Here is a 57,671-nt window from a genome sequence, read left to right on the forward strand (position 1 = left end):
AGATACCTACGAACTGGTTATTGATTTTACCAAATGCAGCAGGTACTTCACTTGGGTCAATGCCTTGAATTTGTGATACTGCGCCAGGGGCCAAAAGCGTTGTGACAACTAAGAAGCCCACGAAACCCGAAAGTGCAGCGGCGCCATCTTTGTCTTTAGACATTCCATAAGCAACACCAACAGCGAACAATACTGACATGTTGTCAATGATCGCTGCACCAGCTTTAATAAGAAATGCAGCAAGTGCACTGTTTGCGCCCCAGCCATTTGGGTCGATCCAGTAGCCAATACCCATGAGTATTGCTGCTGCAGGAAGTGTGGCAACCGGCACCATAAGCGCCTTACCCACCTTCTGGAAGTATCCGAGAATGTTCACCTTAAGTTCCCCCTATAGGATTAGATGTTATGTTGAATGACTTATTTCAGCCGTCCAATTTAGTCATCCTAAGTTTATGATATTAATTTTGCTCCGCAAATTAAAAGCTCACCGTTTGTGATCATAATCACCACAATTTGCCCTTTCGGAAGGTTTTTGCTAGCGAGATCATAAAACTTATTTTATTATACGAAAAAATGGCGTTTTAAAGATAATATTCTCGCACTTTATGCAAGGCAGAATCAGTGTTATTTTGGTATCTAGGCGGGTAAATCACTGTAACTTTGCTCTGAAAAAGAATCATAAAAAACCATACAATTATTACTTTTCAGTTAGTTACTATGACAATAACATCGATAAAACGCGACTTGCTGTATGTGACTCGTTATCTAATTCAGTGATACAAACTAAGTACCCATATGACTGAAGCAGTCTCTACTTAGATAACGATATAGAAATTGAATTCTCATCTATAAGGACTAGCTGACTATGTACGCGCTAAGTAACTGTAAAATTTATACCGGTAGTGATGTTCTTACCGATCATGCGGTCATCATCGAAAACGATCTTATTCAATCTATTGTGCCGGTTTCTGAGCTACCTCAAAGCATCGAACTAAAAGACCTTGCAGGCGCTAGTCTAAGTCCAGGCTTTATCGATCTGCAGTTGAACGGTTGTGGCGGTGTAATGCTAAACGATGCAATTACCCCTGAAACCATGCAAATCATGCACCAGGCAAACCTCAAATCTGGCTGTACTAGCTTCCTGCCAACACTCATTACGTCATCTGATGAAGATATGCGAACTGCAATTGCCGCAGCTCGTGAGTACCACAACAAGTATCAAAATCAATCGCTTGGTTTACACCTCGAAGGTCCTTACCTTAACGTCGCGAAAAAAGGCATCCATAACGTCGATTTTATTCGCCCATCAGACGAAAGCATGATCGACCTTATCTGCGCAAACGCCGATATCGTAGCGAAAGTAACACTAGCACCTGAGCATAACGACCCAGAGCATATTGCGCGATTAAAGGCTGCTGGCATCGTGGTTTCAATTGGCCACACAAATGCAACCTACACCGAAGCACGTAAAAGCTTTGAAGCAGGCATTACTTTTGCTACACACCTCTTTAATGCAATGACACCAATGGTTGGTCGTGAACCAGGAGTTGTTGGTGCAATTTACGATACTCCTGACGTATACGCTGGCATTATTGCTGATGGTTTTCACGTCGACTACGCAAACATCCGAATTGCTCATAAAATCAAAGGTGAAAAGCTTGTTTTGGTGACGGATGCCACAGCTCCAGCAGGTGCTAACATTGATCACTTTATTTTTGTCGGTAAGAAAGTATATTACCGAGATGGTAAGTGTGTTGATGAAAATGGCACGCTAGGCGGCTCAGCTTTGACAATGATTGAAGCAGTTCAGAATTCAGTTGAGCACGCGGGGATCGCTTTAGACGAAGCTCTACGAATGGCCACGTTATACCCAGCAACAGCAATTGGTGTTGAGGATCGCCTTGGCCGAGTTCGAAAAGGGATGGTTGCAAACCTGACTATTTTCGATCGTGACTTTAAAGTAAAAGCGACGGTTGTTAACGGACAATACGAGCAAAATTAAGCATGAATGGCGGACAGATTGGTAATGTAGATTTAGTAAAACAGCTTAACAGCGCTGCGGTATATAGGCTGATTGATCAGCAAGGTCCTATCTCCCGTATTCAAGTCGCGGACGTGAGTCAGCTCGCGCCTGCTAGTGTTACCAAAATAACCCGCCAACTTTTAGAGCGCGGCCTTATTAAGGAGGTCGCCCAACAAGCTTCAACTGGTGGTCGTCGTGCGATCTCTTTGACTACTGAAGTCAAACCTTTTCATTCGATTGCCGTTCGCTTAGGTCGAGATTACGTACAGTTCAGTTTATACGATTTAGGTGGTACCGCGCTGGCAGAAGATCAGCATGAACTGCACTACACTAACCAAGCAGACTTAATCGCAGGACTTATCGATTTATTAAAAGATTTCGTAAGCCGTTGCGAAGACAAAATTGATCAACTCATCGCTATCGGCATCACTTTACCGGGCCTTGTTAACCCAACAACTGGCGTGGTCGAATACATGCCTAATACCGATATCGATAATCTTGCTCTCGGTGAAATTGTTGGAGAGAAGTTTAATACAGCATGCTTTGTTGGCAACGACGTACGTGGCATGGCGTTGGCTGAGCACTACTTTGGAGCAAGCCAAGACTGCCAGGATTCTATTTTGGTTAGCGTCCATCGCGGTACTGGCGCAGGTATTATCGTTAACGGCCAGGTTTTTCTTGGTTTTAACCGCAACGTCGGTGAAATTGGTCATATCCAAATTGACCCGCTTGGTGAGCAATGCCAATGTGGAAACTTTGGCTGTTTAGAAACCGTAGCTGCAAACCCAGCGATTATTCAACGAGTGAAGCAACTGATTACTCAAGGATACGAATCAAGCTTAACCGACCTTGAAAACATCACAATTGAAGCGGTATGTCAGCACGCAGTGAATGGCGATGAACTTGCGAAACAGAGTTTAGTGCGAGTGGGCAACCAGCTAGGTAAAGCGATTGCGATTACGGTTAACTTATTTAATCCACAGAAAATTGTAATTGCTGGCGATATTACTGCAGCACAAGATATTGTTTTCCCTGCAATTCAACGCAACGTAGAGAATCAATCTCTTAAAACTTTCCATAACGACCTCCCTATCGTGGCTTCTCACATTGATAAGCAGCCAACGATGGGCGCATTTGCGATGATTAAACGCGCTATGCTAAACGGAGTTTTGTTACAAAAGTTACTGGAAGACTAAGTTTATACAACCAATTGAGTTACAATCTCGGGCTGTGTTTTCACAGCCCGTTTTTGTATATCAGGAATACAGCTCAACAGTATGGAAATTATTCTAATTACAGCCGCTTTTTTAGCTGGTTTTATTGCGCTTAAATGCAGCCTCCCTCCCCTCGTTGGTTTTCTACTAGCTGGATTTGGCTTGCATGCATTTGGTTACCAAAGCAATGACGTTATTGTCACTCTCGCAGATCTTGGTGTTACTCTTCTTCTGTTTACTATTGGACTCAAACTCGATGTAAAAACCCTGCTGTCCAAAGAAATATGGGGAGGGGCAACCGCCCACAACATACTCTCTACCGCTTTTTTTGCCCTAGCGTTATCCGGCTTAAAACTACTGGGCTTGACTTCGCTAGCCAGTATGGACGGCAGCCAAATCCTGCTTTTAGCTTTTGCACTATCGTTCTCTAGTACCGTTTTTGCCGTAAAAGCATTGCAAGAAAAAGGCGAAATGAACGCGACCTACGGCACACTCGCGATCGGTATCTTGGTTATGCAAGATATTTTTGCCGTAGTATTCCTGACTGCTTCAACCGGAAAAGTCCCAGAATGGTATGCCATCGGTTTGTTCGCACTGCCTTTCCTTCGTTCCCTATTCTATAAGCTGCTCGATAAAGTTGGCCACGGCGAAATGCTGGTGCTATTCGGTATTTTCTTCGCGCTTGTTGTCGGTGCTGGGCTATTCGAGTTGGTCGGGATGAAACCAGACTTGGGCGCGCTAATTTTAGGCATGCTACTCGCAGGTCACCCAAAAGCCTCAGAACTATCCAAGTCATTATTCAATATGAAGGAGCTCTTTTTAGTCTGCTTCTTTTTGAACATTGGTTTATCCGCCTCATTGAGCGTGAATGGCGTCGTTCTCGCCCTGCTATTTATCTTACTGCTACCAATCAAAGGACTCTTGTACTTCGTCACTATTAATCATTTTAAGTTTCGAGTACGTACCTCTTTGCTCGCCTCTTTATCACTATTTAACTACAGTGAGTTTGGTCTTATTGTTGCTGGGTTGGCCTATAAAATGGGCTGGATGCCAAGTGATATGCTTGCTGCGATTGCGGTTGCGGTGTCGGTATCCTTTGTAATTTCCGCGCCACTTAACCGCCTTAGCCATAAAATTTATCAACATTCAGGTAAGTGGCTGCAAGAGACAGCGGTAGAAAAGCTCAATCAACGCGACCAACTCATCAACCCAGGTCATGCCCAAGTATTGATCTTAGGTATGGGGCGTATTGGAACGGGCGCTTATGATGAGCTACGTTCACGCTATGGCAAAATTTCATTGGGTATAGAAATTCGTGAAGACGCTGCACATCATCATCGTTCAGAAGGAAGAAATGTGATTTCTGGTGATGCCACCGACCCGGATTTCTGGGAGCGAATTTTAGATACAGGTCATGTAAAACTGGTTCTGCTTGCAATGCCACATCATCAAGGTAACCAAACAGCACTTGAGCAGCTTAAACGCAGAAAATATAAGGGGCAAATTGCCGCTATAGCCGAATACCCAGATCAATTGGAAGGCTTACTTGAAAATGGCGTTGACGCAGCATTCAATATTTATAGTGAAGCTGGTAGCGGTTTTGCTCGACACGTCTGTAAACAACTTCAACCTAAATTCACACCAATTAAATAAGCAACAGCACTGATATTTTTCGGAAGGCTTTCTATTGATAGGAAGCCTTTTTTGTATAGTTTTTATACCAAACCTTGATCTCATTCACCAAAACAACGGTTTAGTTAAATATTTTCCATACAACAAGGCCTTTTATCATTTTTTTAATCACAAAACGTTGCTTTTTTTATTAGTAATGGCAAATTTAAACCATACCGATTAGAAATTGTTTAGTTTAGTAAGGATGTAGTATGTGTTCAGTATTTGGCATTTTAGACATTAAAAGCGATGCAGCCGCATTGCGCCCTATCGCATTAGAGATGTCGAAAAAACTTCGTCACCGTGGCCCAGACTGGTCTGGGATTTACTCTTCAGAGCGTGCTATTTTAGCGCACGAGCGCTTGGCGATTGTTGGTCTAAATAGTGGTGCACAGCCGCTATACAGCCCTGATAAGAAGCTCATCCTTGCCGTCAATGGTGAAATCTACAACCATAAAGAAATTCGTGCTCGTTACGAAGGAAAGTACGAATTTCAAACCGATTCAGACTGTGAAGTCATTCTTGCACTTTACCAAGATATGGGTGCAGATCTCCTTGAAGAACTAAACGGTATTTTCGCTTTTGTGCTCTACGACGAAGAAAAAGATGAGTATTTAGTCGGCCGTGACCATATTGGTATTATCCCTCTTTATCAAGGTCACGATGAGCATGGTAACTACTATGTGGCATCAGAGATGAAGGCTCTTGTTCCAGTATGTAAAACAGTAAGTGAATTCCCTCCTGGTAGCTACTACAGCTCTAAAGATACTCAGCCAACACGTTACTATGTTCGTGACTGGAACGAGTACGCAGCAGTACAAGGTAACAGCACTAGCAAAGAAGAATTGACGGAAGCGCTAGAAGCGGCTGTTAAACGCCAACTAATGACTGACGTGCCTTACGGTGTACTTCTTTCAGGCGGTCTAGATTCTTCTATTACATCTGCGGTAGCAAAACGCTTTGCAGCGATGCGTATTGAAGATGATGAAAAGTCTGAAGCTTGGTGGCCTCAACTGCACTCTTTTGCTGTTGGCCTAGAAGGCGCGCCTGACCTGAAAGCAGCTCGCGAAGTTGCCGACCAAATTGGTACCGTTCACCACGAAATGACGTACACGATTCAAGAAGGTTTGGACGCGATTCGTGACGTGATTTACCACATTGAAACGTATGACGTGACGACTATCCGCGCATCAACACCTATGTTCTTAATGGGTCGTAAGATCAAAGCGATGGGTATCAAGATGGTATTGTCTGGTGAGGGCGCTGACGAAATCTTTGGTGGCTACCTTTACTTCCACAAGGCGCCAAACGCGAAAGAGTTCCACGAGGAGACAGTGCGTAAACTGCTTGCTCTGAACATGTTCGACTGTGCTCGTGCTAACAAGTCGCTGGCAGCATGGGGAGTTGAAGGACGCGTACCTTTCCTAGATAAAGAGTTCATAGATGTAGCAATGCGCTTGAACCCAGCAGACAAGATGTGTGGCAACGGTAAAATGGAGAAACACATCCTTCGTGAGTGCTTCGAGCACTACCTGCCAGAATCGATCGCATGGCGTCAAAAAGAGCAATTCTCTGATGGCGTTGGCTACAGCTGGATCGATACGCTGAAAGAAGTAGCGGAACAGAAAGTGACAGACCAGCAGATGGAAACAGCTCAATATCGATTCCCATACAACACGCCAACGACAAAAGAAGGCTACGTGTACCGTGAAATATTTGAAGAGTTATTCCCACTTCCATCAGCAGCAGAGTGTGTACCAGGAGGCCCTTCAGTAGCGTGTTCTTCAGCGAAGGCGATTGAATGGGATGAATCGTTCCAAAACTGTGTTGACCCATCAGGTCGTGCAGTACAGACCGTTCACAACGACTCATACTAATTCTCTACGATAAAGATAAGGGTCGGTTCGTCCAACCCTTTTAAAACAGACAGAAAATTAGATACGATCAAAAAGAGGTGCTTTTGCACCTCTTTTTATGTTTGATGGAATTAGGCTATTTTAAATCTAAATCACTATTGTCTATGCTGACAGGCACACGCTTGGTGATCATCTGAACTAGCATAATTGAGCGTTTCTCACCATCTTGTTCTTGGAAGATGGCATCTATGCCCGCAAATTGACCGCTTTTAACTCTAATTTGATCGCCTGGTTTTGGCATGCATTCAGAAACGGTATTGTCATTACAACACTTTTCTAGCTGCATCAATTCGAAGACCAAGTCACCTTGAACTTCTTTCGGTTGAGCACCAAAACGCACAAAGTCAACAACACCTCGAGTAGAGCGGACTGAGGTGAAGTTTGGCCCTTGCTCATAATCAAAGTAAGCGAATACGTAACAAGGAAACAGCGGTTCCTCGACTTTTTGTCTTTTACCGCGCAAAATCTTCTCAACTTCTACAGTTGGATAAAAGCACTCTACACCTTGGTTTTCAAGGTGTTGTTTCGCCCTAACCTGCTCCCCACGTTTACAATAAAGTAGATACCAACGTTTCATCTTTTTACTAGCCAATTCTATTTTGTTTTTATCCTAGCATTAAGCCAAAGTTGAGTCATTGATATTCAGTTTATCTATAAAAGTATGATTATACATCGCTCGCATTAACGAAATTTTTCAGCAACTTACGATAAAGAAGTCCATAGGCAAAAATGGAAATTAAGTTTGTAACACAACCAATACACCATCATATAATCTGCAAATCCAACCAAAAACAGCCACTTAACAAACAAAAATAGTTGAATGGCAAAATTTTATTATTTGTCACTCGTTGAATTGCATTGTATACGTAGAAGTCGTTAAAAAATGTAATAACTATTATTAGAAGAGCTTATGTCAAACCAACATCAATATTTTGGTCATCCACGTGGCCTGTTCTTATTGTTCGGTACTGAACTGTGGGAACGCTTTTCTTACTACGCAATGCGTGCCATTCTCGTGCTTTACCTTACTGATACAACAATGAATGGCGGCCTTGGCTGGTCAACCAAAGACGCATTAGACCTATACGGCATATACACAGGGCTTGTGTATATCACGCCTCTTATCGGTGGTTACCTAGCAGATAACTATTTAGGTCAACGTCGCTCAATTTTGCTTGGTGGCGCGTTAATGGCCATCGGCCAGTTTACTCTTGCACTTCCTGCTGATGCTTTAGGTATTGGTTCGCTACACAGTTTCTATTTAGGTCTTGGCCTACTTATCACTGGTAACGGTCTCTTTAAGCCAAATATCTCAACCATGGTTGGCGACCTTTATCAAGAAGGTGACAACCGTCGTGACGGCGCATTCACTATCTTTTATATGGGTATCAACTTAGGTGCATTACTTGCCGGCGTCGTTTCTGGCTCTGTGACAACCTCTTACGGTTGGAAAGCAGGCTTTGTTGCCGCTGGTGTGGGTATGCTGGTTAGCCTAGTGATGCAAATGGTACTGGCTCAATCATGGCTTGGTGATATTGGTCGCGAACCAGCGGCGAAACGAGATCTAAATAACAAAAACGCCACCACGAAGCAGCCACTCACCAAAGAAGAAGTGAATCGACTAAAAGTAATTCTGGTCATGAGCTTATTCACTATTGTCTTCTGGGCAGGCTTTGAACAAGCAGGTGGCCTGATGAACATCTACACTCAACAATATACTGATCGCATGATTGGTGGTTTCGAAGTTCCTGCTGCGTGGTTCCAATCACTAAACCCATTTTTCATTATTACTCTAGCGCCAGTTCTGGCTGTCCTTTGGGTAAAATTGGGTAAACGTGAACCTACTTCGCCAGTGAAATTTGCGATGGCACTATTTTTCTTGGCGATTGGTTTCCTTTGTATGGTTGGCGCAGTGCTAGAACAAGGTGGAGATACAACAGTAAAAACATCGATGTTATGGTTGGTCGGCGCTTTCTTCTTCCACACATTAGGCGAGCTGTGTTTATCACCAATTGGTCTTTCATTGGTGACTAAATTAGCACCGCTTCGCTTAGCTTCACTTATGATGGGTGCATGGTTTGGCTGTAATGCGATTGCTAACTATGTTGCGGGCTATGTGGGCTCTCACGTAGGCGAGTTAGGCGCTATGGCTATCTTTAGTGGTATTGCGGTCAGCGCAACCGTAAGTGGCGTAATTTTGCTCCTATTCTCTAATACACTCGTTCGCTGGATGCATGGCGCTGAAAATACGCACAGCACGGCAGAGCAAGTAGAAGAGCAGCAAGTACAAGTTGCTTGATCGCTCAACTAAACGTAGAAAGGGTCGCTATTGCGACCCTTTTTTGTATCTAAAGTTTAGATTGAACTAACTCAACCATCATCTCGATATGAAGTTCACTATCGTTCAAACAAGGGATGTAGGTAAAGTTTTCTCCACCAGCTTCAAGGAAAATCTCTTTACACTCTTCCGAGATCTCTTCCAACGTCTCTAAACAATCTGACGAAAATGCAGGGGTCACAACATTAATATTTTTCACACCCTTTGCAGGAAGTGCCTCTAGGGTCTTATCGGTATAAGGTTGAAGCCACTCTTCTCTCCCAAATCGGGACTGATACGTCATGCCAATTTGTTGTTCGCTTAAACCTAACGCTTCCCCAAGCAAGCGAGTCGTCTCTTCACAATGCTGTGGGTAAACATCACCATTGTCAGCATAGCGTTTTGGAATACCATGATAAGAACACAGCAGGTAATCTCCCTGACCATTCTTTTGCCAATGTTCACGAACTGAATGCGCTAACGCTTCAATATATTTCGGGTGATTGTAATAATCACGAATAAAGCTAAAGCCTGGCATCACCGGCAGGTTTTTAAATGCTTTAGTGATTCCGTCAGAAACCGCTGCCGTTGTTGTGCCCGAGTATTGCGGATACAAAGGTAAAACAATGACTTCATCAACGCCTTGCGCCAATAGGGCTTCAAAGCCTGATTGCAAACTTGGGTTACCATACGTCATACCAAGCTCTACAGGTATATCAAGCTTTTGTGCTAACTTTTCCGTTTGGCGTTGAGAGTACACCATCAACGGCGAGCCCTCTTCCATCCATACTGATTGATAGAGTTTGGCAACTTTAGGAGCTCGGATAGGAAGGATAACGCCGTGCAATAGTGGACACCAAAGCCATCGAGTCATGTCTACCACTCGGTGATCATGAAGAAACTGACTTAAAAAGCGCTTTACGGCAGGAGCGGTTGGTGCGTCAGGAGTTCCCAGGTTAACTAGGAGTACACCCTGTTTATTATTCTCTTTCATAACATCCTATTCATGGTAAACGGCTTGGTTCATATATTTAAGTAACCTCGAAGTAACGAATAGCCGAGCTGAAGTTAATTAGATATATGTTTACGAGTAAACTAAAAAAAGCGACCACTTGGGCCGCTTTCAATATATCAAAATATTAAATTTTTGACTTCAGCAAATTAAGATAGTGCTTTCTCAATATCCGCACTAACTTCAGCTACTTGCTTAGTACCATCAAACTTAAGGTACTTAGTCTTGCCTGCTTCAGCTTCTTTGCCGTAGTAGTTGATTAGCGGTGCAGTTTGCTCGTGGTAAACACCTAGACGAGCACGTACTGTTTCTTCTTTGTCGTCATCACGAACAACAAGATCTTCACCAGTTACATCATCTTTACCTTCCACTTTAGGCGGGTTGTAAACCACGTGGTAAGTACGACCAGAAGGAAGGTGAGCACGACGACCAGCCATACGCTCAACAATCACATCGTCTGCAACGTCAAATTCGATAACGTAGTCTACGTCTACGCCCATTTCTTTTAGGCCGTCAGCTTGAGGGATAGTACGTGGGAAACCATCTAGTAGGAAACCGTTTGCACAGTCTTCTTGAGCGATACGCTCTTTGATAAGACCAAGGATGATTTCATCAGAAACTAGCTGACCAGCGTCAATAACAGCTTTAGCTTGTTTACCAAGCTCTGTACCTGCTTTGATAGCAGCACGAAGCATATCACCAGTAGAGATTTGTGGAATACCGTATTTTTCCATGATGAAGTTTGCTTGTGTGCCTTTACCTGCACCTGGAGCACCTAGAAGAATGATGCGCATGATTTATCCTCTTTAATATTTAAGATTTATACCGAAGCTCACAATAGCTGACCTCTTAGACATCAAACCTGAGAAGCACCTGCAACGATAAGTTTCGGTATAACGTATATAGGCGAGCAAAAATACACGCCTTATTACTCACATTCAAGTCGCAGATTCTATCACAGGTTCTCTGAGCAAAGAGTGTATTAAGACTAAAGAATGTTAACAGTACCCTCTTTCACGCTCTATTGATTATTAACTCAGCACTTGAGATGCAAAATTTTGCGACAACAAACAAAAAGCTCGCGAAATGCGAGCTTTTTGATTTGCAGAGGTTATTACACCTTAGTCAAAAGTTGATTAACGGCTCCTAAGAACTCTGTTGGATCCTCAATAGAGCCTCGCTCCGCTAGCATTGCCTGACCAAGCAGAACTTCAACCCAGCGACCAAACGCTTCTTCATCGGCTTCGTCAGCCATACGCTTAACCAATTCGTGCTCAGGGTTTAGCTCAAAGATGTATTTCACTTCCGGCACAGCTTGACCAGCTGCCACAAGAAGCTTCGCCATTTGAGTGCCCATTTCGTAATCGTCCGTTACCACAACAGCAGGCGTAGATGCGAGTTTGAAGGTCGTACGAACTTCTTTCACACGATCGCCTAGGTAAGACTTCGTGCGCTCTACAACCGACTTGAACTCTTCTTCGGTTTCTTTTTGCTTCTCTTTTTCTGCTTCATCTTCAAACTGACTTAGATCAAGCCCAGCCTTAGTGATTGACTGGAACTGTTTACCATCAAACTCAGTTAAGTAGTTCATCAGCCACTCATCAATGCGGTCGTACATCAAGATAACTTCAATGCCTTTCGCTTTGAACTGTTCTAAGTGAGGGCTGTTTTTCGCAGCTGCATAGCTGTCTGCCGTCAAGTAGTAGATCTTATCTTGACCTTCTTTCATGCGCTCAACGTAAGACGCCAAGCCCACAGTTTGCTCAGAAGAGTCCACTTCAGTTGAAGCAAAGCGCAATAAACCTGCAACTTTCTCTTTGTTTGCAAAGTCCTCCGCAGGGCCCTCTTTCATCACAAGACCAAACTCTTTCCAGAATGATTGGTATTTCTCTTCGTCATTCTTGGCCATACGCTCGAGCATCGTTAGCACGCGCTTAGTACAAGCATTACGTAGAGACTGAGTCACTTTATTGTCTTGTAAGATCTCACGCGATACGTTTAGCGGTAAATCGTTTGAGTCTATTAAACCACGTACGAAGCGTAAGTATGACGGCATAAATTGCTCTGCATCGTCCATAATGAATACGCGCTGTACGTACAGTTTCAAGCCTGATTTGTGGTCGCGGTTCATCATATCCCAAGGTGCTTTCGATGGGATGTATAGTAAGCTCGTGTAGTCGTTTTTACCTTCTACACGGTTATGACTCCAGACCAATGGATCGGCAAAGTCATGTGATACGTGCTTGTAGAACTCTTGATACTCTTCTTCTGAAATATCAGATTTGTTACGCGTCCACAGTGCTTGGGCTTTGTTGATTTGCTCCCACTTTTTCTCATCTGTTTCCTTGCCTTCGTCATCACGAACGACAGTTTGGATTGAAACAGGAATGCCGATGTGATCAGAGTACTTACTGATAACGTCACGTAGACGCCACTCATTCAAAAACTCTTTACCCTCTTCACGCATATGAAGAATGATGTCGGTACCACGTGACTCTTTGGTAATGTTTTCGATGGTGTACTCACCTTCACCCGCTGAGTGCCATTGTACCGCTTCATCAGCGGCTAGACCCGCAGCGCGAGTGCGCACGGTAACGGCGTCAGCAACGATAAATGCCGAGTAGAAACCAACACCAAACTGACCAATAAGCTGAGAGTCTTTGCTCTGCTCTTCAGATAGCTTTGAGAAAAACTCAGCTGTACCAGATTTTGCGATTGTTCCTAAGTGCTCAATCACATCACCACGGCTCATACCGATACCGTTATCAGAAATGGTTAAGGTATTTGCGCTTTCATCAAACGACAGTTTCACGCAAAGGTCTGCATTACCTTCGTATAGATCTGGGTTAGATAACGCCTGAAAGCGCAGTTTGTCTGATGCATCTGATGCGTTAGAGATCAGCTCGCGCAAAAAGATCTCTTTATTTGAATAAAGAGAATGGATCATTAAATGCAGTAGTTGTTTTACTTCTGATTGAAAACCACGAGTTTCTTTATTTTGAGATACGGTTTCGCTCATGTGTGCTCCATAACATCTAAACTAATTGGCTTTTTCATAGGGACAAGTTTGTGACTTTCCCCTTGAAATCACCTTACCGAGATGTCATTTAACATGTGGCTGACAAATGTAAATTCAAGGTCAATATTGCTAAAAACGGTGTTTTTTTAGAAAATTTTAATTATCCTACCCGTCTAAAAGCATCTAAAATGTCGTGCGCACTCCAAGCGCCCCGGTAATTTTGTGACATAAATCACCATAATTACAACATCATCCATCTAAGAAGAACTAAATGACTAACATTGGCACCAAATTTCTACTTGCTCAAAGGTTCACCTTTGATCCAAATAGTAATTCGCTCGCTGACCAACAAAACGGCAACGACGTTGTACGATTAGGAAGCAACGAAAGCCGTATACTTCTGATGTTGGCAGAGAGACCAAACGAAGTTTTAACCCGTAACGAGCTTCACGAGTTTGTTTGGCGTGAGCAAGGTTTTGAGGTGGATGACTCAAGCCTGACTCAAGCGATTTCTACTCTGCGTAAGATGTTGAAGGATTCAACAAAATCTCCAGAGTTTGTTAAAACGGTACCTAAACGTGGCTACCAACTCATTTGTTCAGTGGAACGCTTGAGCCCATTTTCTACTGACTCTAACACTGACGTTGAAGAAAGCGCTTCTGAACACGAAGCGCCAGCAGTGGAGTTAGAAGCGAGCGATACACCACCAACAGAGATAGTGACCGATACTACTGCTGATCTTGAGCCTCAAGTAGAGCCGACTAAAACTCAGCCGAAGCCAGCATCTAACACGATTAACTGGCTACCGCGTGTCATTATCTTTTTATCTCTGCTGCTTCCTGTTTGCGTATTGTTATTCACGAACCCAGCGGAATCCCAATTCCGTCAGATTGGTGAGTATCAAAATGTACCGGTGATGACACCTGTAAATCACCCTCAAATCAACAACTGGTTGCCCTCAATAGAGCAATGCATTGAGCGCTACGTGCAGCACCATGCAGAAGACTCGTTGCCAGTTGAAGTGATTGCCACTGGTGGACAAAATAACCAGCTGATTCTGAACTACATTCATGACAGTAACCACTCTTACGAGAACGTAACACTGCGTATTTTCGCAGGTCAAAACGATCCAACAGACATCTGCAAATAAAGGAGGCCAATATGAAGATTAAATTAGCATCTGCGGTTTTGGCCGTATCCGTTCTTTTCAGTAGTTGGTTGTATTGGGGAAGTGACCTAAAAGTGGAGCAGCTCCTCACAGCAAACGAATGGCAGTCGACCATGGTGACAGTCATTACAGACAGCTTGCCTGACGATACTGTCGGCCCACTACGCCGAGTTAATGTTGAATCAAACGTGAAATATCTCCCTAATGGTGACTATATTCGCGTAGCAAATATAAAACTATTCGCTCAAGGTTCAACCGCAGAATCAACGATAAATATCTCGGAAAAAGGCCGCTGGGAAGTAAGTGACAACTATTTGTTGGTCTCGCCTTCGGAGTTTAAAGATATTTCATCTTCTCAATCAAAAGACTTTTCCGAAGCACAGCTACGTTTAATTACTCAAATTTTTAAGCTAGATGCGGAGCAAAGTCGTCGTATTGACGTCGTGAACGAAAAAACACTATTGCTCACTAGCTTGAACCACGGTTCTTCGGTACTGTTTAAAAACTAATTTTGATTGGATGATAAGGGGGCAAGACGCCCCCTTTGTTTTGCTTATGGATTGGCTAGATACCACTACTCTCTTTTTCGGTTCACTAATCGCCAACACGCTGGCTTCACTTTCCGGTGGCGGAGCAGGCTTGCTTCAATTCCCTTTACTCATCTTTCTCGGCTTACCGTTCTCCGTTGCGCTAGGCACACATAAGGTGGCTTCGGTCGCTTTAGGCTTAGGCGCAGCAAGCACGCATTTAAGATCAGGCACTATTAAATGGAAAGTCGCGCTCTACCTTATCTTGTCCGGCAGTATTGGCGTGATTTTAGGGGCTAACTTAATTGTACAGATCCCTGATGGTATCGCGGAAAAGATGCTCGGCACGATGATCCTAGCGCTGGGTATCTACTCGCGACTTAAGACATCGCTAGGCCAAGCTGAAGTAATACGCAACCGTCATCCTATTGGTTGGGTTATTGGTGGAATTGGCTTACTGTTTATCGGCATCATTAACGGATCTCTTACCGCAGGTTCTGGTTTGCTCGTGACACTATTTTTGGTGCGCTGGTTTGGTTACGACTACAAACAAGCCGTTGCTTACACCATGATTTGTGTCGGCCTGTTTTGGAATTGCATTGGAGGCATTGCCGTCGTACAGGCAGGGGCGCCTATTCACTGGGCTTGGTTACCTGTTTTATTGTTAAGCTCTTTTCTAGGCGGCAGTTTAGGCGCATGGGCCGCGACTCGATACAGTAACAGAGTGATTAAAGTTGCATTCGAAATTCTCACGTTTGCGGTGGGCATCAAGTTGCTGGTTTAAAAAGATTAAAAGGAAAGTTTCATGGATAAAGCAATCATTGATATTTATTACTGCCGCCAGTGCAACTGGATGTTGCGTTCAACTTGGCTATCGCAAGAATTACTGCATACTTTTAGTGAAGAAATAGAAACAATCAGCTTACACCCAGACACAGGTGGTCGCTTCGAAATTTTCTGTAATGGCCAGCAAATTTGGGAACGGAAAAAAGACAGCGGCTTTCCTGAAGCCAAGGTGCTAAAACAGCGCGTTAGAGACATTATCGACCCAGAACGCGATTTAGGACATTCAGACACAAAATAGGGAGCAATTCGCTCCCTATTTTTTTACTTAGTAAAACCGTTAAATCATGGTTTGTGCTAATACTTCGCCTTCTGGCGTTTTTACCGTTAGCTTATTGTCTTCTAGAGTACCAAAGCTTCTCGGTAAGCCATTACGTGGGAATGTCATCGAGCCTGGGTTGAATATAATGGCTCCATCTTGCATCTCTGCGACGGGAACATGTGTATGCCCGTGGGCGATGATATCACCTTCGCGCAGTGGCGGCCGTTTTTCAGAGTTGTACAAGTGACCATGAGTCAAAAAGATTCTCTTGCCAGATTCAAGTAGCACCCATGAGTAATCCATCATCATTGGAAACTTCAATAGCATTTGGTCCACTTCACTATCACAGTTGCCACGTACAGAAATAATTTGATCACTGTATTGGTTCAATAAGTCTGCTACCTGTGGAGGGTTGTAGCCTTCCGGAATAGGGTTTCGCGGCCCATGGTTTAGCGTATCTCCTAGCAAAATCAGGTGGTGCGCACCAGAGGCCAGAAATAGCTCAATGGTTTCTTTAGTTGCTGGCAAAGAGCCATGCAGGTCTGAGGCAAAAAATAGTTTCACGACATTGTCTCCTCAAAAAGTATGAGGTCATTCTACGGCATTTTTTTAGCAGCTCAACCTACGACGGTTTGAATACTACTGATAGCGCAATGATTCAATGACCATAGGCAAAACATAGAACCATGCTGCATACGCTGTTCCAACCAACACCAGTATCCAAAACACCATCGACATAAATTTTGATTTGGCTAGATGGTGCAGCGGATCGGGCTCTCCGCATCCTGGACATGCATGAGCGCGTTTTGAGATTTGTTTCTCACACACGGGGCAAGAGACTAAAGGCATGATACAGATTCCTCGACATTAGGCTTAGGGCGCAAAGAATAATGGTGAATCAACACATATGCAACCTAACATATATTAAATATTTTAGTTCTTTGTAACAGTCGCTGACTTGAGAAAAAATCGTTGATTTTTCATTTATATCAACCTATTACACTTCTTCTCGCACCATACCATTGATGACAATATTGTTATAACTCACCATCCCAATGACCTCGCCACTTTCAATGACCGGCGCTCTGCTTATGCCAAATCGCTCAAACAAACGGGCACAATATTTTACGTTCATATCTGGTTCGACACACAAAGCGGGCTTGGTCATGATTTCATAAATATTTGTGCGCTGAGGAGAACGATTATTCGCCAGCACCTTTTTGGCGATATCATTCATCAACACGATGCCATATTCATCATTATCATCTCGCTTTTTCACCACCAGCGCTTTGACTTGGTATTTTTTCGCTAGCGTTATGCCTTCGTATACGGTCATCAGTCCATCAACCATCACATACGTTGCCGCCATAACATCTCGAACTCTAATTATCGTTTGACTGCTCATAACTCATCCTCAACCACTTTGGTCAACGTTTCTACTTGATGCGCGACACCGACTGCATCTTCAATATCGATCTGAATAGCAATGCCCTGTCCCGACTCTCTGTCAAATTCACCAACCTCATTAATGGTTTCTAATATGTGTCGAGAGAGATGTTCCTCGACCACAAACAGCAGCACATCTTTTTGCACTTCTAGCGTTAAACCAAAAAACGTTCGCTTTTGATTTAAACCTTGCCCGCGAGCATTGTTAATCACTGTTGCACCGGTCGCACCAGCATCGCGTGCAGCGTCCAGCACCTTGTCTGTTTTGCTGTCTTCAACAAACGCAAGTATCAATTTAAAGCGCATTTTCTTCTTCCTCCGAGACGTTTTTATTCAGCCACTGGGTTATTTGCGCATAGCCCATCACAGAGATCATAGGAAATAGACTGGCAAACGCGATCAAGCCAAAGCCATCAATCATTGGGTTTCTTCCAGGGACGGTCGAAGCAAGCCCTAACCCTAATGCAGTTACAAGTGGGACAGTGACGGTAGAAGTTGTTACGCCTCCAGAATCGTAGGCGAGTGGAACAATAAGCTTAGGAGCGTAAAACGTTTGAATCACAACGACGATGTAACCCGCGATGATGTAATAATGAATGGGATCGCCCACGACAATCCGGTAACTCCCTAATGCAATACCAATTGCCACCCCAAACGCAACGGCTACGCGCAAGCCGTTAATACTGATACTGCCTCCAGAGACTTGGTTTGCTTTTATCGCTACAGCGATTAAAGAAGGCTCTGCAATCGTGGTACTAAAGCCTATAAAAAAGGCGAAGGTGTAAACCCAATAATAGTCGACCCACATTAAGGCTTTCCCTACCGATACTTTGAACTCTTGTAAAAACTCCGGCGCCGTTAATTGCACAGCCATCGTCTCCCCAAGTGGAAACAACGCCATTTCTAATCCAAGTAAAAAAAGAGCTAACCCGAAAATCACATAAACGAACCCAAGCAAAACTTTCTTAAGGTTGCTAACAGGACGCCTTAACACGGCTAACTGAAAACCAAAAATAATGCTGGCGATGGGAACGACGTCTCTAACGGTCGATAATAAAGTGTCTAGGAAATGATCAATTGAAATCATGTTACGACCATTCCGTAAACCATCACAAACATCATCGGTAACAGCGAGGCAAAAGCAATTAAACCAAAGCCATCCACCATAGGGTTGCGCCCTTTAATAGAAGACGCTAAACCGACGCCCAGAGCAGTGACCAAAGGTACTGTTATGGTGGACGTGGTTACACCTCCGGAATCGTAAGCGACGCCAATAATGGCTTCAGGTGCAAACCACGTCAGTATTACAACGCCTACATAGCCACCAATGATCATGTAATGAATTGGCCACCCTTTTAAGATGCGCAGAACGCCAATAACGATAGCGATCCCCACAGAAAGTGCCACCGTTACTCGTAGCCCTTGTCCATAATCCTGCATGGATTGCTCTGAGTTTGTGATCATCCCTCCTTCTGCCGCAACTTCTGATGCTTCTTCTGCTACCGCGGTTAATGCAGGTTCAGCTATCGTGGTGCCAAACCCCAAACAAAACGCAAAGACTAATAACCAAAACACGCTGCCTTTTTTTGCAAAGGCTTGAGCCATACTCTCTCCGATAGGAAAAAGACCAAGTTCTAGGCCAAAGATAAAAAAGGTTAATCCTAAAACGACAAGCAACAAGCCAAAAAGAATGGAGACCAGGTTGGGCAGCGGCTCTTGCAAAACGACTAATTGGAAAAAAGTGATAACAATGATGATGGGTAATAAGTCACGAGCACTATTGAGGAGCGCTCGAAAAAGCGCAACAAATGCTTCCATGCCTATCCTCCTTGATTGTGCAAACTGATTACGCTCGTTCCAATGAGCGATAACTTCTAGTCTGGCATAGATTTCACTCTTCTACCGTGAATACACTAGCGCCATCTATAACATTTAGTTACATATTTACTAATATGTGAAGTTAATAGCCTCTCTGTCAGCTTGTCACTATCCTAGAAATAATGGTGTTGAGATGATCAAGCTAAGCACAAAACGACTATAATGTTCTAATACGTGTACATTCAAAGAGATAACATGAAGATATTACTCACAGGTGGCACTGGGTTTATTGGCTCGGAGTTGCTCAAGCTGCTATCAACTCACCAAGTTATGCTACTTACACGCTCTCCAGAGCGAGCAAAACAACGCCTACAGCATGCTGATCTGGGTAATATCGAATACCTTGACTCGCTCGAATCGTTCGCCGATCTCAATCACGTTGATGCCGTCATTAATCTTGCAGGTGAGCCTATTGCGGATAAAAGGTGGACCAGCGAGCAAAAAGAAAAAATCTGCAAAAGTCGTTGGAAAATTACCGAGCAAATTGTTGAGCTGATCCACGCAAGTACCGAACCTCCCTCTGTTTTTATTAGTGGCTCGGCAGTTGGCTACTATGGTGATCAACAAGATCATCCGTTTGATGAGTGCTTACATGTTAATAGCGACGACTTTCCTCACGAGGTTTGTGCAAAGTGGGAGCAAATAGCTAAGCGCGCAGAGTCGGAACAAACACGGGTTTGTCTAATGAGAACTGGCGTGGTACTCGGCCTTAATGGTGGTGCGTTGGCAAAGATGCTATTACCTTACAAGCTTGGCGTAGGCGGCCCACTTGGGAACGGTAATCAGTACATGCCTTGGATTCACATCCTAGATATGGTCCGCGCCATCATGTACTTGCTTGAAACACCACATGCTCACGGTGCATTCAATATGTGCGCCCCCCATCCTGTGACTAATCGTATATTCAGCGGCACACTAGCTAAAACGCTAAAACGTCCGCATATCTTGTTCACGCCTAAATGGGCGATGGAACTCCTAATGGGAGAATCTTCCTGCTTATTGTTTGATAGCATGAGAGCCAAACCCAAAAAACTCACCGAACTGGGCTTTAAATTTAGCTACTCCAGAATAGAGCCAGCACTCAAGCACTTGCTTCATGACCGGAGCTGATGAATGATGGCTCCAATCAATGTTTCTGAGTCTTAAATTAAATTATGAAAAAGTCGATTCTTATTACGGGTTGTTCAACCGGCATCGGTTACGTGTGCGCTCACGCCCTACAAAACAAGGGATTTAATGTCATTGCATCTTGTAGGAAAGAACAAGATGTCCAGCGCCTAATTAATGAAGGGCTAACCTGCATCAATCTAGACCTAAATAGCCCAGAAAGCATTTCTTCGGGCGTGAAGCAAGCGCTAGAGTTAGCAGAAGGTAAGCTTTACGCAGTGTTCAATAATGGTGCCTATGGTCAGCCCGGAGCACTGGAAGACTTACCCACCGAGGCTCTTCAAGATCAATTTCAGACCAACTTTTTTGGTTGGCACCAGTTGGTCAGAGAGGTGCTTCCTCATATGCGCCAGCAAGGCGAAGGACGCATCATACAAAACAGCTCTGTTCTTGGTTTTGCCGCAATGAAATACCGTGGCGCCTATAATTCATCAAAATTTGCCTTAGAAGGCTGGACAGATACGCTCAGGCTAGAGCTTGCGGATACGAATATCAAAGTGGCATTGATAGAACCAGGACCGATCGAAACTCAATTTAGAAACAATGCATTACGAGCCTTTGAGAAGTGGGTTGATATTGAATCTAGCCCCCATCGTCATGCTTATGAAGGACAAAGAGAGCGACTCAACAACGACAAGTCTAATAATCGATTTGTTTTGCCTGCAGAGTCTTGCATCGCACCAGTTCTTCATGCATTAACTAGCGTTTCACCGAAAATTCGTTATCGAATTACTACACCGACTAAATTATTCGCAGTCTTGAAAAGACTATTACCAACCCGTGTACTTGATAAAATTTTGCGACAGGCTGCATAAAAAAGTTTTGTCGAAATGTAATTTCACCGTAACAATGTGATGTCATTATGAACATGTAGGTTAAAAAAACCTCAACTAAACGAATCAATTTCTACGCAATTCAGCGGGGATTCTTTCGCCCAAAGTGATTGAGTTGCTTAGATTTGGTATCGCCACCCATTACGTTTTGTAGCAATGTTTATACTACTGCGAGGCAACAATGACATTAAATCAGCTTAACTGGCTTAGTGTGGGTGTAGTGTTGACCATGTTCATCCTATTTTGATACCGCACTAACAAATAGCATTAGAATTGCGCTGCTTCGGCAGCGTTTTCTTTTTATCTAACACCTGAGCAGCAATAACCTCACTCTATTACCTCACGTTTTCTCAAAATAGAATGATTCATTATTGATGGTGAATGTCGCTTGAATTTCACCTAAATCAACTCCATATCTAATATCAACGACAAGACACAAGGCAAGGATACTCTGATGCAATCCCCATTTATCGTTGAGATAACAGAACAGAACTTTCGCGAAACGCTTGAAGGATCAATGAACACGCCCGTTTTGATCCACTTTTGGGCCAACGCTCAACCAGAAAGCGCACAGATACTCCCTGAGTTGCAATCTCTTGCTCAACAGTACAACGGTGCATTTACGCTTGCTCTACTAAATTGTGAAGATCAGCCCGCTTTAGCGTCTCAATTTGGCGTGCAAGTATTGCCAACTATCGCGCTGTTTATAAATGGTCAAGCCGTCGATGGTCTAGGAGGCCCCCAGCCAATTGATGCCATTGCTACCATGCTACAAAAGCATTTGCCAAGCCCAGATGAACAACTATTAAAACAAGTCAGTGAACTTCTTCAGCAAGGTGAGCATGCTCAGGCTTTGAGCATCATCCACACTTTGCCGCCAGAGCTGCAAGAGCGTGGTGATGTGAAACTCGCGATGGCTGATTGTTTGCTAGAAACCAAACAATTTGATATTGCCCAAGAACTACTGAACGCTATCCCTCTCGAGTATCAAGATAACTACTACAAGAGCCTAATAGCCAAGCTCGAGCTGCATTTGCAGGCTGCAGATAGCCCTGAGTTACAGCGACTAGAACAAGCATACGCAGCAGACATGGCAAACTTCGAACTCGCTTGTGAATTGGCGGTACAATACAACCAAGTTGGTCGGGATGAAGAAGCGTTGGAACTGCTGTGGAATATTCTTAAAAAAGACTTGGGCGCCCAAGACGGTGACGTGAAGAAGACTTTTATGGATATTCTCAGTGCACTAGGTCAAGGTAACGCATTAGCAAGCAAATATCGTCGCCAGCTTTACTCAATTTTGTACTAAGCGCCGCATTCTTCTAAGAATAAGACAACAAAGGCCGGGATTTCCGGCCTTTGTTTTTTGTTAGAAGTCGCTATACAACGTTGGTGCTGCTGGCGGATACTCTATTGGTTGCCAACGATCATTAAAGGTGTACTTGGCATAAAGCATGAAATGGTTTGGTGTATAAAACTCAGAACGTTGTACATCGACTAACGCACCAAGATACCAACGTTTGCTGACTCGCTTTTCCACCGCCGCTTGCAACGACGTACCAAAACCACCACCCTTGTCTGACTCCGCTACTGTCGATAAGTATGGCGCGTCTTCCTTAGTCCAAGAGTTAGAGACGGATGCACTCAATTGATATGACCAAGAACTGTTGTATCGGCCATAAAAGTTGATAGGTAAAGACACCGAGAAGTAACTTTGCGGGCTGTAGTAGCCACCGTGACCTAGCGTGTACTCACCCAGATTTTTGTCGTAATCAAGGTACATTAAGTTCGTACCTATACTTAAACGCTGGTCATCCGTTGCAATTAACTTGTAGTACGCTCCACCTAGCACGCCTAAACGAGTGTTGTCCTCAACCTTTTCACCAGTCAAAACATGATACTGCAAGCTACTCCAAAAACCGTAAGGGCCACCAATGTCCCAACTTGAGCTCAACTTCACACCAGTACGAGCAACTCCGCCCCATTTAGTCCCTTGAGGGTCAGTCGTGCCGCTAGGGACAGACATTCCAGCATAAGAAAGCGCGCTACTGGTCTCAGGGCGACGCGAAGCTTCTGCCGTCCAACCGAACTCACCCAGGTCCCCATTGATGCGCACACCACCAACCCATGTGGTATGGTCGAAACCAATTGGTGTCGTGCCGATATCGACCAACCAATCTTCAGCCTGCCAGCCCACTCCAAATGCCATACCTGATGCGTCATTTTGGAACGAAGTGCTGTCAGAATCGGTGGTTTTTTCATAATAGTCCAACTGACCTGAATCGATAGAAACATAATCGGCTTTTAGCAACAGGTGCCCATCCCAGCTCTCTATCGGGATTCGGGCTTCTATGGGCACTTGATTCGAAGTATTACGGCCATCTCGTGCACTGTAATCCCAGCCAATCATGACATGCCCATCACTCCGATCATGCAGTTTATCGATGTCCGATTTGACGTTACGAGTCAACCAGTAGTCGTCAGCAGTATCATATAGCTCGCGTAAGCTTAGGGGTTCTTTTTTCGCCTCTTCAGGTTCACGATTTTTATCCATTCGGTCACGATTTAAGGCTTGATAGGCGCGTGTTTCAGCTAACGCCCACTGTTGATTTTCCATTGCTATAGACATGCTATTGCGAAATGCTAATGCGTCAGCATCAGGCATCGCATCCAACAACTGATTTAGCGCATTAGCGTCATTTCGATAGCCTTGTTGATTAAACACCGCGGCCACTGTCATCAACTGTGCCGCAGTTAAGCTATCGCGCTTTTTATTCAAAATGAGGTGCATGTCGTGATACGTCGCTTCATACCCAGTCAAAGCACTAGCTTGCAACATGCCAATTTCTGCTTGAGTTTTAAATGGCTCAGGCTTTAAAGAAACTTGTTCATACAAATCCAACGCAAGCTTAGGCTGTTGATTAACCAGCATCAGATCCGCTTGACTCAACAGTCGACGGGTTTTGAGTTCATCAAGCTGTAATGCTTCCGAAGCACTTAAATCTTGTGTTGCGGAATTTAATGCTAAGTCCGCGTACCAACGATCAAAATCTTCAAAGTGATTCAAGCTTACCATCATGCTGCCGTAAGCCAGTTTGTCATCGGTTGACCAATCTTCTGAAAGCGAAATGTTTTGGAAAATCCTCTCAGCTTCCTTAACTTCATCAATGTCTAACCACGCACTCACTAGACGAGCGAGCGGTTGAATTTGACCTTGATAATCCGACTCTAGCGCACGTAATATCGCCATTACTGATTCGGGAGAAGCTAAGTAACGCGTTTGAATGTCTCTCAACTGAGCATCAAGCTTCAAGCGGGTTAAATTGCGCTGCATTGCGTCTGTCATGTCATGTTGTGCGATACTCTCTAGCTCAGCGATGGCCTCATTCACGTTGAAGTCCTGCGCGAGATAAAGCGCGTAAGCAAATTTCATTTCAGGGTCATTACTAGATGTAGCCCAATCGGACATCAGCGTATCCGCGCGTACTTTGTCGCCCATTGAATGAACCACGTCAGCAATATCAAGCCTTAACCATGGGGAGGTTGGCTGTAGCGCAATCAATTCCTCTACGGACGCTTTCATCGTTGCCTGATCATTTTGAGCGATTGCGATCCGCAGACGAGTCAAAATAACTTCCGACTTGATGCTCGCTATTTTTTCAGCGACCACTTTCTGCTGTGGGGCTGAGTAACTGCGCGCGAGTGCTTCCGCGCCAGACCAATCTTGCTGCTGAATACGAACATCTAAGCGACCACGCAATGCAGAGCTATTGCTGCTATCCAGTTGCAAAGCTTGTTTGAAAACCTTCTCTGCCGCGGCATAATTTTCTTGTACCAGATACAAAGAGCCTAATGATGAATAAGCATAAGGTTGGGATTTATCTACTTGAATCGCTTTTTGATAAGCGCTTTCTGCTTGCTTAAACTGGCCTTTTTCGACCAAGGCATCACCTTGATCAAGATACGCCCAATATTGAGAAGTCTCGATTAGCGCTGCCCATTTTGAGGCCGAGTCAGGATTATGATCTAAGTGCTGAGCCTGTTTAAAGTATCCGAGCGCTTTTTGTTGCTGCCCTCTACGTAGATAAACCTTACCCATAGCACCAAGCAATTCAGGATCTTGCGGACGAGTCGTCAACGCATAACGCAGCTGAGCTTCTGCTTGGCCGGTTTTATCTTCCTCGAGCAACGCTAACCCTTTGAGCTTGGCGAGATAAGTGGGGTCTTTGCGTAGTTCCTTTTCCTTTTTCCAGCGATCTTTCGCGCTTTGATTCGCTCTTTGTATCTCCATGTCAGACGGGTAGTAGCTAGCTAAGATGGCATATTGCTGAACAACTTGATCTGAAATAGGCAATTGATCCAATGCACGCAACCACGACGTTGCCGCATTTGTTCCAACCGAAGGAGCAAGCGCTAACTTTTTATAGGTATCGAGAATCCATGGATCAGCAGGATTCTCTTTGCGAATGTGGTTGGCTAACGCGAGTTGAAAAGACGGAACACTAGGATAATTTGCATTTAAACGTTCCAGTCCCTGTTTTACCGAGCTCCAACTGCCTGGCAAATTACTTTGCAACTGTAGGAATTCCAGTTGTAACGCTGGTGATGGCATTCCATTTGGGAAAAGGGCTTTGTAAGCTTGAATCGCTTCATCGTAACGACCAGATTTTGCAAGCAACTGAGCGCGCTGATAATCCGCTCTTTTCTCTCCCTGAATAGCCATAATCGATGACAAGTTTTTCGCTTGAGTCGAATGAGGCGCCTGTCTGATTAAGCGCTCAAATACCGGTTTTGCTAATTCTGGCTGCTTACGTTTCAGATACATATTCGCTTGATAGAAAAGCCCCGTTGGATTGCTTTCTTCAATCGCGAACAGCCTCTCCAGAGTACTCTCGACAATATCATCTCGGCCAATCGCATCCGCCAGTTTTAGCTGCTCAACCAACCACTCAACCGAGTCAACTCGTGCTAATGATGTGGAAAATTGAACCAGCTCGATAGGCTTGTAGACCTGTGCGAGCTGCGACTTTGTCAGAGGTTTTGAGCTAAAGCTTTCTGCATGCACAGTGCCGACGCCACCAGCCGCCAAAGCAACCAGTGGAATCCACCATAACACGCGTCCTGTTACTGACATCTCTCGCTCCATACAGGAAGCAATTCACCTTGCACACCAAAACGGTAACGTTCTTCATGCCAACCAAGCCCAAATAGACTTAATACGTTGTCGTAATAATGATCGTTTTTGTCCACCACAAGTTCATTTTGAGCACGACGAAACTGCGTCTCCAACAGCGTAGATTCACCAGAAGCCGCGAGTAACGGAAGAGCCGCAGCAGAAAAACCTGCGCTTCCTGCTTGGGTATATTTACCCGTTTCAGTATTTACTTCTCTCGCTGGCGCACCAAGGGCTTTGGTTGCCGCGACAAACGGCTGCATTTTTTGTACTAATACTGCTTTTTCTGAAACTTGGTCATTTAGCATACCCGCCCAAAGATAAGTGCGGATCGCGTTGTAACTGCCCATCGGCCCTGTAACCACATCTGAGCTATAACGACCATTTCTCAATGCTGCCCAGTCTGGGCTAAAGCCAGCTGGCATCGTTTTCTCTAGCATGTGAACACTTGCCTTGTACATTGAATCCCAGTTGTATTGCGGGTACAGCGACTGCATACGAGCAATCAGTTGTAACGGAACATAACTCGGATTCACACGGTACTGGCCGTCGGCATCAAAGCCCGTTGGAGCTGGCAACAATACCGTTCCAACTCCCGCTATGTTGACGCTTTCTTCACGTAAAATACGACTCGCGATCAGATGTCCAAGGGTCTGATAGTAGTAGTTATTCCATAATCTCCCCGCCTCAACAAGGGAGTAAGCTATCCACAAATCTGAATCTGACGCTGGGTTAGAATCCAAGACTCCGAACTGACCATTTTCTTTTCTTCCCCACAACCAAGCAGGAAGCCTTGCCGTCAAATCCCCACCAGCCAAATGTGATTGAGTCCATTTTAAAACCTGATCGAAGGTTTTAGGGTCATTGGCAACCAAGGCAAAGAACAATGCGTAAGATTGGCCTTCCGAGGTTGTAATCATACGCTCGTCACTGCCATCAACGACTCGGCCTTGCTCCATGTATACCGACTTAAATGTTTCCCATTGTGGCCACTCGCAGGTGTTAGCCCACAAGTAAGGAGACACGAACAACATAAGGAACGAGATGAGTTTTTTCATTATTCCTCTTCCTCAGTTTTTTCTAAACGTCTAGACGCGACTTGACGTAATACGCGCCAAAGCACAATGGTTACGATCACCACTAGCAAGGCGGCAAAGCACGCAACGATGACTGGGTGATTAGAGAAGTGATACCAAACGAGCTGCCACACAGGAAGCTTACCGACATAGTAGTGCGAACCCACGTTGTAGCTTGCTACTTCGTTATTTCTCAACGTCACCACCGAGCCAAACATGTGCTCCACTTTACCGGAGTCAGCCAACGCGCGATCAACCGACGAAAAATCTGACGGGTGAGCCGCCATAATAGAAATGACGCTGCGTTTTTTCGTAAATGGCGATTCTGCACCATAAATAGCAGCAAAAGAGCCTTCTGCCTCGACAGAAACATAATCTGCGGCGGCTTGACGAGCATCACTTGGACTCATCCAGTTCATTCCGAGCTGCTTTTCATTTTTGCTTGGTAGGCGAATTTGTCTCTGACCCTCTTTAACCACTAAGTTAACTTGGTCAGGATTATTAGCGGCTTCTTCTAATGCATCCACAACACCAATCGTCAGGATATCTTTATTTTTTAGTTGCTCAGCATTCCATTTATCTGTCAAAAGCACCTGAATACCTGGGTACCCAGAGTCACGTCCCAATGACCCCATGACGTTTAAGAAGGTTTGCAACACTTCTTTTGGAGCACTCTCTGGAACAACAATAGCAGTTTCTGACAAATCAGCCATGCGAGTGTAAGGAAAACCGGATGTAGCAAAAGCGCGCATATTTGGCATTTCGATGTAGTGGGGGAAACCACTAAAATCAACCGTAGAGTCACCATCAATAACCGCGTATTGCTTACTTGGCTGCGTTACCTGGCACTGCCCATCGGTCACCGAAGCAAAGCCAAATTCGAACTCGATTCGGTTTTGACTACCCACCTTAAAAGCCGGAATGCGAACAAACGTATCACCACTTAGAATGCCATCATCTAACAAAGGAACACGTATACGGTTAGATTCTCCACCTTGACCTTTTGTGGTTAGGTTGAACGCCTCAATGAATTGGTCATTAATACTCAAAGTCAGACGAGAGCCGGAATGATCCGCAGCAGGCGGTGAATAACGATAGTTAAGATCCATCGGTATACCACGGCTTTGCCAAGTAAAGAGATCGGGTGGTAAACGCAAACTTACGTTGATTGGTGGAGGCGTTCGGCCTTCCACTTGCAGCATGCTTTTTTGTTCGACTAACTCAGACAATGCAACAGGACGAGCCGTACTCACCCAGTTTGGCGCATCGTACGGGACTCGTGGTTTGATTTGTTTGACTTCATTAATCTTCGCGATTGGTCCAGTAAGAAGTTGGTTTCCCAACGCCAAACCTTGCACCGCAATGTTAAGATCCTTACTGTCACGGCCTGTCACCAGAAGAAACTTCACGTACGGGTCTGTTGGATGAGTGATGACTTGAAGACGAGGGCCATCCGTGTCTGGAAAATCTCTCAGAAACTCAGGTTTGTTGTCATTGGTAACAAAGACAATGGCGTTGCGCTTAGGTAACGTGTCGACACTAAAAGGGAATTGAGCACCACGCCAACCCGCAAGAGCACCAAAGTAAGAGCTCAAGACACCGGCAGCCTTGACATCATCTAAATCGTATTTGCTACCCATCACGACAGGCAGATTTAACTGGCTGAAATCACGGACATCAAAAAAAGGAGCCGGTAACAAACTCAAGTCACTTTCCAGCACTGTCTTTTGAGCAAGCATCTCAATTCGACTACTTTGGCTAATCTCAGCCCAAATGCTCGAGTCATTGGGATTAGCACAGTGTTTCTGAGTATTCCCTATTAACTCAAAGCGAATTTGGTTGTAATTACTAAAGTAACGAGTGTCCAGCGGCATAGATAAGCTCAACTTTTTGCCTTGCTGGCCATCGACGATTGACGCTACTCCCATAAGTTCGTTGTTCAAATACACTTTGACGTGAGAAACCAAAGAGAGCAACGCTGGCGAAGGTGTGATATCAAAGTGCAACGTTGCTTTAGATACCACCTCATCGAGTCGCGAACCGAAACCAATATAAGCACTGGCCTCACTACCTTGGATAGCAATTGAACCACTGTAACCTAATTGACTAAATGGGATGACGCGCTTAAACACGGTCGAATCTTCAGCATCTTGCTGTGCCAAAGGCGTTGCTTGTTGCTGACTTACTTCTTGTGCCGCGAGACTGCACGACATACACATGAGAGTGATAGCCGTTGTCAACGCTGTTAGTTTTTTATTATTTAGCATGACTTGAGGTCCTGATTGGGACATAACGAGGTCTTAGTGACCAAATAAATTCGATACAAAATAAAAGTGCATTCACACTGACCTGAACAAACTTAGGACAATGTTGCAGCAAGCGTTTGTATCCATTAAAGCCGACTTGCAGTACAGCCTGCATACTCGATAGAGGTTTATCTGATTGATAACCTTGTTGCCATTTCGCCCATGTATCTGCACGTGCAAATGTACATTGGACGTATTGGATTCGTTGTTGATGAGACAATTCGTTGAGTTGTAAACCAAATATCCCCTTATGAGCATAGGCAACCGTCATAGGGAACACGAATTCTTGGCCACCTCGATTGAGGATCACTTCTAAGGTTTGACCGAGTAAGTAAGCACAGGTTGGTTCATCGACCCCGTCAATTTCTATGCGCACGCCCCCCAAAGAGAAATCCTTCATCTGCGCTTGTATTAAATGCCCAGAATTAAGCCTAACCGCGACAGGAATCGCCACCTCTACTCGGTGATCTTTTCGCACTTGTTTAGCTTCTACTGCAACCGCAACGGCAGCACCTAAAATCAACAGGTTGTACATCGTCCATACGAGATTCACGATAACTGTACCGATTTCATTTTGAGGCCCCCACCCCATTCGGTAAATCCCTACAGCGAAGCCCAAAATGTTGAGTGCAACCAAAACCAAATATGGTCGAGAGATCACCCAATCGTAGTGAGACTTTTCAACCAAACCGCCTTTTGCCGTTACGTTGAATGTCCCTTTATGGGGCGCAAACAAAGCCACCGTTGTTGGCCTTGCGATATACCAAGCAAGCACGGTTTCGTATACCTCACCCCAAAACGAATAACGGTAGTCACCCTGCATACGAGAGTTGGTCATGCTGGCGTGAATCATGTGGGGTAATACGTACAAAATGATCGCCAGCGCTGGTGCATAAATCACGTAGGAATGCAGCAACAAATAAGCCAAGGGTGCGATCAGGAATACAATCCTCGGGATACCAGATAGAAAGTGCAGCATGGCATTGACGTAACAAAGCCGTTGAGAGAGCTTAAGCCCCTTTCCAGTCAATGGATTATCTACCCTAAATATCTGCGCCATCCCGCGAGCTCAACGAATGCGTTGCCCAACATGTGCAGACAATGTTTCTGTCGCCAAACCAGCAGAAATCGGCTGCTTAAGATATGCAGAACGATAGCCTAAACGGTGCATGCGCAGAGACGTGTGCGCATCTTCCGTCACGGTTTCGACTGCAATACCACCGACTTCCTCTAAAGGCTCTCGACGTAAAATAGCGCACGAGCCACAGAAGAAAGTCGCATCCCATAAGTCGTTACCATCTTGAATCAGGCCGTAAAACAAGTTGCCTTCGTTTGGCACGTTACGAAAGTTCGATAAGTTACGCTCAAAAGGATCCGGTGAGAAAAAATGGTGCGGCGTCTGAATAAGCGCCAACTTTGGATCTTTCAGGAACATCCCCATTGTGAGCTGAAAAAAATGCTCGTGTAGGAATATGGTCACAGTCAAAAATCGCAACAAACTCACCGCTGGTCTGCTTCAACGCATAGTTAATGTTACCGGCTTTCGCATGTTCATTCGTTGGGCGGCGGATGTAGTTCACCCCTACACTTTTGGCGAAATCTCGGAAGCTATCACGCTTGCCGTCATCCAGAATGTGGATGTTAAGTTTGTCTTTCGGCCAATCGACACCTAACGAGGCATAAACCGTCGCTTTCACAACATCGAGATCTTCGTTGTAAGTAGGGATCATCAAGTCAATGGTTGGCCAAGTTGACTGATCCGGTGGCATCGATACTGGTTTGCGATTCAATGGCCAGATATTTTGGAAATAGCCAAGCATCAGCACAATCCAAGAATACGTCTCAGCTAGAAGTAAAACGCCCCCTAGAAACAAAGCAACAGGATCGTCCCAGTTCAGGGTAGACGAATAACGCCACCACAAGTATCGACATGAGGCCGTAACCGACAAGATGATCAAAAGCATGGTAGGAAAACGACCCGGCATGCGACGGACCATCATCGCTAATGCCCAGAGTAACAGCACAAAGACAGTCTGAGCCTGATAACCAAATGGCACCGTAAAACAAAGCAAAGCGATTAACACCACGAAAAACAGCAAAGTGTAGTTCAACGCCATCGCGGACTTACTTGCTTTAATACGCTCTCGAACTTGTGGATCTTTGATGTTGTTCGCTGTCTGTTCTAACCAGCGGACGCCTTTTGCAACCACTTCAAATGGCAAGTAGAACGCATTGCGAATTTGCTCGGCTAAAGTCATCGCTAAGCTGCTGGTTTTTTTGGACCATGCTGTATTTACGTTTTGCCTGAAGCAAAGCAACCACACGCTTTGGATAATAAAACGTACAGGATCAAACCATCTTGGCGCAGCAAAATTAACGTTTGGATAGTAAACCAAAGGCAGTTTCCATGAGGGAACACCCGAAATAACCGGCTTTAAAAATACAAAACTCAATGAAAACCAAAAAGACAAAGCACACTCACCAACCCAGTTTGTTTTACAATTCCAGGCTTGCTCGTAAGCGTTCTTCTGCAGTCTGAATTGATCCACTACCCAACGTTGGAAAATCAGATTAAGACTTCGCATAAATTAGCTTTGGTCCTGAGCGCTTGATAACGCTGATACACACCAAAAAGCAAAAGACTGAAAATCTTTTGCGGCTTGGCTCGATGGCGAATAGTGTTGAACGGTCGTCAGGTTTGCCACACATTCAAGCAATGCCGTATCTCGATGAATCGAAACAGGAATCAAGGATTCGCTAAGTTCCTTTTTCAGCACCAACATGAAATCACGACCAATTTCGGTTTCTGGCTGATACTTATTCACCAAAAAACGTAATTTGTCAGAGCGAAGCAATCTCGATAGCTCTTCATGTTGTAGCCAAGATTGAAGAGTGAGATAACTCAGGGCGTCTGCCGTTACCACCACCACAATCATATCCATTGAGTCGACAAAAGATCGCACTTCAGGATCAGTAAGCTCTGCTAAGTCGGCGTGAAAAAGCAGCCACTGCTCACCACGGTTTTCGCTCACTTGCAACGTCATTTCACCTAGCATTGATAGATAGTGAGAACGCTCATTAAAAAACGCTTTTAACTGCTCAGAATTCAGATGGCCAAACGGTAAAAAAAGTGCACCTTGTGGGCTTTCATAACCAGCCTGGGTCCAAGGCTTATCTAAAAGAAGTTGTTTCGCCCAGCCTCCTTGCTCTTCCCTCGGCAAGCCAAGATGAGCTTGCAGTAAACTATTAGGCACCACCTCAATGGCCAGTACCTGTTTATTTATCTTAACTAACGCTTGTGCCAAATTCGCAGCGACGGTCGTTGAGCCACAGCCGCCTTTTAAACTAACAAATAGAAGGCGCTTCATATCGCTTCCGTTTCTGAATTTTTCTGCGTATTACGTACCAAAGATAGAACATTACGAGCACCGTTGGCTTTGAAGACTTGCCACTTATTTTTAACTTGTACGTAAGACTCGTTTTCTGTTGTTTCAATATACGTGTATTGAGTTAAGTTATAAGAAGAGTAGATCGAATTAATATCTTTTGCAGACTCAGTCATAGAATTTTTCACAATGTAACGGAGCTTAAACTGAGATAACAGCAATCCCGCCACTATCATTTTCAGTATAAATTCCATTGTTAAAAAATTGACGCATCGACCTATGCGTCTCATATTTATAGAACGATGATGAATGTGAATAAGTTTATTTATAGCCCATATAAATAACAAAGGCCTAAATAATATTTAACTTCAGAAAAAAGGATTACAATAATGAATTGTTACCATCCATTTAATACACATAAGAAATTTAAATATTTTAAATGAGAATCATAGACTTAGAGACTATTGATTTTAAACTCATAAACATCATGTGAAGCACATGCTATAACTATTTTAATTTCTGATCAATTTCGTTTAATATCTTAGCGTCATTTTCTTGTCACTAAGAAAATCAAAATTGTAACGATTAGCATACAACGGATTGTGAGCTTCACAAAACACATTAAGTTATTGATTTAAGGCTCTTTATGTCATCACTCTCTGAATCATCTGCTATTAAAAACGAACGAGAGATAAACTCTGTTTATGTAAACTTATTTACTCATAAACAGATGCTTATTGATTATTTGTTCAGTACACTACCGGAAAATGACAACACTTCACTTACAAGCTTTACAGACAAAGAAACTTTTTTGTCCACATTGAATGATGAAGCCTTAATGAAATTCAATGACTTATCTAAAACCCACCTTGAACAGTGTTTTTTTCTTAGTCATAAATTCACAAAAAAAACACCCAAAGCTATAAATCTTGCTAAAGACATTCACCAAACGAACATAAAGAAGTTTTCTACATGTCTATTAGTTGTTCCAGACTCGCTACTATCATCAACTAATGATGATTTTATAAGTGTCTTTCTACAAAGCTTAAATGAGCTGGCAAATAATAAAAAAATCACTATTAGTGTTTGTATATATGGGCATCTGACGACTTCACTATTAAAGCCCATTCTTATTTCTCATAATAGACACATTGCAGGTTTGGCGACCATGACATCATTAGATGACGCTCGCTACTGCTATCTTGTGGATTTTTGGTCCAATAAACACGGTGTAATTACCCAACACGAATACATTCTCACTAAAACTAAAGATAAAACACTAAAAGCAACGTCTTACGAAACGCATCAATCTCATGTCATGCCAGAAGACAAATCGGATAGCGATAGAATCTATGTCAGCAGAAGAGCTTTCAGAGAAAGCGTGAAAGCCCCAAAAGGGATGCGTGTGGCAGAGAGCAATCAAGGACTCATAGCGATGCTAGACAACCCTCGCTCTTCAACTATTGTTTTCAGCTGTGATAACCAAAGCGAAGTTCAACAGATCGCGTTAGATTGCTACCGTTTAAGGTCCGCGTATGGCCGTCAGCTAAAGATTATTGTCAGGGAGACCCAACAATGTCTGAGATATGCAGATGAAAAGTTCTTACTTCGCTCGGGGGCAAACTTCATTTCTCACGCGCAAATCCCCCCAATGCGCTTTATGACTCAGGTTGAAGCAATTCAAGGCCAGATGCTTACACGCCCAATTCCTGACAGTTTAGAGGCGCTCTTAAAGTATGACCTTAAGTTTGGTAGCAAAGGCTACTTACAAAACCAGGACTTTAGCCAATACTGTATTGACGTCATTTCCCACTCAACACACTCAAATGTGAACTTTGCGCTTATCAAGCTGAACTTATTACCAGGTATGACGGCAGAGGAATGTTTACGTCTTTGCCATATTCGAAGAGATGGCGACGTTGTGACAGCCTGCAACAAAGCTCTATATGTCTTGTTCAGTGCTATTCGACATAGCGATATTGATATTGCACTCAACAATATATTTGAGTTCCCAGTGAGAGACTTATTTCATTCAACTCACACGTTTGATACTCAATTAGATATCGAAACAGAGTTAAAATTCATCGTTCAAGATGAAGCCGTCATATCCGACGACGTTTCAGCTCTGGCGACAGAGAGGAAAATATTCCATACCGCCACTAACTCCATTACTGATGTTCCTCCTTTGTTTGCTGTGAAAAAAACCATCGAGCTCAAGGAGCGTTCATGAATATTAACGATTTTTTACTGACCGTGATTATCAACTCAGGTATTGGCCTACTCCTAGGATACTTTATCCGTGACCTAGTAAACGCTACCCGACGCTTTTACCACAAGCACTTAAAACGCTCGCGCTATTTTGAGCTAGATACATCAGCCACTAATACTAAGAAGCTTAAGTAATGATATCGCATTCTCATGACTCTACCCCCTCTACTATAGGATTGGGCTGGTGGAATATTTACTTTATCGCAAAAACAGCGCTCTATTTTCAAGGAATCATCGATTTCCATCCAATAGAAAACTTTGCGCTGTTGATCTTCATCCTGCTTCCTATCTCGATGAAAAGCCTAAATGCGGTACGTCATATCGTTGTATTTGTCGCCGCAGCGTGGCTCTTGCATTACGATTCTTACCTACCTCCTCTAGACCGTCTTTGGGCTCAAGCGGGACAGTTAATGCAGTTTGAATTGAGTTATCTGGTCGAGCTTTTGGGACGATTTTTATCATTCCAAGCAATACTCGGATTGCTCGCTTTGTGTGGTGCGTACTTTATTTTGAGCAAGTTCGTTAGAGTTTCAGTCTTTGTGGTTATTGCGATGGTCTATATAAGTATTCCTATGACGACTGAACCTCAGACAACAGTGGCTGCAGAAGTAGCTCAACAACAGCCGACAACCGAGGTTACTGCTAGCAAACAACCTCAAATAACGGAAATTAATGATGCCAGTTTCAACACGTTAACTGCAGATTTCTTTTCTAAAGAAGCTTCTCGACGTGTGGCATTCGATACCAACAGCGTAATGGATGCTCCTTTCGATTTGTTGTTCTTGAGTATTTGCTCGGTCGCGTGGGATGACATCGAAATTGCAGGACTGGCCGATCATCCTCTATTCAAAGAATTTGACATCATGTTCGACAACTTTAGCTCTGCAACGTCATACAGCGGGCCTGCGGTCATTCGTCTGTTACGAGCCAATTGTGGTCAACAGGAACACAGTCAACTGTTCCAGCCAGCACCATCAAAGCAGTGCTACTTGTTCGAAAGTTTGAAAGAGCTAGGCTTCACAGAAAATTTACTGATGAACCACAATGGTGTCTTTGATAGCTTCCTTGAATTGATCAAAAAAGACGGCGACTTACAAGCGGCTCTTATGTCTCAAGAAGACTTAACTCCTTACCAAAAATCTTTTGATGGCTCTTCGATCTTCCGCGATAAGCAAGTATTGGATAACTGGTGGCAGCAAAGACTTAACAGTAGTGACGACAAAGTCGTGGCACTCTACAACTCAATTTCACTACATGATGGCAACAGGATCATCAATGCGAATTCAAGCACATCTATTGCTAGCTACAAAATGCGCCTTAAGAATTTGCTTGATGATCTCCACGCGTTCTTTAAAACCTTAGAGTCCTCAAAACGCAACATCGTTGTCGCTTTGGTACCAGAACATGGTGGTGGAATGCGAGGAGACCGCATGCAAATTTCGGGTATGCGAGAAATTCCTGCACCGACAATCATTCATACACCGGTAGGAATTAAAATCTTCGGAGAAGGAATTCAGCGTCAGGGCGACACCGAACACGTAAGCGAGCCATCTAGCTATCTGGCATTGTCGCAGCTCGTTTCGAATATCCTGGATAAAAACATTTATCAAAGTAAGACGTTTAGCCCTTCAATATTGACAGAGAACCTACCAGAAACACGAGTTGTCGCGCAGAACTCAGGCTCTACTGTGATTGAAGTACAAGGGAAATATTATGTTTCTCTTGATGGTTCAAGTTGGATTGAATACCCCGCAAAATAGCGAGAGTAAAACCATGCAATGACAAAGGCCGGTGTTTCCGGCCTTTGTCATATAAAAAACCAATAACCTCTCAAAGGTCTCAGAACTTCAATTGTCTATTGTCTATAAATAGGTAAAAATGGATCGAATATTATGCACTTAAGGGAATAACTCATGCCAATTGATTCACTGATCACCATCGGTATTTTCGTCGTTCTTGCTGTCGTTATCTTATCTTCAGCCATTAAAACGGTTCCGCAAGGAAACAACTGGACAGTTGAACGCTTCGGACGCTACACCCACACATTAAAGCCGGGTTTAAACTTGATCATTCCATTCGTTGATAAAGTTGGTCAAAAAGTAAACATGATGGAGCGCGTTCTCGATATTCCTGCGCAAGAGGTCATTTCAAAAGATAACGCTAACGTGGTTATTGACGCTGTCGGATTTGTTCAAGTGATCGATGCTGCAAAAGCGGCTTATGAAGTCAACGACTTAGAACACGCTATTAGAAACTTGACCCTTACGAACATTCGTACCGTTTTAGGTTCAATGGAACTGGACGAAATGCTGAGCCAACGCGACATGATCAACTCTAAGCTGTTGGCGATTGTTGACCAAGCAACAAACCCTTGGGGCGTAAAAGTCACACGAATTGAGATTAAAGATGTCCAGCCACCAGCCGATCTGACCGCTGCAATGAATGCGCAAATGAAAGCCGAGCGTAATAAGCGTGCGGAAATTCTTGAAGCAGAAGGGGTTCGCCAAGCTGAGATATTAAAGGCCGAAGGTCATAAACAATCAGAGATATTAAAAGCTGAAGGCGAAAAGCAGTCTGCTATTCTCCATGCAGAAGCACGTGAGCGTGCCGCGCAAGCAGAAGCAAAAGCGACTTACATGGTTTCCGAAGCCATTGCAAAAGGTGACATGCAAGCCGTCAATTACTTCATTGCACAGGGTTATACCGAAGCGATCAAGAGCATTGGTCAAGCCGAAAATGGTAAAATCATTATGCTTCCATTAGAAGCAACCGGACTAATGGGCTCGGTTGCAGGGATAGCAGAAATGTTTAAACAGCAAGATAAAGAATAATTTATGGACTTTTTTAGTTTGTTGGAAGGTATCTCTTTCTGGCATTGGCTAGCGTTTGGCTTTGCTCTTTTAGCAGTTGAGCTACTTGGTACCGCAGGGTATTTTCTCTGGCTCGGGATGTCTGCACTTATCGTTGGAGCACTCATGACCGTTTTGCCAATGAGCTGGCAATTGCAATGGCTTTGCTTTGCAAGCTTCAGCTTAATCACCACCTGGCTTTGGTGGCGACGACAATGGTCTAAAGACAAGCAAGAAGACCAAGAAAGAGATCTGAACCAAAAGTACAAGCAGTTAATTGGGCGTACTCTTATCCTTGAAGAAGACTTTTCCGTCGGGCTCAATCGCATCAAGGTAGCCGATACCACATGGTCCGCACAATCGGATCAAGCACTTCCAGCCGGTACCCGCGTAAGAATCACCGATGTTGAAGGTATTATTTTAATCATTGAGCCTGATTCTAATTAATTTATGCCAAAGTAATGGGGCAAATCATGCTCCATTACTTTAATCTAAACAACTGCTTTCATTTCATTACCTTAATTAAAATCGAGAAAAAAATAAGTATTAGTAATATTATTAATACCCTACCTACCATTTCCTATTATTTAATTATTCAACACACGACAATCAATAAGATAGAAATATATCTAGGTAAATTATCGATCTAAATTTATTTTAAAAAATAAAACTTTATTGAATTATTTTTTGATCTTTTTATCCTCGGATACATACTTAACGCATAAGCATTTAAGTTGAGTGCTTTTTATTTGGTAAGTAAGAGGATGTACTATGAATAAGCTTCTCTTTTTAATGTTGTGCGGTATTTTTTCTTTTTCTTCCTTTGCCTACAACAACGGAAACGGCGGTACAACTAATTTGGGACCTATAGTCGAATGTAAGATGCCAAGTGGCGACGTTACGAATATTCCAAGTGAAATGTGTCGATTTAGAGGTGGGGAATGGGAATAGTAAAGAAGTAAGAGCTTAGTTTGATATAATAGCCCTATTCAACCTTGCCTTTCTGCGTAGTCACGGTTTATACAAGCACGTAGATATTTAAAGTTTATATTAAGGTGATTATTATGAGATTTTTATCTGGTCTATTAGTAATATCTTTTGCCATAATTCCGTTAACCACTCATGCTAATGGTGCATCCGGTGGTCGTACGTTAGGCCCAGAGATAAAGTGTGAGTTGCCAAACGGTAATGTACATATGTTGCCACCGTTATATTGCAAAATATACGACGGCCGAGAAGTGAAATAGAAAAGGAGCCTAGCGGCTCCTTTTATTATCTAATTAAGTATTAGTGGAAGCTGTAAGGGATAAGAACTTGTAGACGTAAGTCTGTTTCATCCGCATCGCCAGCACCTGCGTACTCATCACGTTCTAGGATTGTACCGTGTAAACGAATGGTAGAACCTTTAAGCGCGCCACTTTGTAGTGAGTAAGATACTGTTGCGTTAACTGCGTATTCGCTTTCGTAATCCCAGTCACCTGATGCTCCGCTTGCTGCAGAGTCAGCGCCAGTACCGTAACCAAAGCCTAGGTAGTAGTTCCAGCCGTTACCTTGGTTGTAAGATAGACGGTTGTACCATGCTAGCTCACCCGCTTTGTTCCAGTCAGACAGCGCGTCCCACCACTGAGACCAAGTACCATTGTTCATACCATATGTATGAATAGTACGAGGAACGAAGTCCGCACGGTTATCTGTGTCTGTGTAGCGCAACTCAGACATCCAAGCTAGCTTGCCGAAAGATTGATTCAAAGATAGACCAGTGTGGAAACCTAGACCATCGTATTTCACATCATCGTCAACACCGTAGAAATCAAATGCTAGAGTTGTACGGTCACTAACAGTGTACTTCAAGTAAGCCTTGTAAGAAGTGTTGTCAGTTTCGTTGTGGTAGCTAGTTACTTGACCTGCACCCCAGTCAACACCATTTGCATATTGAACGCCAGTAGCTTGACCCAAACCAAGTTGCATAAACAAGCTGTCAGTTAGGTTACCGTTTAGGCCTAGAGAGTGTAGGTAGCTCCATGAAGTGTCAGACCAAAGCGCTGGTGCGTAATCATCTTCGTGAAGCAGCCAAGGTGCTGTAAATTGGTCTGCGCCAAAGTAGCTTAGGTTGAAATCACCAAGTTTAGCGTTTAGTTCGAAACCACGGTAAGTACCAGGTACAAAGCTCCAAACGTTACCGATTGTACCGTTACCACCAGCCTGTAACATACCGAAACGAGCATTAAAGTTTTCGTTTGCTTTGAATTTCAGCGCTGCTTTGTAAACTTTAAGCTGCTGACCATCACCTGCACCCCAGTCTAGGTTGTTACAAGTTGAGATTTCGTTACATAGGTAGCCTTCGTTTGAATTGTAAAGACTATCGTTGTAAAGATCGCCAGAGTAGTAAGCCGCAACATCTGCGCCCACCCAACCATCGTGGTAGCCAGAAGTGAAGTCTAAAATTGCGTTGTAAGAAGAGTAGTTTAGACGACTCCAACGGTCACCATTTTCACCGCCGGGCTTACCTGTTGTACGAGTTCGTGAACGAGTATCAACTATGAATAATGCATTCAGACTTGAGTCTTGCATAAATTCGTTCACTTTCTCTACGTACTCGCCACCTGCTGCACTTTCAGTAGACGCTGTAGCTGGAGCGACAGCAACAACACCAAACATTGCTGCGGTTAACGCTGAAACCTTAAAAAATTTGTCCATGGAAAAACTCCTAAAAATGGATATAGCTGTATTTTTCTATCTCACCTTTAGTTGGCCGCCGAAGGAGAGAAGTAAATTCCTGATCAAACCTCATTATTTCTAATTTGGCTTTTTTTAGTTCCTGCATACACACCGTGTATCCACGTGATTAAGACTAACTTCGCAGCTAAAAACATCCAAATGGAACTTATTTTTTTTCTAAAAAAATATGAGCCACTCCAAAGTTCCATATAACTTATTGATCCAGATCTTATTTTTAACAACACCAACACAACTCAACAAAATATCATTTAAAATCAAACATTTAAATTTAGCCTGAAAGTATCAACTTGAAGTCACTCGCAGACTAAAAAAGCCAAAAAAACCAATACCCCAAGGTTCGATCTTGATCACTGAAAAGAACAAAGGCATCAATTACTCAATAAAAAAACACTTAATTATGAACAAGAAAAAGCCCCGCATGCTTACCATACGGGGCTTTTAGTTATTTTTTAGCTTTTTTGAGAAGACTTAATTCATCAATTCGAGTAAGTCTTGTTCTGTTTTAATTTCGATACCCAGTTCTTGTGCCTTTGCGAGCTTCGAACCTGCATTTTCACCAGCAAACAAAATATCGGTTTTCTTAGAAACACTACCCGTCACTTTAGCCCCCAGTGCTTGGAGGGCTTCTTTGGCTTCTGTACGCCCCAGTTGAGAAAGTGTTCCCGTTAATACTACTGTTTTACCTTCTAATGGTAATTCCCCCACCTGCTCAGTAGTATTAATCTCTGGCCAATGAATTCCTTGTTCAAGCAAATCTTTAACCACCGCTTGGTTCTGTTCTTCACTAAAGAAAGTCGTAATATGTTGAGCAACCACAGCACCGATGTCTTGCACTTCAATCAACTGCTCTTCGGTAGCATTTTGGATCGCTCCCAACGTTTTAAAGTGCATTGCTAAGTTTGCTGCGGTTGCCTCGCCAACTTCACGGATCCCCAGTGAATACAAAAACCGAGGTAAAGTTGTTTCTTTGGATTTTTCTAACGCATTCACAATATTCTGCGCAGACTTTGGCCCCATGCGATCTAGTACGGTTAAAATCCCCGCTGATAACTTAAATAAGTCAGCAGGAGTTTTCACCATCTCACGATCAACAAGCTGCTCGATCACTTTATCGCCTAAACCGTCAACGTCTAACGCTTTACGAGAAACAAAGTGTTTTAGCGCTTGTTTGCGTTGGGCTTGGCAAACTAAGCCCCCCATACAACGTGTTACCGCTTCTCCTTCGATCCGCTCAACATGCGAACCACAAACAGGACACTGAGTTGGGAAAACAATATCTCGAGCTGTTTCTGGTCGACGCTCTTTGATGACAGAAACGACTTGCGGAATAACATCGCCAGCACGGCGGATCACAACGTGATCACCAATCTTGACTTGCAGACGTTCTATCTCATCTGCGTTATGAAGCGTCGCATTACTTACCGTTACCCCACCAACAAATACAGGCTCTAGTTTAGCAACAGGTGTAATCGCACCAGTGCGACCGACTTGGAACTCCACTTCATTCAGTGTCGTCATTTCTTCCTGAGCTGGAAATTTGTAGGCAATCGCCCAACGTGGAGCGCGAGCAACAAAACCCAGACGCTCTTGCACGGCAATATCGTCAATTTTAATAACGACACCATCGATCTCATAAGGGAGGGCATCACGACGCTGCAATATATCTTGGTAGTAAGCTTTTACATCCGCCAAGCTTTCAACTCGCTTAGTTTCCGGACACATTGGCAGTCCCCAAGATTTGATTTGCAAAAAGCGTTCGTAATGACTTGCTGCCAATTCTGCACCTTGCACCACGCCTACACTGTATGCATAGAAGCTAAGCGGACGAGAAGCCGTAATACGTGAATCCAATTGTCGTAAGCTACCTGCCGCAGCGTTACGTGGATTAACAAAGATTTTCTCGCCTTTCTTCCTTGCTAATTCATTGAGCTTTTCAAACCCAGCTTTCGGCATAAAGACTTCACCACGAACTTCAAGACGATTTGGCCAGTCATTACCTCTGAGTTTTAAAGGAATAGCTTTAATCGTACGCACATTCTCTGTGATGTTTTCACCCGTAGTACCATCGCCTCGAGTGGCCGCCTGAACTAAAACGCCATTCTCATATAACAAACTTACGGCGAGTCCATCCAATTTAGGCTCACAACAGTATTCTTTCACACTCTGGCTGCCCACGCGCTCTTGTGCGCGCTTGTGGAAACTATCGAGTTCACTATCATCAAACGCGTTATCAAGCGAAAGCATCGGTACTTCATGTGTCACTTGGCTAAACGCAGAGAGAGGTTGCCCACCGACACGTTGGCTTGGCGAGTCTACGGTTATTAAGTCAGGGTTCTCAGCTTCAATATCCAGTAACTCTCGCATTAAACGGTCGTACTCGGCATCAGGGATCTCTGGGTTATCTTCCACGTAGTAACGCACAGCGTGGTAATGCAACGACTCTTTTAGTTCTTCTAGTCGCTGAAGTACTGATTCAGACATAGTAAAGCCCCGTGTATTTTCAATCGGTGAGGTTGGGAAATCCAAGAAAAAGGGCTCCATCCGGAGCCCTATTATTATTTGCTGTTAAGATTATGCGTTAGCGGCATTAAACTCAACTATTTGACGTCGATAAGATGCTAAACGATCTGGCGTCATTAAGTTGCGCTGGTCATCAAGTACGTTACCACCTAAGTCATCAGCAATTTGCTGCGCAGTTCGGAGCATTAAGTTGAAGTTCTGTTCAGCCTCGCCATAACAAGGCAATGTCATGAAGAATGAAATACCCTTCGTTGTAAACTCAGCAGGATCAGCATGTTCAAACGTACCAGGGTGCATCATATTAGCGACGCTAAACAGCACTTTGCCGTTACCGGACAAGTCGACATGACGATGGAAAATATCCATCTCGCCATAAATTAGACCGTTTTGTTGCATACTTTCAAATAAAGCAGTACCAACAAATGGCTCTTCACCAGCACAGTGCACATTCAATACAATCACTTGCATTTCAGGTTCTGGCTTTGGCTCTTCCTTAGGCTCTGCAACGACAGGCTCACTAACCGTTTCGACTTGCTGTTCTTTCTCCGTAATATCAAACGCGGCGGGAATAACTTCTTCTTCCACAGCAGGCTGGAATGGCTCTTCAGCTACTGTTGCTTGAACAACAGGCTCAACGTCCTCTTCTTTATCTTTTTCTGCAACAAATGAAGGGATGTCATCCGGCTCCTGCTGCGTCTGTTTGACTTCAGATGGACCACCGAATAACGGGTCAGATTCAAACTTGTTGTCGAAAGAACTCGCCATCCCAAAATCTGGTTCTTTGCGATCTTTGCGAATGATCTCAAAGTCATCTTCAGGAGCGGGAGCGAAGTCCCGTTCTTTCTCAACAAGATCATTTTTGTCTTCTTGGTCAACATCCAGCTTACCAAGTGGCTTGTTACCAAACTTTGCTTTGCCTTCTTTTTTACTGCTCCATAAACCATGAAACAGTAATGCCGCGATGGCTAATGCGCCAACAACAATGAGTACGAATCGCAATTCCTGCATTATTTACTCTCAATATACTTGTTTTTACTACTCGCAGTTCCTTGAGCAGCAACCCAAGTGCAATAAATCTGAATGATACGTTTACTTTACCAAAACTATATGTAGATTTAGAACAACTTAATGCAAGAAGTTCCGTTTTTTGTTGTGATTCTTGCCACGATTCCACTTAACAAGACGTCATTTGTCAGGGCTTTGAAAGAAAAGTCCTCACAGGTACAATGAGTTTTCATTTACACGAAGCCAAAATAGACATGAAGAAAAACAATCAGCAGAGAACCGGGTTCGGTTATTTTCTATACGGGATACAATTGGCACTAGCCCCTAAAATCAGGCGCTTTGTCATCTTACCTCTACTTGCAAATATCTTGCTTGTAGGTGGTGCCATCTTCTATCTATTTTCAAACCTTAATATATGGATAGAAGGCTGGATTGGGCAGCTGCCTGAGTTTTTATCCTGGTTAACTTACATTCTTTGGCCTTTACTCGCTCTAACGATACTCGCTACCTTCTCCTATTTTTTCAGCACGCTCGCGAACTTTATCGCCGCGCCATTCAATGGCCTCTTGGCTGAAAAAGTGGAAGAGTACTTAACGGGACAAAAAGTAAATGATGATGGTTTCACTGCCGTCCTGAAAGATGTTCCTCGCGTTTTAGCTCGTGAGTGGAGAAAGCTCCTTTACATTTTACCTAAAGCAATAGGCCTATTCCTGTTATTGCTCATCCCTGCCCTTGGACAAACAGTAGGCCCATTTTTATGGTTTATCTTTACCGCCTGGATGCTCGCGATTCAATATTGTGACTACCCGTTTGATAACCACAAAATCCCATTTAACGACATGCGTTACAAATTGAAACAAAAGCAAGGTAAGGCCTATGGCTTTGGGGTATTGGTGTCTGTATTTACGACGATCCCAATTTTGAACCTCATTGTCATGCCTGTAGCAATATGTGGTGCAACCGCTATGTGGGTCGCGGAGTTTAAGCACCAACGATAGTCGATTAGAGATTAAGGAAAGGGATCAGCGCCAGCTTTTCCCTTTTCTTTTATCAAGTTCTGGGCCAACCTAATAAGATATAACTTTTTAATCCTTTTCCCTTTTTTTCATACCGCATATTCTTCTATCCATATTCACACAACGTGTAATGAAGGAACATCACTATGAGCAAAATCTACGAAGATAACTCTCTTACTATTGGTAATACACCTCTCGTTCGTCTAAACAAAGTAAGTAAAGGCAAAGTTCTCGCGAAAATTGAAGCGCGTAACCCTAGCTTCAGTGTTAAGTGCCGTATCGGTGCAAACATGATTTGGGAAGCAGAGAAAGCGGGCCTTCTTAAGCCAGGTGTAGAGCTTGTAGAACCTACCAGTGGTAACACAGGTGTTGCTCTAGCATTCGTAGCGGCTGCTCGCGGTTACAAGCTAACATTGACCATGCCTGAATCAATGAGCCTAGAACGCCGTAAGCTACTAAAAGCACTAGGCGCGAACCTTGAGCTGACTGAAGCGGCGAAAGGCATGAAAGGGGCGATTGCTAAAGCAGAAGAAATCGTAGCAAGCAACCCTGAGAAGTACCTACTTCTTCAACAATTTGACAACCCAGCGAACCCAGAAATCCACGAAAAGACTACGGGCCCTGAGATTTGGGAAGCGACAGACGGTGAAATCGACGTATTCGTTGCTGGTGTTGGTACGGGCGGTACTATCACAGGTACAAGCCGTTACATCAAAGGTGAAAAAGGCAAAGCCATCACTTCTGTTGCAGTTGAGCCAGCAGAGTCTCCGGTTATTGCACAAGCACTTGCTGGCGAAGAAATCCAACCTGCCCCACACAAAATTCAAGGTATCGGTGCTGGTTTCATCCCTGGTAACCTCGATTTAGACATTATTGACCGTGTTGAGCAAGTTACCTCAGAAGAAGCGATTGAGATGGCTCGTCGCCTAATGGAAGAGGAAGGTATCCTAGCTGGTATCTCATCTGGCGCAGCGGTTGTTGCAGCGAACCGACTTGCAGAACTACCTGAATTTGAAGGAAAAACAATTGTAACTGTCTTGCCAAGTTCCGGTGAGCGTTACCTAAGTACAGCACTCTTTGCAGGTATCTTTACCGAAAAAGAGAACCAACAATAATATGTGTTCAAATCAATTTTTAGTTTAAAAAAGCCCCGTTTAGGGGCTTTTTTGTTGATCCCTGCCCTACCTTTGGTAATATCAGGGTGTTTTATTTCTAGCTTCAAAATAAAGAAGCAGAACACAAAAAGGTTTCAAAGTGATTACGCACGCAAACAGTTGCGTAGTTACCAAACTTTTGACTAGTATCAGAACTGACGCGCTTTGAACTCTTCCCGTGCTAGCGCACAAGATGTAAAGCAGTTAAGCTAAAATCTGGTCACAAACTAACAAAAAAATACATTTATTGGGGTATATCACATGTACGAGAAGCAAGTAGAAATCACAGCAGAAAACGGCCTTCACACTCGTCCAGCTGCACAGTTTGTTAAAGAAGCAAAAGCATTCGACGCAGACATCACTGTGACTTCTAACGGTAAAAGCGCTAGCGCTAAGAGCCTGTTCAAACTACAAACACTAGGCCTAGTAAAAGGTACTCAAGTTACTATTTCTGCTGAAGGCCCACAAGCTCAGCAAGCAGTTGACCACCTAGTTGCTCTAATGGACCAACTACACTAATCCGGTCTCCTACTCCAGAAGCCATTTTGTGAAAGCAAAATGGCTTCGTTGGAAATAGGCTCAAAACTAAGCTAAAACTATTCGTTAGCGCACCCATTATTCTCCCGTTTTATAAAGTTGACCAAACTTAAGGTAAGGCTATGATTTCAGGCATCCTAGCATCTCCTGGTATTGCAATCGGTAAAGCACTACTACTTCAAGAAGATGAAATTGTCCTAAACACAAACACTATTTCTGACGATCAAGTAGAAGCTGAAGTTCAGCGTTTCTTTGACGCTCGTAACAAATCTGCAGCTCAGCTAGAAACTATCAAGCAAAAAGCGCTTGAAACGTTTGGCGAAGAAAAAGAAGCGATCTTTGAAGGTCACATCATGCTTCTTGAAGACGAAGAGCTAGAAGAGGAAATCCTAGCACTTATCAAAAACGACAAGATGACTGCTGATCACGCTATCCACTCAGTGATCGAAGAGCAAGCATGTGCTCTTGAGTCTCTAGACGACGAATACTTAAAAGAGCGTGCAACTGACATCCGCGATATCGGTTCTCGTTTTGTTAAGAACGCACTAGGCATCAACATTGTTTCGCTTAGCGATATCAACGAAGAAGTAATTCTTGTTGCTTACGACCTAACGCCATCTGAAACTGCACAAATCAACCTAGACTACGTGCTTGGTTTTGCTTGTGATATCGGCGGTCGTACATCTCACACTTCAATCATGGCTCGCTCACTTGAGCTTCCAGCTATCGTTGGTACTAACGACATCACGAAGAAAGTTAAGAATGGCGACATGCTGATTCTTGACGCAATGAACAACAAGATTGTTGTTAACCCATCAGAAGCTGAGCTAGAAGAAGCGAAAGCGGTTAAAGCAGCATTCCTAGCTGAAAAAGAAGAGCTAGCGAAACTGAAAGACCTACACGCAGAAACGACTGACGGTCACCGTGTAGAAGTTTGCGGTAACATCGGTACAGTGAAAGACTGTGACGGTATCCTTCGTAACGGCGGTGAAGGTGTTGGTCTGTACCGTACTGAATTCCTATTTATGGACCGTACTGCGCTACCAACTGAAGAAGAACAGTACCAAGCGTACAAAGAAGTTGCGGAAGCAATGAACGGTCAAGCTGTGATCATCCGTACTATGGATATCGGCGGCGATAAAGATCTCCCATACATGGATCTTCCAAAAGAGATGAACCCATTCCTAGGTTGGCGTGCTGTACGTATCAGTCTAGATCGTCGTGAAATCCTTCGTGATCAGCTACGTGGCATCCTACGTGCTTCTGCACACGGCAAACTGCGTATCATGTTCCCAATGATCATCTCTGTCGAAGAAATCCGTGAGCTTAAGAAAGCGATCGAAGAGTACAAAGAAGAGCTACGCGCTGAAGGCCACGCGTTCGACGAAAACATCGAAATCGGTGTTATGGTTGAAACTCCTGCTGCTGCTGCGATCGCACACCACTTAGCGAAGGAAGTGTCTTTCTTCTCTATCGGTACAAACGACCTAACTCAGTACACGCTAGCGGTTGACCGTGGTAACGAGATGATTTCTCACCTATACAACCCACTATCACCAGCTGTACTTACAGTGATCAAGCAAGTTATCGACGCTTCTCACGCAGAAGGTAAATGGACTGGTATGTGTGGTGAACTTGCAGGTGACGAGCGTGCAACACTTCTACTTCTAGGTATGGGTCTGGACGAGTTCTCAATGAGCGGCATTTCAATCCCTAAAGTGAAGAAAGTTGTTCGTAACTCTAACTTCGCAGAAGTGAAAGCAATGGCTGAAGAAGCCCTTTCTCTACCGACAGCAGAAGAAATCGAAGCCGTGGTAGAAAAGTTTATTGCTGAGAAAGCTCAGTAATCGGTAGTACCAAGTAATTCAATACTTAATGGCCATTAGACGGCGAAAAAAGTCGTCTAATGAGCTATATTGGTATACTATAATTCGACAGAATAAAACCAAACCTTAGGAGCATGACACAATGGGTCTGTTTGACAAACTTAAGAAGCTTGTATCTGATGACAGCGCTGACGCTGGTGCTATCGAAATCATCGCGCCACTTTCTGGTGAGATTGTAAACATCGAAGACGTGCCAGATGTTGTTTTCGCTGAGAAAATCGTTGGTGACGGTATTGCTATCAAGCCAGCAGGCAACAAAATGGTAGCTCCTGTAAACGGTACTATCGGTAAGATCTTCGAAACTAATCACGCGTTCTCTATCGAGTCTGACGACGGTGTTGAGCTTTTCGTTCACTTCGGTATCGACACAGTTGAACTAAAAGGCGAAGGCTTCACGCGTATCGCTGAAGAAGGTCAAACTGTTAAAGCTGGCGACACTGTAATTGAATTCGATCTAGCTCTTCTAGAAGAGAAAGCGAAGTCAACGCTAACTCCAGTTGTTATCTCTAACATGGACGAAATCAAAGAGCTAAACAAGCTTTCTGGTTCTGTAACTGTTGGTGAAACTCCAGTTCTACGTGTAACTAAGTAATTTTTACTTAATCGAACACGAAAAAACGCTGCCATTGGCAGCGTTTTTTATTACCTGAAATTTTGTTTCTGATCGACTTACATCAATGAAATCCGCTCAGCTAAGTAATCCAAGTGCCGAACTCTGCCTTTGCTTCGCTTGAGCGAGTAATGCAGTTGTCGCATCTTGGAGCACTTGAGAACGCACCATTTCCGTAGATTCTCTTGCGAAGTCTGTATCTCTTATTCGACTCTTGGATTCTGTAACACTCCGATTCACAGTATTTAAGTTATCCATCGAGCCGTTTACACGGTTCTGAAAGCTGCCAATTTCACTCCGGTGCGAATCAACATACTTAATTGCTGCATCAATCACCCCAATTGAAAGCTGCGCCTTACCTGCCGTCGACATATCGATGTCATCCATTGTGACTAATTGACCAGCGCTCACATCAAGCTCATCCGCTAAACTCCCTTCGAGAACCACACCCTCTGGCGCCTTCATCGTAGAAGCGAAGAATTGCAGTTCGTTGTTTTCCGTTACTGAAGCATTCACTATCGATTGTTGAGCATTGATGTAAGTGGCGACCTGTTCTATACGGTCACCCAATTTGAGTCCAATGGATACCGTTTGGGTTTGCCCTTTACTGTCTTGGTATTCGACTTTTAGGGTTTGGTTATCTTTAGTGACTCGCCAATCTTTATCGACCGCATCACCAACATAATGCTGCCCTCCCATCTCTGGGATATGGCTACGCATGTTACGTAACGTCAAAGAGATTGAATTAGCGTTCGCGCCAATATGGAAACTTTGTGAACCGTAAGATCCATCAAACAGGTTTTTATCCGCAAATGTTGTCGTGATCGCGACACGATCAAGCTCATCTTGCAGCGCTACGACCTCATATTGAATACTTTGCCGATCACTTGAGTCATAACTGCCGTTTGCTGCTTGAAGCCCCAGAGAGCGTAAGCGTTGCAATATTTCACTGCTTTCGTGCAATGCTCCCTCCGCTGTTTGAGCAACAGAAAAAGCGTCGTGCGCATTTCTTAAGGCGACATCAAGCCCTCTCGTTTGTACATGGAGAGTATTCGATATCTGTAAACCTGCCGCATCATCGCTCGCCGAGTTGATTCGAAACCCCGAAGTTAGGTTGCGTTGTGACTCAACATTTTGCGCAGCTGCTTGACTCAGGTGTCTCTGCGCCACCATCGCAGAAACATTGGAATTTAAAGAGATCATCTAATCGATATGAATGCCTTATCGAACATACTGTCAGGACACATCTGAATCGTTATAGCCAATAAGCAAAAAGCCAGGGATGAGCCTGGCTTTGGTTTCTTGCTTTGTTAAAGTGATTAACCTAGCAGACTTAGCGCTGAGTTAGGCGCTTGTTTCGCTTGCGCAAGGATTGAGCTTGACGCTTGCGATAGAATTTGTGATTTGGTCATTGCCGTTGTTTCTTTCGCGAAGTCAGTATCTTTGATACGGCTCTTCGACGCATTCACGTTCTCGTTAATGTTGTCCAAGTTGCTGATTGCGTGGTTGAAACGGTTCTGGAATGCACCTAGCTCTGCGCGGTGGCTGTCTACGTATTTCAGTGCCGCATCGATGATAGCAACAGATTCTTGTGCGCCACCAACTGAGGTTACGTCGATAGTATCTACTGTTACTTTTTTGCCTTCGCCTAAGCCTAGTTCACCAGATAGACCGCCTGAAAACTCGACCTCGCCCTCAACTTTGTTGTTGCCAGCGAAGATTTGCAGTTTACCGTCTTGGTCTACTGAGGCTTTCACTAGGTCAGTTTGGCCGTTAATGTAAGTCGCAAGCTCTTCGATATCGTCACCCGCTTTTGCGCTGATGTTGATTTCTTGCTCTTGGCCGTAGCTGTCCGTTAGGTTGATTTTTAGGTCGTTCTTACCTTGGGCAACGTTCCAGTCTTTACCTTTACCACTTTCAGCTTGGTAGCTCACACCGCCCATCATTTTGTTGTCTGAACGCATGTCTTTTAGCTCAAGCATCACTGCTTCACCGTTATCCGCACCGATTTGGAACGATTTCGCACCGTGTGTGCCGTTTAGTAGCTTGTTACCACCGAAAGAAGTGGTTTCTGCGATACGGTTTAGTTCGTCGTTGAGCGCGGTCACTTCTTCTTGAATCGCCACACGCTCTGATTTCGAGTTTGAGCCGTTTGCTGATTGTAGAGACAAATCACGCATACGTTGAAGAATGTTAGTGGTCTCGTTCATTGCACCTTCAGCAGTTTGTGCAATCGAGATACCGTCGTTCGCGTTGCGAACCGCTACATCCAAACCACGGCTTTGTACGTTCAAACGGTTCGAGATTTGTAGACCCGCAGCGTCATCTTTTGCGCTGTTGATTTTGAAACCCGAAGACAAACGCTCCATAGAAGTTTGTTGAGCTGAGTTTGCGTTGTTTAGGTAACGCTGAGCGGTCATCGCTGATACGTTAGTGTTTACATTCACTGCCATGGTGATTTCTCCAATTGATTTTCCGGTGTAGCGGTTTCCGACGTCTCGGAAAACCAAGTAGTTCTCTCAAAGTTACCTCTATTAACGACACCAAATTCAGAAGCTTTAGAAAAAAGTTTAAAAAAATAACATTGCGAGATTTAGCTAATAAAATTGAAGAAAAGTAAGAAAAAGTGCTCAAGTTTCCACAAATCGAGCCGAGAGGGCTAAATTGTATAGAAAACCAGCAAAAGGAAACAATTAAAGGTAAGTTCGCAGACGATAGACGTGAAGATTAGAAAAGAAAAAGCCCCTTTTCCTTTGAGAGAACTGGGGCTAGGTTGGTCGCCAGAGCCTATGTGGAGATCAAGAGAAATGAACACATTTCCGGCATACCGAGTGCAACTTTACATTGAAAATGATTGGCAGGTGAGAGATGAGAGAGCCGCTCATTCTATTGTAAAGCTGCTTGCCAAAAGCCTGCATTCCCATCCACGTCTGAATGTATTGAGTACAGGCTAAGTAAACTACTGCAATAGTGACATTGCAGAGTTTGGCAACTGTTTCGCTTGAGCAAGAATCGATGTACCTGCTTGTTGCAAAATTTGTGCTTTGGTCATTTGCGTGGTTTCTTTCGCAAAATCTGTATCTTTAATTCGGCTGTTCGATGCGTCAACGTTTTCTTGGATGTTTGCCAAGTTGTTGATGCTGTGACTCAGACGGTTTTGCTTCGCACCTAAGTCTGCACGTTGCGAGTCTACGTATTTCAGTGCCGAATCCAGCACAGAAATCGCGTTTTGAGAACCTTGTACCGTGGTCATATCAATATCTTGTACTGACGTTCTGATAGGTTCATCATTCAGGCCAAGCTCAGATGCTAATCCACCAGAAATAGAAATCTCACCCTGAACGTTTGGATGCGCGACAAAAACTTGCAACTTGCCATCTTCACTTACAGACGCATTAATCATATCAGACTGACCATTAATGTAAGTGGCAAGCTCTTCGATGTCGTCGCCCACTTTGGCATTAATGTTGATTTCTAGATCATCAACATTGCCGTCTTCGTCTTCACCCATACCTGGTAGCGTGATCTTCAAGTCAGATTTAGCTGGGTCAACGCTCCAGTTTTTATCTTTACCGTTCTCAGATAAGAAGGTCACACCGCCCATGCGAGTATCGTCCGCACGAATGCTGGTGAGTCCCATGATCATGGCTTCACCTGAGCTCGCACCAATCTGGAATGCCGCTTCACCGAATGAGCCGTTCAATAGACGACGACCACCAAATGAAGTGGTTTCTGCAATACGGTTTAGCTCGTCAATCAATGCCATTGACTCTTCGTTGATCGCCTGACGCTCAGCTGGAGAGTTAGTACCGTTCGATGATTGAATCGCAAGGTCACGCATTCGTTGCATGACAGAGGTTGCCTCATTCATCGCACCTTCAGCGGTTTGTGCAATCGAGATACCATCGTTCGCGTTACGCATTGCGACATCTAGGCCACGAGACTGTGCAGTTAAGCGGTTAGAGATCTGTAGACCTGCCGCATCATCTTTTGCACTGTTAATCTTATGTCCTGAAGATAAGCGCTCCATCGACGTGTTTAATTCATCAGTCGCTTTGTTTAGGTAACGCTGCGCGGTCATCGCGGAGACGTTAGTACTAACTGTTACAGCCATTTTGCTCTCCTGTTGAGTTCGCAAGCTTTTGCGAAGCGGCCAGCTTTACTCTCATTTGGATAAGCACTGACCGTAAAAGTTACTTGCTAAATCTGCCTTAAACGCAGGGTTTAGAATCTCTAAATCTGTTCTGATATTTTCAATACAATTTGTGTGCCAACTTGCGTGAATTATTTAACTACTTTTAAAAGAATCAAATAAACAATAAGTTAGCTTTATCATTAAGCTATTTCCGGTTTGTCAGCCTCATCTTAGCCCAAGGGTATTGAACGCTGCCCTGTTGCCGCCCGACTTGCCTCCCGCATCATTGCCGCTTTGGGTAAAATCGTGCCGCATGACATCTCAGACTCTCAGGTTACGTCGACTTATCGCGCTTAAGGCTTTGCACATAAGGCATCAAAATCAGACAATGTGTATGAGTGTCATACTAGATGTAGTTAAACAACGTTAGATCTTTGGTCTTACCGAATGCTTGTTGCGATGCCTGTAACGCTCGCGAGTTTTCACTGAACTCGATCACGGCTTTGGAGTAATCCAAGTCCTCAAAGTTGCTCTTCGCTTTTGCCAGAGACAAATTAAAGTCTTCATGATTTTGCTCTTGGATATCCAGCGTACTCAATCGAGCACCGGCATCTGTACGCGCTTTATTCAAATGGATAAAAGCAGCGTGGAATTCTTCTGTCATTTGGTGCAATTTGGCGGTCGCCGACGTATCCGAAACCGATTTGTCTGACCATGCCATTGCATCCTTGAAGGTATCGAAAATGCTGAACTCTGCCCGCTTTTCGATCTCAATGCTGTCACCAGGCGTAATTTGGCCTTTTACATGCACTTTCAGGCCTTTGTATTCAATCCCTTTCTCTGGAGAAAACTCATCGGCATCCACTACTTTGCCGTTACGCTCTAATTGGTAACCAAATTTGCCGTTATTCATATCGACAAATGTCACGCGATACGCCGCATCATCCTTAGCGTCAACGTTAGTAGCTTTGTTTAGCAACAGCTCAGAGCCATTTTGTAGATCGTAATTCGGCTGATAGTCGCCAAATGGGTTTGGTATCTCCATAAACAGCTTGCTGCCAGGATCGTTCATTGGCATCTCAAGCATGCTAGAAACTTTCATTTTGCGCTGATAATCGTCCCCAGCGTATTGCACGCTACCATCTTTATCGCGATAAAATGGTTGGCTTTTTGGCTTAGTGCCAGCAAACACGTAGTTACCAGATTCATCTTGCGAGTTCACCAAGTTAAGGAAGTTGTTCGCAATCTCTTCTAGCTCACGCTTCTTTGCTTGTCGGTCTTCAGCAGAAAAGGCACCGTTAATCATCTCCATCGTTAAGCGCTTCGACTCGTCGGCAAAATTCTCCGCATTGGCGATATTAACTTCGTGGTTTTCTAGACGATTACGCACCAACACTATCGAGCTAAGATATTGTTGTAGCTGTTCTTGTTGCTGACTAATGTTTTGGATGTAATGCGCAGCGAGGGGGTCGTCACTAGGTTTCAGTAACTTTTTCCCTGAAGCAAGTTGCTCTTGGTTGTGGTGAACCTTATTCTCTTGACGACGCAGATCATTTTGTACGGACTGATAGTTATGGAAACTAGAAATTCGGGTTAGCACTTATCTCTTCTCCTTACCTCAGTTGTAAAATGGTATTGAAGGTATCATTCGCCGCTTGCATCACACGTGATGAAGCCATGTACGCTTGTTGAAACTTCATCATGTTGGCCGCTTCTTCATCGAGGTTAACGCCAGAAATAGAAGCAACGCGCTCTTGCGCCGCTTCATGCTCTAAACGAGCGACGGAGGCTAAACGGTTTGCTGTAGAAGATTTCAGTCCAACTTCAGTATTGAGGTTATGATAAACATCGATCAAGGTACTGGATTTTCCATCCATCATCTTGTCTGTTTGGATCTTCTGCATTTTTCTCAAGTTGCCGTTACCACCTTCAGAAGGCACCAAGTTTGCGGTGAATTTATCATTCATCAGTGCGCCTTCGCTCAACTCAAACACGGTTGCATCGCCGTTTTTATACAGCGGATGGCTTTTCGGCACTGAGATTTCAATCATCGGGTTATCTTTATCTAACGGGTATGAGTATTTGTCCGATAGTAAATTACCCTTGTTATCCGTGATCTTTAACCACGGCTTATCATGCTTCTCGTCGGCTGGTTGTACGGTAACCTCAAACTCTTTAACATCCCCCGCCTCACGAATTTTAAACTTGGCGTTACCTTGGGCAAAAGTGGTTGAGGCTTCATAACTTTGTGCGGCAATAGCTTTTGCGTCGTTGGTTTCCATCTTTATGATGGCTGCACCACTTCTCGTTGGGCGGAGCAATACGCGCTCACCGGCGCCAAGGCCTTCACCAATTTGCACTTTCATACCATCCAGAACAAACGACGAATCCGAACGGTCGATGTTCAACGACATTTGCTCACCTTTCGGTGTTGTCACGCTGTATTGGTCGCCATCAAAACGCAGCGAATATTCACCACCTTTGATCGCGGAAATGTCCTCGATGTAAACCGCAACATCAGCTTGTGAGTCAGGCGCAGCAAAAACTCGAGATTTTGCCACCAGCTCAGAGTTCACGTCGGTAAATACGTCTTTACCTATCTTGCCGTTGAGATCCAGACCTTGAGATTGCAGCTGATTAATTTTGTAGGAAAAGCCCGTCGCTAAACGGCCCATTTCATCTTGCAGTTGTGGGATGTGTTTGTCGCGCATTTCAAGTAAAGCGCCGATTTTGCCATCCATATCATCAGACTTGATCGCTTTAATGCCATTCCCTTCCACCATTGCTAATCGTCTTTGATGAACATCCGGATAGCCATCGATCATTTTGAGCTGGCTTGCTTCCGTGCCAGAAACAAGAGTGTGTCCATTGCCGATATGAACATTAAACCCTTCCGCATTTTTGCGTGGGGTTACGGTAACTTTGGTGTACTCTGACAGCTCAGTAACCAGCTTTTCATGCTGATCCATCAGGTCATTATGTGGACCGGGAGTACGCATCATCACTCGATGAATATCGCGAATTTCCAACGCAAGTTGGTTAACGCGCTCAATGCCCATATCCAATTTTTTATTGGTGACATCAGATTGCAGTCGCACGGTTTCGTGGAAATCATTTAATGTATCAGAGAAGATTTTCGCCTTTTCCAATACCACTTTTCGTGCCCCTAAATCGTTCGGGGTATCTGCCATGGTTTTTACCGCATCGAACCACTCATTCAGGTTCTCAGGAATTTTCTTCGATGCCACAGAGCTCAACATACTAGAGAGCATATCAAGATTGCCTTGGGTATCCGTTTTGTTGGCATTGTTGGTCGACGACAGGTTCAGTTCATTCACGGCAAACTGATCCCACGAGCGGCGAACATTTTCCACATGCACACCCATGCCGTAGGTAGAACCACCAAACATGCGCGGATCATTCGTGCCTTGGATAACAGACTGACGGCTATAACCCTCTGTATTAACATTAGAAATGTTATGACCAGTGGTGTTTAATTGTCTCTGAGCAGTAAGCACACTTTGAGTACCTACATTCAGAAGATCTGACGCCATACATGCCCCCGAAAACGAAATATAAATCGGCAAAACCGATCACCTAGACACATTAAAAGCAAAAGATGTGCCAAGTGATAGAAAGGCGTAGATGTTCAGATAAAGTGAAGGCTTGCACTATGGCAAGCCTTCGAGAACGTCATAAATTGTCGCAGAGACAT

Annotated in this window: 47 protein-coding genes and 1 pseudogene (2 of these 48 running past the window's edge); 22 read left to right on the top strand and 26 right to left on the bottom strand. The window is 44.0% G+C overall.

The genetic code is table 11. The annotated features are described in order from the left end of the window. Positions 1 to 376 carry the 5' portion of an N-acetylglucosamine-specific PTS transporter subunit IIBC gene (gene nagE, locus R7Q11_RS15835; RefSeq protein WP_005384985.1) on the bottom strand. 1,118 nt of this gene lie to the left of the window's left edge, so 376 of the gene's 1,494 nt are visible here — the first part of the coding sequence; its start codon is at positions 374 to 376; its stop codon lies beyond the left edge, outside the window. Between the two features lie 489 nt (positions 377 to 865). On the opposite strand from nagE, the gene nagA reads away from it, so the two are divergent. The 4 genes from nagA (at position 866) to asnB (ending at position 6,785) form a co-directional block, all read left to right on the top strand. Continuing rightward, complete coding sequence (nagA, locus tag R7Q11_RS15840) at positions 866 to 2,002, top strand: N-acetylglucosamine-6-phosphate deacetylase (protein WP_225466566.1); 1,137 nt, start codon at positions 866 to 868, stop codon at positions 2,000 to 2,002. A gap of 2 nt (positions 2,003 to 2,004) precedes the next feature. After that, positions 2,005 to 3,219: a DNA-binding transcriptional regulator NagC gene (nagC, locus tag R7Q11_RS15845; protein WP_225466567.1), complete on the top strand. Its 1,215-nt coding sequence runs from the start codon at positions 2,005 to 2,007 to the stop codon at positions 3,217 to 3,219. Between the two features lie 81 nt (positions 3,220 to 3,300). Continuing rightward, positions 3,301 to 4,890, top strand: coding sequence for a cation:proton antiporter family protein (locus R7Q11_RS15850; protein WP_203346040.1), 1,590 nt, complete (start codon positions 3,301 to 3,303; stop codon positions 4,888 to 4,890). Between the two features lie 230 nt (positions 4,891 to 5,120). Further along, a complete protein-coding gene (gene asnB, locus R7Q11_RS15855; RefSeq protein WP_005382100.1) occupies positions 5,121 to 6,785 on the top strand; it encodes an asparagine synthase B in 1,665 nt (554 codons plus the stop codon). Between the two features lie 115 nt (positions 6,786 to 6,900). On the opposite strand, the gene rfaH is transcribed toward asnB, so the two are convergent. Beyond that, on the bottom strand, positions 6,901 to 7,401 hold the full coding sequence (gene rfaH, locus R7Q11_RS15860; RefSeq protein ID WP_005382098.1) for a transcription/translation regulatory transformer protein RfaH: 501 nt from the start codon (positions 7,399 to 7,401) through the stop codon (positions 6,901 to 6,903). Positions 7,402 to 7,734: 333 nt separating this feature from the next. On the opposite strand from rfaH, the gene R7Q11_RS15865 reads away from it, so the two are divergent. After that, entirely contained in the window at positions 7,735 to 9,123 is a 1,389-nt protein-coding gene (locus R7Q11_RS15865) for a peptide MFS transporter (RefSeq protein ID WP_005382097.1), read from the top strand. 49 nt (positions 9,124 to 9,172) lie between these two features. Here the strand turns inward: R7Q11_RS15865 and hemH are convergent, their stop codons facing one another. The 3 genes from hemH to htpG all read right to left on the bottom strand — a co-directional run bounded on the left by hemH (position 9,173) and on the right by htpG (position 13,172). Then, positions 9,173 to 10,135: a ferrochelatase gene (gene hemH, locus R7Q11_RS15870; RefSeq protein ID WP_213893637.1), complete on the bottom strand. Its 963-nt coding sequence runs from the start codon at positions 10,133 to 10,135 to the stop codon at positions 9,173 to 9,175. 167 nt (positions 10,136 to 10,302) lie between these two features. Continuing rightward, positions 10,303 to 10,947, bottom strand: a complete 645-nt coding sequence (gene adk / locus R7Q11_RS15875; protein ID WP_005382094.1) for an adenylate kinase — start codon at positions 10,945 to 10,947, stop codon at positions 10,303 to 10,305. A gap of 320 nt (positions 10,948 to 11,267) precedes the next feature. Beyond that, complete coding sequence (gene htpG / locus R7Q11_RS15880; RefSeq protein WP_132936495.1) at positions 11,268 to 13,172, bottom strand: molecular chaperone HtpG; 1,905 nt, start codon at positions 13,170 to 13,172, stop codon at positions 11,268 to 11,270. 271 nt (positions 13,173 to 13,443) lie between these two features. On the opposite strand from htpG, the gene R7Q11_RS15885 reads away from it, so the two are divergent. Genes R7Q11_RS15885 through R7Q11_RS15900 form a run of 4 tightly spaced genes read left to right on the top strand, consistent with a single transcriptional unit; the run spans position 13,444 to position 15,951 of the window. After that, entirely contained in the window at positions 13,444 to 14,322 is an 879-nt protein-coding gene (locus R7Q11_RS15885; protein WP_132936494.1) for a transcriptional regulator, read from the top strand. An 11-nt stretch (positions 14,323 to 14,333) separates the two neighbouring features. Then, positions 14,334 to 14,849 carry a transmembrane regulator ToxS gene (toxS, locus tag R7Q11_RS15890; protein WP_005382091.1) on the top strand — a complete coding sequence of 172 codons (516 nt, stop codon included), beginning with the start codon at positions 14,334 to 14,336 and terminating at the stop codon, positions 14,847 to 14,849. A 46-nt stretch (positions 14,850 to 14,895) separates the two neighbouring features. Beyond that, a complete protein-coding gene (locus tag R7Q11_RS15895; protein ID WP_225466568.1) occupies positions 14,896 to 15,651 on the top strand; it encodes a sulfite exporter TauE/SafE family protein in 756 nt (251 codons plus the stop codon). Positions 15,652 to 15,672: 21 nt separating this feature from the next. Continuing rightward, complete coding sequence (locus R7Q11_RS15900) at positions 15,673 to 15,951, top strand: SelT/SelW/SelH family protein (RefSeq protein ID WP_005382088.1); 279 nt, start codon at positions 15,673 to 15,675, stop codon at positions 15,949 to 15,951. Between the two features lie 39 nt (positions 15,952 to 15,990). Here the strand turns inward: R7Q11_RS15900 and yfcE are convergent, their stop codons facing one another. From yfcE to R7Q11_RS15930, 6 genes are all read right to left on the bottom strand, one after another. Further along, positions 15,991 to 16,536: a phosphodiesterase gene (gene yfcE / locus R7Q11_RS15905; RefSeq protein ID WP_017634822.1), complete on the bottom strand. Its 546-nt coding sequence runs from the start codon at positions 16,534 to 16,536 to the stop codon at positions 15,991 to 15,993. A gap of 75 nt (positions 16,537 to 16,611) precedes the next feature. After that, positions 16,612 to 16,821 (bottom strand): hypothetical protein, encoded by a 210-nt coding sequence (locus R7Q11_RS15910; protein WP_005382086.1) that lies wholly within the window; start codon positions 16,819 to 16,821, stop codon positions 16,612 to 16,614. Positions 16,822 to 16,969: 148 nt separating this feature from the next. Next, positions 16,970 to 17,377: a CBS domain-containing protein gene (locus R7Q11_RS15915; RefSeq protein ID WP_031781352.1), complete on the bottom strand. Its 408-nt coding sequence runs from the start codon at positions 17,375 to 17,377 to the stop codon at positions 16,970 to 16,972. Then, positions 17,374 to 17,724 carry a P-II family nitrogen regulator gene (locus R7Q11_RS15920; protein WP_005382084.1) on the bottom strand — a complete coding sequence of 117 codons (351 nt, stop codon included), beginning with the start codon at positions 17,722 to 17,724 and terminating at the stop codon, positions 17,374 to 17,376. Before R7Q11_RS15920 ends, R7Q11_RS15915 begins: the two co-directional genes overlap by 4 nt. Then, on the bottom strand, positions 17,714 to 18,505 hold the full coding sequence (locus R7Q11_RS15925; protein ID WP_005382078.1) for a DUF1538 domain-containing protein: 792 nt from the start codon (positions 18,503 to 18,505) through the stop codon (positions 17,714 to 17,716). Before R7Q11_RS15925 ends, R7Q11_RS15920 begins: the two co-directional genes overlap by 11 nt. Beyond that, a complete protein-coding gene (locus tag R7Q11_RS15930; RefSeq protein ID WP_017634823.1) occupies positions 18,502 to 19,236 on the bottom strand; it encodes a DUF1538 domain-containing protein in 735 nt (244 codons plus the stop codon). The genes R7Q11_RS15925 and R7Q11_RS15930 overlap by 4 nt, the downstream gene beginning before the upstream one ends. A 255-nt stretch (positions 19,237 to 19,491) precedes the next feature. Between R7Q11_RS15930 and R7Q11_RS15935 the strand changes: the two genes are divergently transcribed. The 3 genes from R7Q11_RS15935 (at position 19,492) to R7Q11_RS15945 (ending at position 22,605) form a co-directional block, all read left to right on the top strand. After that, entirely contained in the window at positions 19,492 to 20,406 is a 915-nt protein-coding gene (locus R7Q11_RS15935; protein ID WP_047102894.1) for a TIGR01777 family oxidoreductase, read from the top strand. Between the two features lie 44 nt (positions 20,407 to 20,450). Further along, positions 20,451 to 21,278, top strand: a complete 828-nt coding sequence (locus R7Q11_RS15940) for an SDR family oxidoreductase (RefSeq protein ID WP_064353702.1) — start codon at positions 20,451 to 20,453, stop codon at positions 21,276 to 21,278. Between the two features lie 472 nt (positions 21,279 to 21,750). Then, on the top strand, positions 21,751 to 22,605 hold the full coding sequence (locus tag R7Q11_RS15945; RefSeq protein WP_005388628.1) for a co-chaperone YbbN: 855 nt from the start codon (positions 21,751 to 21,753) through the stop codon (positions 22,603 to 22,605). Between the two features lie 60 nt (positions 22,606 to 22,665). Here R7Q11_RS15945 and R7Q11_RS15950 read toward each other — a convergent pair whose 3' ends face one another. The 6 genes and pseudogenes from R7Q11_RS15950 to R7Q11_RS15975 all read right to left on the bottom strand — a co-directional run bounded on the left by R7Q11_RS15950 (position 22,666) and on the right by R7Q11_RS15975 (position 33,413). Then, a complete protein-coding gene (locus R7Q11_RS15950) occupies positions 22,666 to 26,430 on the bottom strand; it encodes a cellulose synthase subunit BcsC-related outer membrane protein (RefSeq protein WP_161441527.1) in 3,765 nt (1,254 codons plus the stop codon). After that, complete coding sequence (gene bcsZ, locus R7Q11_RS15955) at positions 26,421 to 27,527, bottom strand: cellulose synthase complex periplasmic endoglucanase BcsZ (RefSeq protein WP_225466569.1); 1,107 nt, start codon at positions 27,525 to 27,527, stop codon at positions 26,421 to 26,423. Before bcsZ ends, R7Q11_RS15950 begins: the two co-directional genes overlap by 10 nt. Next, positions 27,527 to 29,812, bottom strand: a complete 2,286-nt coding sequence (bcsB, locus tag R7Q11_RS15960) for a cellulose biosynthesis cyclic di-GMP-binding regulatory protein BcsB (RefSeq protein ID WP_225466570.1) — start codon at positions 29,810 to 29,812, stop codon at positions 27,527 to 27,529. Before bcsB ends, bcsZ begins: the two co-directional genes overlap by 1 nt. Next, positions 29,802 to 32,436, bottom strand: a pseudogene (bcsA, locus tag R7Q11_RS15965) (UDP-forming cellulose synthase catalytic subunit). The gene bcsB and the pseudogene bcsA overlap by 11 nt, the downstream one beginning before the upstream one ends. Before the next feature lie 3 nt (positions 32,437 to 32,439). Further along, entirely contained in the window at positions 32,440 to 33,219 is a 780-nt protein-coding gene (bcsQ, locus tag R7Q11_RS15970; RefSeq protein WP_005382068.1) for a cellulose biosynthesis protein BcsQ, read from the bottom strand. Next, positions 33,216 to 33,413: a hypothetical protein gene (locus R7Q11_RS15975; protein ID WP_021034149.1), complete on the bottom strand. Its 198-nt coding sequence runs from the start codon at positions 33,411 to 33,413 to the stop codon at positions 33,216 to 33,218. Before R7Q11_RS15975 ends, bcsQ begins: the two co-directional genes overlap by 4 nt. Before the next feature lie 470 nt (positions 33,414 to 33,883). Here R7Q11_RS15975 and bcsE point away from each other — a divergent pair, with 470 nt between their 5' ends. The 5 genes from bcsE (at position 33,884) to R7Q11_RS16000 (ending at position 38,801) form a co-directional block, all read left to right on the top strand. After that, positions 33,884 to 35,467, top strand: coding sequence for a cellulose biosynthesis protein BcsE (gene bcsE, locus R7Q11_RS15980; RefSeq protein ID WP_053303303.1), 1,584 nt, complete (start codon positions 33,884 to 33,886; stop codon positions 35,465 to 35,467). After that, positions 35,464 to 35,640: a hypothetical protein gene (locus R7Q11_RS15985; RefSeq protein ID WP_225466571.1), complete on the top strand. Its 177-nt coding sequence runs from the start codon at positions 35,464 to 35,466 to the stop codon at positions 35,638 to 35,640. Before bcsE ends, R7Q11_RS15985 begins: the two co-directional genes overlap by 4 nt. After that, entirely contained in the window at positions 35,640 to 37,265 is a 1,626-nt protein-coding gene (bcsG, locus tag R7Q11_RS15990) for a cellulose biosynthesis protein BcsG (RefSeq protein WP_161441055.1), read from the top strand. Before R7Q11_RS15985 ends, bcsG begins: the two co-directional genes overlap by 1 nt. Positions 37,266 to 37,418: 153 nt before the next feature. Next, positions 37,419 to 38,336 (top strand): SPFH domain-containing protein, encoded by a 918-nt coding sequence (locus tag R7Q11_RS15995; RefSeq protein WP_005382060.1) that lies wholly within the window; start codon positions 37,419 to 37,421, stop codon positions 38,334 to 38,336. Positions 38,337 to 38,339: 3 nt separating this feature from the next. Then, on the top strand, positions 38,340 to 38,801 hold the full coding sequence (locus R7Q11_RS16000; RefSeq protein ID WP_017634826.1) for an NfeD family protein: 462 nt from the start codon (positions 38,340 to 38,342) through the stop codon (positions 38,799 to 38,801). An 840-nt stretch (positions 38,802 to 39,641) separates the two neighbouring features. Here the strand turns inward: R7Q11_RS16000 and R7Q11_RS16005 are convergent. From R7Q11_RS16005 to zipA, 3 genes are all read right to left on the bottom strand, one after another. Continuing rightward, positions 39,642 to 41,051: a hypothetical protein gene (locus tag R7Q11_RS16005; RefSeq protein WP_005382055.1), complete on the bottom strand. Its 1,410-nt coding sequence runs from the start codon at positions 41,049 to 41,051 to the stop codon at positions 39,642 to 39,644. A gap of 510 nt (positions 41,052 to 41,561) precedes the next feature. Further along, positions 41,562 to 43,574 (bottom strand): NAD-dependent DNA ligase LigA, encoded by a 2,013-nt coding sequence (gene ligA, locus R7Q11_RS16010; RefSeq protein WP_017819968.1) that lies wholly within the window; start codon positions 43,572 to 43,574, stop codon positions 41,562 to 41,564. 90 nt (positions 43,575 to 43,664) lie between these two features. Then, the gene (gene zipA, locus R7Q11_RS16015) at positions 43,665 to 44,621 is read right to left on the bottom strand and encodes a cell division protein ZipA (RefSeq protein WP_017819969.1); all 957 of its coding nucleotides are present in this window, start codon (positions 44,619 to 44,621) and stop codon (positions 43,665 to 43,667) included. A gap of 251 nt (positions 44,622 to 44,872) precedes the next feature. Here zipA and cysZ point away from each other — a divergent pair, with 251 nt between their 5' ends. From cysZ to crr, 5 genes are all read left to right on the top strand, one after another. Next, positions 44,873 to 45,616, top strand: coding sequence for a sulfate transporter CysZ (gene cysZ, locus R7Q11_RS16020; protein WP_025767003.1), 744 nt, complete (start codon positions 44,873 to 44,875; stop codon positions 45,614 to 45,616). A 164-nt stretch (positions 45,617 to 45,780) separates the two neighbouring features. Beyond that, positions 45,781 to 46,749 (top strand): cysteine synthase A, encoded by a 969-nt coding sequence (gene cysK / locus R7Q11_RS16025; protein WP_005382045.1) that lies wholly within the window; start codon positions 45,781 to 45,783, stop codon positions 46,747 to 46,749. 300 nt (positions 46,750 to 47,049) lie between these two features. Continuing rightward, a complete protein-coding gene (locus tag R7Q11_RS16030; RefSeq protein ID WP_005382043.1) occupies positions 47,050 to 47,307 on the top strand; it encodes an HPr family phosphocarrier protein in 258 nt (85 codons plus the stop codon). A gap of 140 nt (positions 47,308 to 47,447) precedes the next feature. Continuing rightward, the gene (ptsI, locus tag R7Q11_RS16035; RefSeq protein WP_005389298.1) at positions 47,448 to 49,172 is read left to right on the top strand and encodes a phosphoenolpyruvate-protein phosphotransferase PtsI; all 1,725 of its coding nucleotides are present in this window, start codon (positions 47,448 to 47,450) and stop codon (positions 49,170 to 49,172) included. 121 nt (positions 49,173 to 49,293) lie between these two features. Next, complete coding sequence (gene crr, locus R7Q11_RS16040) at positions 49,294 to 49,803, top strand: PTS glucose transporter subunit IIA (protein ID WP_005382041.1); 510 nt, start codon at positions 49,294 to 49,296, stop codon at positions 49,801 to 49,803. 96 nt (positions 49,804 to 49,899) lie between these two features. Here crr and R7Q11_RS16045 read toward each other — a convergent pair whose 3' ends face one another. From R7Q11_RS16045 to flgJ, 6 genes are all read right to left on the bottom strand, one after another. Next, positions 49,900 to 51,024, bottom strand: a complete 1,125-nt coding sequence (locus tag R7Q11_RS16045; RefSeq protein WP_225466572.1) for a flagellin — start codon at positions 51,022 to 51,024, stop codon at positions 49,900 to 49,902. Between the two features lie 116 nt (positions 51,025 to 51,140). Then, positions 51,141 to 52,274, bottom strand: coding sequence for a flagellin (locus R7Q11_RS16050; protein ID WP_130546530.1), 1,134 nt, complete (start codon positions 52,272 to 52,274; stop codon positions 51,141 to 51,143). A 506-nt stretch (positions 52,275 to 52,780) separates the two neighbouring features. Then, positions 52,781 to 53,935, bottom strand: a complete 1,155-nt coding sequence (locus R7Q11_RS16055) for a flagellin (protein ID WP_042522766.1) — start codon at positions 53,933 to 53,935, stop codon at positions 52,781 to 52,783. 427 nt (positions 53,936 to 54,362) lie between these two features. Continuing rightward, entirely contained in the window at positions 54,363 to 55,556 is a 1,194-nt protein-coding gene (flgL, locus tag R7Q11_RS16060; protein WP_005382037.1) for a flagellar hook-associated protein FlgL, read from the bottom strand. 13 nt (positions 55,557 to 55,569) lie between these two features. Beyond that, positions 55,570 to 57,510, bottom strand: coding sequence for a flagellar hook-associated protein FlgK (flgK, locus tag R7Q11_RS16065; RefSeq protein WP_225466573.1), 1,941 nt, complete (start codon positions 57,508 to 57,510; stop codon positions 55,570 to 55,572). A 160-nt stretch (positions 57,511 to 57,670) separates the two neighbouring features. Further along, a protein-coding gene (gene flgJ / locus R7Q11_RS16070; protein WP_225466579.1) for a flagellar assembly peptidoglycan hydrolase FlgJ crosses the window boundary here: on the bottom strand, position 57,671 shows a 1-nt sliver of it. It continues 926 nt past the right edge of the window; only 1 of the gene's 927 nt is visible here; the start codon falls outside the window, past its right edge; the stop codon is cut by the window's right edge — 1 of its three bases falls inside, at position 57,671.

It is taken from the genome of Vibrio sp. 970 (assembly GCF_033339075.1).

What these genes read in the sequence shown, in the direction of transcription:
- crr (WP_005382041.1), top strand. Translation starts at nt 49,294, where the DNA reads ATGGGTCTGTTTGACAAACTTAAGAAGCTTGTATCTGATGACAGCGCT.
- R7Q11_RS15895 (WP_225466568.1), top strand. Translation starts at nt 14,896, where the DNA reads ATGGATTGGCTAGATACCACTACTCTCTTTTTCGGTTCACTAATCGCC.
- R7Q11_RS15930 (WP_017634823.1), bottom strand. Translation starts at nt 19,236, where the DNA reads ATGGAAGCATTTGTTGCGCTTTTTCGAGCGCTCCTCAATAGTGCTCGT.
- R7Q11_RS16045 (WP_225466572.1), bottom strand. Translation starts at nt 51,024, where the DNA reads ATGATCTCTTTAAATTCCAATGTTTCTGCGATGGTGGCGCAGAGACAC.
- asnB (WP_005382100.1), top strand. Translation starts at nt 5,121, where the DNA reads ATGTGTTCAGTATTTGGCATTTTAGACATTAAAAGCGATGCAGCCGCA.
- bcsE (WP_053303303.1), top strand. Translation starts at nt 33,884, where the DNA reads ATGTCATCACTCTCTGAATCATCTGCTATTAAAAACGAACGAGAGATA.
- zipA (WP_017819969.1), bottom strand. Translation starts at nt 44,621, where the DNA reads ATGCAGGAATTGCGATTCGTACTCATTGTTGTTGGCGCATTAGCCATC.
- R7Q11_RS16005 (WP_005382055.1), bottom strand. Translation starts at nt 41,051, where the DNA reads ATGGACAAATTTTTTAAGGTTTCAGCGTTAACCGCAGCAATGTTTGGT.
- R7Q11_RS16050 (WP_130546530.1), bottom strand. Translation starts at nt 52,274, where the DNA reads ATGGCAGTGAATGTAAACACTAACGTATCAGCGATGACCGCTCAGCGT.
- R7Q11_RS16000 (WP_017634826.1), top strand. Translation starts at nt 38,340, where the DNA reads ATGGACTTTTTTAGTTTGTTGGAAGGTATCTCTTTCTGGCATTGGCTA.
- R7Q11_RS15950 (WP_161441527.1), bottom strand. Translation starts at nt 26,430, where the DNA reads ATGTCAGTAACAGGACGCGTGTTATGGTGGATTCCACTGGTTGCTTTG.
- bcsZ (WP_225466569.1), bottom strand. Translation starts at nt 27,527, where the DNA reads ATGAAAAAACTCATCTCGTTCCTTATGTTGTTCGTGTCTCCTTACTTG.
- R7Q11_RS16055 (WP_042522766.1), bottom strand. Translation starts at nt 53,935, where the DNA reads ATGGCTGTAACAGTTAGTACTAACGTCTCCGCGATGACCGCGCAGCGT.
- R7Q11_RS15935 (WP_047102894.1), top strand. Translation starts at nt 19,492, where the DNA reads ATGAAGATATTACTCACAGGTGGCACTGGGTTTATTGGCTCGGAGTTG.
- cysK (WP_005382045.1), top strand. Translation starts at nt 45,781, where the DNA reads ATGAGCAAAATCTACGAAGATAACTCTCTTACTATTGGTAATACACCT.
- cysZ (WP_025767003.1), top strand. Translation starts at nt 44,873, where the DNA reads ATGAAGAAAAACAATCAGCAGAGAACCGGGTTCGGTTATTTTCTATAC.
- R7Q11_RS16030 (WP_005382043.1), top strand. Translation starts at nt 47,050, where the DNA reads ATGTACGAGAAGCAAGTAGAAATCACAGCAGAAAACGGCCTTCACACT.
- bcsG (WP_161441055.1), top strand. Translation starts at nt 35,640, where the DNA reads ATGATATCGCATTCTCATGACTCTACCCCCTCTACTATAGGATTGGGC.
- R7Q11_RS15975 (WP_021034149.1), bottom strand. Translation starts at nt 33,413, where the DNA reads ATGACTGAGTCTGCAAAAGATATTAATTCGATCTACTCTTCTTATAAC.
- bcsB (WP_225466570.1), bottom strand. Translation starts at nt 29,812, where the DNA reads ATGCTAAATAATAAAAAACTAACAGCGTTGACAACGGCTATCACTCTC.
- R7Q11_RS15925 (WP_005382078.1), bottom strand. Translation starts at nt 18,505, where the DNA reads ATGATTTCAATTGATCATTTCCTAGACACTTTATTATCGACCGTTAGA.
- rfaH (WP_005382098.1), bottom strand. Translation starts at nt 7,401, where the DNA reads ATGAAACGTTGGTATCTACTTTATTGTAAACGTGGGGAGCAGGTTAGG.
- toxS (WP_005382091.1), top strand. Translation starts at nt 14,334, where the DNA reads ATGAAGATTAAATTAGCATCTGCGGTTTTGGCCGTATCCGTTCTTTTC.
- R7Q11_RS15850 (WP_203346040.1), top strand. Translation starts at nt 3,301, where the DNA reads ATGGAAATTATTCTAATTACAGCCGCTTTTTTAGCTGGTTTTATTGCG.
- adk (WP_005382094.1), bottom strand. Translation starts at nt 10,947, where the DNA reads ATGCGCATCATTCTTCTAGGTGCTCCAGGTGCAGGTAAAGGCACACAA.
- flgK (WP_225466573.1), bottom strand. Translation starts at nt 57,510, where the DNA reads ATGGCGTCAGATCTTCTGAATGTAGGTACTCAAAGTGTGCTTACTGCT.
- bcsQ (WP_005382068.1), bottom strand. Translation starts at nt 33,219, where the DNA reads ATGAAGCGCCTTCTATTTGTTAGTTTAAAAGGCGGCTGTGGCTCAACG.
- R7Q11_RS15995 (WP_005382060.1), top strand. Translation starts at nt 37,419, where the DNA reads ATGCCAATTGATTCACTGATCACCATCGGTATTTTCGTCGTTCTTGCT.
- R7Q11_RS15865 (WP_005382097.1), top strand. Translation starts at nt 7,735, where the DNA reads ATGTCAAACCAACATCAATATTTTGGTCATCCACGTGGCCTGTTCTTA.
- R7Q11_RS15945 (WP_005388628.1), top strand. Translation starts at nt 21,751, where the DNA reads ATGCAATCCCCATTTATCGTTGAGATAACAGAACAGAACTTTCGCGAA.
- R7Q11_RS15885 (WP_132936494.1), top strand. Translation starts at nt 13,444, where the DNA reads ATGACTAACATTGGCACCAAATTTCTACTTGCTCAAAGGTTCACCTTT.
- R7Q11_RS15910 (WP_005382086.1), bottom strand. Translation starts at nt 16,821, where the DNA reads ATGCCTTTAGTCTCTTGCCCCGTGTGTGAGAAACAAATCTCAAAACGC.
- hemH (WP_213893637.1), bottom strand. Translation starts at nt 10,135, where the DNA reads ATGAAAGAGAATAATAAACAGGGTGTACTCCTAGTTAACCTGGGAACT.
- nagC (WP_225466567.1), top strand. Translation starts at nt 2,005, where the DNA reads ATGAATGGCGGACAGATTGGTAATGTAGATTTAGTAAAACAGCTTAAC.
- R7Q11_RS15985 (WP_225466571.1), top strand. Translation starts at nt 35,464, where the DNA reads ATGAATATTAACGATTTTTTACTGACCGTGATTATCAACTCAGGTATT.
- R7Q11_RS15920 (WP_005382084.1), bottom strand. Translation starts at nt 17,724, where the DNA reads ATGCGCTTTAAATTGATACTTGCGTTTGTTGAAGACAGCAAAACAGAC.
- R7Q11_RS15940 (WP_064353702.1), top strand. Translation starts at nt 20,451, where the DNA reads ATGAAAAAGTCGATTCTTATTACGGGTTGTTCAACCGGCATCGGTTAC.
- nagA (WP_225466566.1), top strand. Translation starts at nt 866, where the DNA reads ATGTACGCGCTAAGTAACTGTAAAATTTATACCGGTAGTGATGTTCTT.
- htpG (WP_132936495.1), bottom strand. Translation starts at nt 13,172, where the DNA reads ATGAGCGAAACCGTATCTCAAAATAAAGAAACTCGTGGTTTTCAATCA.
- ptsI (WP_005389298.1), top strand. Translation starts at nt 47,448, where the DNA reads ATGATTTCAGGCATCCTAGCATCTCCTGGTATTGCAATCGGTAAAGCA.
- ligA (WP_017819968.1), bottom strand. Translation starts at nt 43,574, where the DNA reads ATGTCTGAATCAGTACTTCAGCGACTAGAAGAACTAAAAGAGTCGTTG.
- R7Q11_RS15900 (WP_005382088.1), top strand. Translation starts at nt 15,673, where the DNA reads ATGGATAAAGCAATCATTGATATTTATTACTGCCGCCAGTGCAACTGG.
- R7Q11_RS15915 (WP_031781352.1), bottom strand. Translation starts at nt 17,377, where the DNA reads ATGAGCAGTCAAACGATAATTAGAGTTCGAGATGTTATGGCGGCAACG.